Raw genomic sequence first — 57,671 nt, 5'->3', positions numbered from 1 at the left:
GTTGTTGTTAAAGAAATCAAAGATAGTAGCGTAGTAATTGATTATAATCATCCTTACGCAGGAAGAGATTTATTATTTACCGTAAATATTAAAGAAGTAAGAGATGCTACTCCTGAAGAATTAGAAAGTGGTGCAGTAGCACAAGCTGGTGGATGTGGATGTGGAAATCACGGACATAGTGGTTGCAAAGGCGATGGAAGTTGCGGTCATCATCATGATGATGAAGATGATCATCACCATCATCACCACGGCGGCGGTTGTTGCAGAGGTTAAGAGCTAAGGTTTAGCTAAAATATAAGGCGATTTATTTCGCCTTATACTAATATTTATTATATACTCAAAGTATTCAGTTTTTTAAAATTAATCATTTTTATAATTTTATTTTTTATGTCAAAACTTTAAAATACATTTATTGCTATCAAATTCACAAATTACAAGTAATCTTTAATATATAATCGTAAGTTATAAATATACAAAACTTATTATTTTTAACTTGATTTTTAATTCAATCATAAAAAAGTGCTAAAATTGTGATATTAAAAATATAGATTGTATTAGTATTACAAGTTAAACTTCGTTTATTATTTTAATAATGGAATTTATATTTTTATAATATTATACAAAATGTAAAAAAGATTTATAATAGCTGTAATTAAAAGATTTTAATACTTGTATTATAAGATTTGATAATAAAATAAATTAAAAAGGAAAAATATGAATTACGCATTTTTATACCCAGGTCAAGGTTCTCAAAGTGCTTTTATGGGTCAAGAATTATTTGATAATTTTGAGTTTGTAAGAAAAACTTATGATGAAGTTAGTAGTTTTTGCGGTATTGATTTTAAAGAATTAATTTTTAGTAAAAATGATAGATTAGATATAAGTGAATTTACCCAACCTGCAATATTACTAAATAGCATTATGTATTATAAAGTATTTGAAAAATTACTAGAAGAAAATGGAATTTCTTTAAGAAAAAAAGATGATATAAAGCCTTTTATTAGTTATGAAGACACTCCATCTTTAGGACATTCTTTAGGAGAATTTTCGGCTTTATGTGCAAATAATGCACTTGAATTAAAAAATGCTTTAAAGCTAGTAAATATGCGTGGAAAATATATGCAAGAATGTGCAAGTAGCGAAAATCCTGCTTCTATGATGGTTATTTTAGGTTTAGATGATAATTTAGTAGAAGAAATTTGTGCTAAAGCAAATAAGGAAAATAAGCAAATCTATGCGGCAAATTACAATTGTGATGGTCAAATAGTTGTAGCTGGGCTTAAAAAAGATTTAGAAAATAGCATAGATGATTTTAAAAATGCTGGAGCAAAAAGAGCAATGCTGCTTAATATGAGCGTAGCAAGTCATTGTCCTTTAATGCAAAGTGCAGCTAATAAATTAGAAAAAGAATTGTTGTTTAATGATGATTTCATACCAGTAATCTCAAATGCTTTTACAAAGCCTTATAGCACTAAAAATGAAGCCATTTTAGCCATAAAAGAGCAACTTATTAAGCCTGTTTTATATAAACACAGCATAAAAAGTATAGAAAATAGCGTTGATGGTTTTATAGAATTTGGAAGCAGTGTTTTATGCGGACTTAATAAAAAAATAACAAACAAACCAAGTATTAGTATAAAAAGCCTAGAAGATATTGAAAACTTTATAAAAACATTTAAGGAAAACCAATGAAAATAGCAATTTTAGGTGCTATGCGTGAAGAAATTGAGCCAATTTTAAATGAGTATTCTTATAAAGAGAGTAAATATGCAAATAATACTTATTATTTCATTGATTACGCAGGTCATGAACTAATTATTGCTTATTCAAAAATAGGCAAAGTAAATTCAGCTCTAAGTGCAAGTGTAATGATAGAAAAATATAAGGCTGATTGTTTGCTTTTTACAGGCGTTGCAGGGTCGCTTAATCCTAATTTAAAAATAGGGGATTTATTAATTGCAGAAGAATTAGTGCAGCATGATATAGATATAACAGCATTCGGACACAAACCTGGCTATGTCCCTGAAACTAGCGTTTTTATAAAAACAAGTGAAAAATTAAATAATATTGCTAAAAAAGTAGCAAAAGAGCTTGATTTAAATGTAGTTAGCGGCATTATTGCGACATCAGACCAATTTATTTGCGATGAAACTAAGAAAAATTGGATTAAAGATACTTTTAATGCTGATGCGGTTGAGATGGAAGGAGCAAGCGTTGCTTTAGTTTGCGAAAGTCTTAATGTGCCTTGTTTTATACTAAGAGCGATTAGCGATGATGCAGGTGGAAATGCTGATGTTAGTTTTGATGAGTTTTTAGAACTAGCTGCTAAAAATAGTGCTAGATTTGTCTTAAAAATGTGCGAACATTTGTTTAAAAATGAGCTTAGCAAAAGACTTATTAAAGAAGTAGCAAGAGCTTGTGATAAATTTAATTTAATTGAAGAAGGTGATAAGGTTTTAGTAGGACTTAGCGGTGGAAAAGATAGCTTAAGCTTACTAATGCTACTTAAACATATGCAAAGAGCAGTCCCGTTTAAGTTTGAATTTGAAGCAGTAACGCTTAGCTATGGAATGGGCGAAGATTATAAATATCTAAGTAATTATTGCAAGATTTTAGGTATAAAGCATACAATAATTGAAAGTAATATTTATGAGATTTCTAGTGAAAAAATCCGTCAAAATTCAAGCTTTTGCTCGTTTTTCTCTCGTATGAGAAGGGGATATTTATATACTTATGCTAAGGAAAATGGTTTTAATAAATTAGCTTTAGGACACCATTTAGATGATGCTATTGAGAGCTTTTTTATGAACTTTACTTATAATGGAGCTTTAAGAACACTTGCTGCGAAATTCACTTCAGCACAAGGAATTACCGTAATTCGTCCTTTGATATTTGTTCGTGAAAGAATGTTAAGAGAAAATGCTATCAAAAATGGTCTTAAAACAATAGGCGATGAAGCTTGTCCTGCTATGAGATTTGATGTGAAAATGCCACACGCAAGAGCAGAAACAAAAGAGCTTTTAGCAAGTCTTGAAGCACAAAACCCAAAATTATTTAAAAGCCTTGAAAACGCCTTTTTTAACATTCATTATGATACTTTTTTTGCAAACGAAGGTGCTAATTATTGCAAGGAATAATTTTAAATACCTTTAGCGTTAGGGATAAAGATTTAATAGTCTTTATCCTAAGCAGCGAAGAATTAGTAAAATGCTATAGATTTTACGGAGTTAGACACTCACATTTAATAGTCGGAAATATTATTGATTATGAGCTAAGTATTCAGCCTTTATTTTTGCCAAAACTACACTCAACAATGCAATTAGCCTTGCCTTGGAATGATTATGAGATTATTAAGGCTTGGCAGAGTTTTTGTGTGCTTTTATATGAGCATTTAAAAGATAATCAAGAGTGTGGAAGTTTTTATTATGATTTAAGTTTAAGAATAATTAATAGATTAAAAACTCAACATTATAAAAGAGTATTTTTAGATGCTTATGCTTTGATGATTGAGTATGAAGGTAGGCTTTATTTTAGTGAAACTTGCACGGAATGCAATAAAGAATTAAATGATTTTTTTTCTTTAGGAGAAGGATTTTTAATGTATTGTAGGGGTTGTAAAGTGAGTGTAAGTATCAATAAAATTAAGATGAAAGATTATCTAAAAAATAAAAATTCAGCTATATTTGAAGATAGTGAAATAGATTTATTGTACGAAGTATTTTCTAAAAAATTATAAAACTACAAAAGCTAAATTAAATTCTTTATTTTAAAAATCTTAAACAATACTACAATGAATTTGAATTTTAAATAAAATTTATTATCAATATAACTATCATTTATTTAAAAATTATAAATATTATGATAATTATTTTTGTTATTAACTAAAAATATTATAGAATATCATTTTTATTATCAATTAAGGAGATATTTTGAGAAAATCTTTAAAACTTTCTTTGGCTTTATGCTTATTTGGTGGTGTTGGCTTATTGGCTAATGAGAATGCTAATCTTGATACTATTGAAGTAAATGCTAGTTCAATTGGATATTCTAATGTTGATTCGCTAAAAATCTCAAACAAAAACGCAGGTGCAATAAGAGATGTTATGCGTGATATTCCAGGTGTTTATGTAGCAGGGACAAATCAGTTTAATCAAAAACTTTATATGCGTGGCGTAAATGATAGGGGTATTAATATTACTATTGATGGTGCAAGACAACGTGGAAATATTTTTCATCACTCGGCTGATTTAGTTTTAGATGTTGATTTATTAAAAGCTATTGATGTTGGCGTGGGTGTTTTAAGTGTTGCTAATAACTCAGGTGCTTTAGGTGGTTCGGTTGCGTTTAAGACTGCAAGTGCATTTGATTTATTAGAAGGTGATGAGAGTTTTGGTGGTAAGTTTAAGACAGGCTATTCAACTAATAATAAAGAATGGCAAAAAAGCATAATGGCTTATGGTAAAACTGATAATAATTTTGGTCTTTTAGCATATATTAATCATAAAAATTATGGCTTCGGAAAAGATGGAAATGGCAATGATATTGGTGGTAAGGGTCATGATTTAAGCTATTTATTTAAAGTAAATTATGAAAAAGATGAGCATAAAGCAGGTCTTAGCTATGAGCATACTGAATATGATGGTGATTTTCCATTTAGAGGTGAGTTTGGTGGCTCGGTGGCATTTGATACAGGCACACTAAAAGCAGGAGAAAGAGCTCAACCTATTTTGCCTCAAATTATGCAAAGAGATACCTATACATTTAATTACAATTACAATCCAAATGAATTAATTGATAGCGAATTTAGAGTTTATCATACAGAGCATAGGCTTATAAAAGATGAAGTTCCAAATTATGCAGAGTTTAAAAAATCAGGTGGTAAAGCATTTTTATCAAATGATGGAGTAAAAACCACAGGTGCTTATTTAAACAATAAATCAAGATTTGAAAATACTAGCTTTAATCAAGAAGTATTTTATGGACTTGAGTGGTATCAAACTACAAGCTTTAGAAAAAATCATTCAAGTTTAAAAGATGCAACAAATGGAGCAATTTCTGTAACTCCTACAAACAATCATCCTAAAGAAGTAGCAAACAACCTATCAGTATTTTTACAAGATACTATTCAAATTGGTGGATTTAGCATAATTCCTGGAGTTAGATTTGATAGATTTACTATAGATAATTTTGGCAAGAAAACTCAAGGATTTAATAATTTTAGCCCTGCATTAGCACTTGATTATAAGGCAGAAAACGGCATTAATTTATTTGCTGGGTATTCAAAAGTATTTAGAGGACCTGATCCGATTGAAGCTTTAAGACTTAGCGAAAATACATTTAATACAAATTATATTGATGAGAATTTAGAGCCTGAAACAGGTGATGCTTATGAAGCTGGATTTGGGTATAAAAATAACTTTAATGAACATAATGTTAATTTTGTAGCTAAATATTTTTATACTGATTATAAGAATTTAATTAAAGAAAATGTAAGCGTAACAACTACTCAAAACGGACAAACAATTAAGAATAATTACAATCGTATGAATATGGGTAAATCTAATGTTCGTGGGGTTGAATTATATGCTTCTTATGCTTATGAGAATTTAAAATTTAGTGCAAGTTATACTCATCAAACAACAAAACATAAAGACAAAAGTAAAGTTGGTGGCGTAATGGCATATAGTGATAGTGGGGATAAATATACATTTAATGCTGAATATTTTGCTAGTCCAATTGATACATTATTTGGTTATAACCTAATAGCTTTTGCTGGTAAGACTTTAGAAGATGGAACTAAAAAAGCAGGTTATGGAGTAAGCGAAATATATGCAAGTTATATGCCTACTCAAAATCTTGAAATAAACTTAAGCGTTGGCAATCTATTTGATAAAACTTATGTTTCACATTCTCAAAGAAGATTTGGGGTTGAGACTGCAAACGACTATGAAGCAGGAAGAAATATAAAACTAGGCTTTAGTTACAAATTCTAAACTAAAAAAGGCTTTTTAGCCTTTTTTAGAATATCAATTATTAGGAGAAAATGTGGAATTTTTAAAAGAATATTTAGATTATTTTGTGTTTGCGATATTATTTTTTATGAGCTTTTTAGTTTTGGCATTTAGTATTGAAAGGCTAATATTTTTTAAGAATATTGATATTAAAAATTATAAATGTAAAGATGAATTAGAAATAGCACTTAGTAAAAATCTCACCTGTCTTTACATCGTTTATCAAAACGCTCCTTATATAGGTTTGCTTGGCACGGTAATAGGCATAATGATTACATTTTATGATATGGCAAATGCAGCTACTATGGACGCAAAAAGTATTATGCTAGGGCTATCACTTGCTCTTAAAGCAACAGCACTTGGACTTGTTGTAGCAATCCCAACTCTTATGATATACAACGCATTTATTAGAAAAGTTGATGTTGTATTATCAAGATTTAAGGAAAATAATGAGAGTAAATAAAGAAGGCTTAAATCTAGTTCCATTTATTGATATTATGCTAGTTTTACTTTGCATTGTTTTAAGTGTTAGCACCTTTATAGCAGAAGAAAAAATCGCTATAAACTTACCAAAATCAGAAAATAGCGTAAGCATTGATGATAAGCAAAAAGTATTTATAAGTATTAATGAAACTGGCGAGATATTTTATAATGAGAGTTTGCTTAGCGTAGATGAATTAAAGACAAAATTATCAAGTATTAGTAAAGATGAAATTGTAATTTTACGCTCTGATGAGAACGCTAGTTATAAACATTTTGTAAAAATAGTGGATATTTTAAAAGAGTTAAAGCATGAAAATTTTGCTATTGCAACAGAAAAATAAAATCGCATTTTTCATCTCCTTTTTAGTTCATGCGGTTTTGTTGGCGTGTTTTTTTAGAATTGATGTAAAGACAAGTGAGATTAAAAATGATAAAGCTTTAGCAGTGCTTTTTTATGCTCCTAGCATACCTCAAAATGCTGTTAAAGAAGAAATAATTGAAGAAGTAAAAGAAATAAAAGAAGAAATAATCAAAGAAGAGATAAAAGAAGAAAAATTTGCTTTAAAACCTAAAAAAAAGCACCATAAAAAACCAAAACCAAAGCAAGAAGTAAAAGAAATTAAAAAAACTCAAGATGAGCCAATCACACCTAAAAACGAACCTTTAGCAAGCAAGATAAATGAAGCTAAACCAACTACTATAATTAGTAATAATACTCCTGCAGGTGGGAATAATCAAGATGAATTAATCTCTCATATTCAATCAGTTTTAAATAAAACTGCTAAGAGTAATTATCCTATGAGTTCAAGAAAAAGGCGTGAGCAAGGAGTAGTGGTTGTAGGATTTACCTATGATTATGGTAAGGCAAAAAATATAAAAATACTTAAGCCATCAAAATATGAAAATCTAAACAAAGCAGGAATTAAAAGCGTTGAGATAGCGAAATTTAAGCGTTATGAAAGAGTTTTAGATATTAGTGTGCCGCTTAAGTTTAGCTTACATTAAAAATTAGTGCTTAATTGCACTAATTTAAAAATTATAATTTAGATTAAAAGTATATAGCCTTGAATTAGCGTATTTATAACATAATTCGTTATTACAATTAAATACGCTGATTTTATTTTTGCTATTTAAAATATTTAAGATATTAAAACTTATTTTTAATTTAGTATTTTTAATATTTTTAGTATAGCCAAATCCTAAATTCCAATTCAAATATGACTTAAGTTTAGTATCGCTAAATATTTGCATATTTAAATTCTTATCGTATTGTGAGTATAAATCATTTTTCGCTGAATGATAAGTGATTTCATTAATCAAGTTAAAATTATCATAAAATAAATTATGAGTAAAATTAGCTATAAAAGGCTCATAAACAAATGGCAATTCACTTGATTTTATAGTTTTACCATTATAGATTATGTTTTTACCAGTTGTGCTTAAATAATTAGTCGCACTACCTTTTTTGTGTAAATAGCTAAGATTTAAATCAAAATAATTTTTAGTATTAAATATACTAATTTCATTGCTAGATAAATTAAGACTTATAATATCATTAGCTGTTTTTTTGCCATTATAATAAACTTTATAATTATTATCAGTATCGTTTATACTTTCTAAGCCTAATTCTTCTTGATTTGCTGAATAAATTTCATTATAAGTTTTGCGTTTAATGTATTTTAATAACATTTTAAAATATTTAAATTCTGCGTTGTAATATAGGCTAAACTCATTAGCATAAGGGCTTTTTAATCCTATAAAAACTCTATCTTTTTGCCATTTTGTATCTTGTATCCAAGGGCTATTATAATCAATTCTTGAATACTCTTCATATCCACTAAAATAATCATCATATAAAATATAAGCTAAAAGCCCTTTATCAAAATATTTATTAAATCCAAATCCTAAAAATTGATTATCATTTAAATAATACTCAAGTCCTGTTCTAGGGGCTATATTAAATCTTTTGCTAAGGCTATCATAATCATTTCTAAGACCTAATCTAAATCTAAAATTATGATATTTAATATCGCTTTGTATAAATTGAGCGTAGTTGTTTATTGATTTTTTAGCTTTTGCAAAATGTGTTTCATAATATGAAAAATATTGATTATTTATGCAACTAATATCATTTTCTTTACAAGCTAGAATATCAATTGGTTTTTCATATCTTGTATAAGGATTAATTCTATTTATTTTGCCTTGATTTTTACTAAGTTCAAAACCAAAATTAAAGCTATATTCTAAATCATTATTTTTAAATTCATTGGTTTTAGCATCTAATTTATATTGATATGATTTTTCAGTTTGTAAGGTATCTCCTAGCCCACCATAACTTTGCTTTATACCTGAAGGTAAGATGAATTGATACTGAACTTTTTTATCATAAATTCTTGAAGAATTTGATTTTAAAAATGATAAATGCTGATTAAGATTTATATTTTTTAATTCACTTTCAAGATTAAAAGCTAAGCTAAATCCACCATAATTTACTTTCATATTAGAATCAATTACGCCTTCTTGAAATTGATTTATTAAATAAGGATTATAAATAAAAGTTGAGCTAAGAATATGGTTATCATAATCTTTTTGAGTTTTTAGCAAAATTAAGTTATTTGTATCGCTAATTTTATTTATTGTATATATATCTTTTTGCTTTATTTTTGTATTTGAATAATTACTACTTGCAAAAAATAAAATTCCAAAAGTATCATTTAAATATGAGCTAAAATTAGCACTGAAATATCTTTTATAATAATTACTAAAATCTTGATAACCATATCCACTAGAATATTTTTGCCTTATTTTATCATCTATAAAAATATTATCTTGAAAGCTATATCCAAGACTAAATCCACCACTTGGGTTTTTTGATGGGCTTTTGATTTTTGCATCAATTACTCCACCTAAAAATCCACCATAACTAGCACTTACAAAACTATCATAAATGCTTAAATTATCTATAATTTCGCTATCTATATTAAGCGAATATGAACCAAGAGATGGGTTATACCAGACATTTTTATATAGCGTTTTTGACATAGCTGGTTGAATGGTGCTTGTTATGTTTATTCCATCTATAAACATTTGATTTTGATAGGTTTTAGCACCATTGATTGAAAAATCATCTGGCTTTAAAGAATTTGAATTATCGCTATCTTTAGTAGTAATTCTTATATTTGTATGATTTTTGATAAGTTCATCTAAAGTGTGATTTTGTTTTATTTGAGTATTAAGATAGGCTTTATTGTAAATAGTGTTAGAAAATTCTAAATAATCAATATTTTGCACTGCATTAATATTGATTTCATCTAAGGTATTTGCATAAATATATGTAGCTAAAAATATGCTTAGCCTAATTTTATTTTTGCAAAATTGCTTCATAGCCATCTTTTGCTAAACATTTTAAAAGTGATTTTTCATCATAAGTTTTATCACTTATTTTTAGAGTTTTAGAATTTAAATCTACTTTATAATTTTTGCTAACTTTACTAGCACAAAAACTAATAAAATCAACACAAACTTCACAAGCCATATCTTTTATAAAATAAACATTTGCATTAAGATTAAGTGCTAAAAGCATTATAAAAAATGCCTTCATTGTTGCACTGCTTTATAGCCGATTTCGTTGATTTTTTCTACTATTGCTTTAATATCTACATCTTTAGCAAAAGTAATAACTAAATCTTTAGAATTAAAATCAGCCTTGTAATCTTTAACTTCAGCAATACTTTTAGACGCTTCTATTATTTTTTTAGCACAACCATTGCAACCCATATTTTTTACATTTAATAAATAACTTACATCAGCAAAAGCTAAACTTGATAAAATTGACACAAATAATAATTTTTTCATACATTCTCCTTAAAAAATATTAATTATAAAAATCATTTCTTAAGAATAATTGAAAATAATTATAAATATTATATAAACAATTAAATTAGAATTTAAAATATTATTTTGATATTTTAATATTAGCTAATTTTTAAATATAATTAAAAATTATTTTTATATAAAGGTTTATATTGTTTAAAAAATATTTGTTATTTTTATTTAGTTTAACTTTTTTAAATGCTTTAATTATCAATGAAAATGAAGTGATTTCAAATCAGATAATTACAAATGAAGATATAGATAATGAAGGCGTCATAAATAGTGATAAAAATCAATTTTCTGGTGTTTTTAATAATAATTTTGGTGCTACTTTAAGTGGTAATTTTTCTACTTTTAACGAGGTGTATAATGGTGGATTTTTTGAAGGCTCATTTCATAATATTCAAATGTTTGTTAATAATGGATATTTCTTAAGCACCAATACTACTACAAATCAAGAGTTTTTTAATCTATATGATGGAATGATAGAAGCTAATCATAATAATTTTTTTAATATGCAAAATTATGGCTTAATTTATGGAGATGATAATATTTTTTATGATTTTATTAACTTTCAAGAAGGCTGGATTTTTGGAGATAACAATACTTTTAATGGAGATGTTTTAAATGATACTGATGGGCTTATATCTGGAAATAATTTATCATTTAAATCAACTTTAGAAAATAATTCATATATTTTTATAGATAATAAAGCTAGTTTTAATGAAGTGATTAATAATGCTGTTATGGATGTAAATAATGCAGAATTTATTGGCGAAGTAATCAATAATGATACTATCAATGGGGATTTTTTAGAATTTAAAAATAATCTAAAAAATAATCAAAATAGCACTATTTCTGGAGAGAATTTAACTTTTGCAAATACTTATAATGATGGTATGATTTTAGGTGATATTACTACTTTTAATAAAGAATTAGATAATGATATTAATGGCTGGGTTATTGGAAATGATATTACCTTTAATGATAGGGTTATTAATAATGGTGATTTAGTAGGAAGCAATTTTAAGTTTAAAAATCAATTAGAAAATACTTTAAATGTAGATAGTATTTATTCTAGTTTTGAAAAGATAAATAATAGTGGATTTTTTACAAGTTATAAATCTACTTTTAATAATACCATTACTCAAAGCGATAATGCGTATTTTTATGCTAACGCATCTGCTATTAATGCTGATATTTTAGGTGGGGATATTGAGATTGCTTATAGTAATTTAGCTAATGAAGAATTAAAAGTAAAAAATGCGAAAATCAATAATTCTACAATTAATTCAAAAAATATGATTTTTGATAATTTGATTTTAAATTCTTCATCAATTTATGGTGGTTTTAGAGCTAAAACACTAGAAGCTAATAATAATAATTTTGTTCTTTATTTTAATGATGGTTTTAGTGGGGCTATTGTCGTTGATGAAGAGATAAAAGGCGTAAATAATGATATAAAAATTGTAAATTATCAAAATAATTTAGGATTTTTTCCTTTACTTTTAGCAAGGAGTAGTAAGGATTTAAGTAAAGATTTTGCTGTATATACTATAAAAGGCTTTAGTGTTTTTGGTTTTGATAAAGAAGTAATAGTAAAAAAAGAGCAAAATGGAGCTTTTTTGCTTGGGATAGGGGATTTTAACTCTTTAAATATTAGCGATATTAATGAATTATTTGATGATAAATATAAAAAGAATTTAGAAAATAATGCAATAAATAAAATTACAGCAAAAAATCCTGATATTGCAAAAATTGGTGTGGATAAAAAGCTAATTAATAATATAAAAAATAAATTCTATAAAGAAGATTTATTAAATTATTCTATTTCAAGATTAAATTTTGATAGCAAAAGGTTTGATTATTTAGATTATGAGTATTTAAGTGGGGATATAAATGATATAAATTATTGGCTAAATCTAATAAAAATAAATAAATCTAATGAATATAATTATTTTTATAATAATTTAGGATTATTTTTATATAGCTTAAATAATGAAAGCAAAAATCATAAAATCTATGGCGGCGGATTTTATGCTAATTTTAATTTTGATAATTTTTATATAAATACTGATTTTAAATACAATGAGCACGAAGTTGCGATAAATCTTGATGATTTAGGGATTATAAATAAAGATTATTTTAGCGTTAATTCAAAAGTAGAATTTGGATTAAGTTATGAAAATTATTTTGTATATAAGCCAAATATTGCTTTTGTTTTTGAATACTTACCAAAGACAAAATATAAAAATGAATATATAAAAGCTTTATTTAAAAGGCAAAATAATTGCTTTTTAAAATTAGGTTTTGCTTTAGAATACCTTAACAATGATTTTGCATTTTCGCTAAATAGTAATTATTTTAAAAGCTTAAGCAAGGATAAATTGCTTATTATAAGTGATGGATATTCTAAAGAAAATCTATATTTTAAAAATCTTAATAGTTTTGAGCTTGGAATACAAACTAAGTATTTATTAAATGATAGTTTAAGTTTGGATATTGATTTAAGTAAGCAGTTTTTTAAAGAATTTAATTCTTATTTTTTTAAGATTGGTTTTGGATATAAGTTTTAGGCAAAATTATATATTTTGCCTTTTTATAAATTAAACATATGATTTAATGGGCCTCTGCCACTTCCTAAGTTTGGAGCAAATTCCATTGCATTTTGTGTATATAATTTAGCATCTTTTACAGCTTGTAGTTTAGAAAGTCCATTAGCTAAATTAGCAGCTATAGAAGCACTTAAAGTACATCCTGCTCCGTGATCGTTTGTGGTATTTAAAGGTTTGCCGTAAAGCTCGTAAAAGTCTTTTCCATCATAAAAATAATCTATCGCTAAATCAAAATATTTTCCACCTTTAGCAATCACGCTTTTAGCACCTAAGTCTATTAATTTTTTAGCAGCATCTTTTAGTTTTTCTTTAGAATTAATCTCAAATCCACATAAAAGTTCGGCTTCTAATTTGTTAGGCGTTAAAATATCAGCGAATTTGATAAACTCATTTACATAAAGCTTAAAATCTTCATCTCCTATTAATCTAAAACCACTTTTAGCAAACATAACAGGGTCAATTACTATATTTTTAGGTTTATATTCTTTAAATTTTTCAATAGTTAATCTTATTAAATTAGCATCCCCCATTAATCCTGTTTTTAGTGCTTTTGGTGGAATATCTTTAAATACTGCATCAAATTGAGCCGATACAATATCTTCATTCATAACACAAGCACCATAAACTCCTTGAGTATTTACAGCATATACTCCTAAAACTACTGCCATTCCAAAAGTTTTATGCATAGTAAAGGTTTTTAAATCAGCTTCAAGTCCGCTACCACCACTGCAATCACTTCCTGCAATTGTTAGAACTGGATTTAACATATAAACTCCTTATATTGGTTAAAAGAGAAATAATACTCTAAAAATTTATAATTTTATTATAATATTTGCCTTTTTTATAAATTTATTAGGAACAAAAATGTTTAACCTTGATATAAACTTATTTTCTTACATTAGCGTTAGGGCTTTTTTAGCGTTTTTATTATCGTTTATTATTACATTAATTATTATGCCACTTTTTATTTCTTGGGCAAAGAGTGTAGGGGCTAATCAGCCAATTTTAAGTGATGCACCACTAAATCATCAAAAAAAATCTAATACTCCTACAATGGGTGGGGTTGTTTTTATTTGTGCTGCTTTATTATCTAGTCTTGTTTTTACTACATTTAATGTTTATAGTTTTAGTGCGATTTTGTGTATTGTTTGTTTTGGTGCTATTGGAATAATTGATGATTTAGGCAAGGTATTAAAAAAGGCAAATAAAGCTGGGTTAAAACCACGCTCTAAAATGATTTTAATGTTAATTGCATCTTTAATAACAATATTACCTATTATGATATATGGGAATTTTAGCACAGAACTTTTTGTCCCATTTTATAAATATCCTATAATTGATATGAAGTATTTTGCTTTATTATTTTGGGTATTGGTGTTAATTTCTAGCTCAAATGCTATTAATCTAACTGATGGACTTGATGGACTTGCTTGTGTGCCTAGTGTGTTTTCACTATTTACATTATCAGTGTTTTTATATCTTAGCTCAAATGCTGTTTATGCTAATTATTTATTGTTACCTAGAGTAAGCGGGAGTGAAGAATGCGTTGTGATTGCACTTGCATTAATTGGTGCTTTACTAGGATTTTTATGGTATAACTGCCATCCAGCACAAGTATTTATGGGAGATAGCGGTTCTCTTACATTAGGAGCTATTGTTGGATATTTAGCGATAATTTCAAAAAATGAGATTTTATTAATTTTAATAGGTTTTGTTTTTGTTCTTGAGACTATTAGCGTTATTTTACAAGTTGGAAGTTTTAAAATATTTCATAAAAGGATTTTCAAAATGGCTCCAATTCATCATCATTTTGAGCAAATTGGTTGGAGTGAAAATAAAATCATAGTTAGGTTTTGGCTAATTGCATTTATTTGCAATGTTTTAGCGTTAATTACTATTAAATTAAGGTGAGTTTTATGTTATCAATGTTTGGATATGGAAATGTTGCTAAGGCGATTACAAGCACTTATAAAAAGGGTGAATGGTATATATATGATGATAAATTTAGCGTTTGTAGTGAAGATGAATTTGGTAATAAGCTTTTACCTACAAGCTATTTTAATCCTGATAAAAGTAGCATAGAAGTAGTTAGTCCTGGAATTGCGCCTAATCATATTTTATGTAAAAGTGCTAAGAATTTAACAAGTGAGATTGATTTTTATAACGAAGCTTTAGGGCTTAGTATTTGGGTTAGTGGGACTAATGGTAAGACTACTACAACGGAAATGATTTCTTATTTGCTTAATATTGAAGCAGGAGCAAATATAGGAAAACCAATTGCATTAATGAATCTTAAAGCACCTTTAGTTGTCCTTGAGATGAGCTCTTTTGCCCTTCATTATACTAAGGTTGCAAGACCTGAGCTTTATGTATTATTACCTATTTGTGATGATCATATTTCTTGGCATGGAAGCTTTAATAATTATGAAAAAGCAAAACTTGATTTAATTTTTAGAATGAATAAAACAGCAAGTATTATTGTGCCTAAAAAATATGAAGAGTATTTAAAGAGTGCAAATTGTATTAAATATTTTTATGAGAATTCTAGTGATTTAGCTAAACTTTTTGATATTGATTTAGCTAGATTAAATTACAATGAGCCGTTTTTATTAGATGCGTGTTTAGCGTTGGCTGCTTGTAAGATTATTAGTGGCAAAATTGAATATGAAAAAATATCTAAGTTTAAAATTGGTCGTCATAGAGTTGAGATTTTTAAAGATAGCAAAGATAGAATTTGGATTGATGATAGCAAGGCTACTAATATTTCAGCTGCACTTGCTGCTATTAATAGTTTTAAAGAGCCTTTACATTTAATTGCTGGTGGAGATGCTAAAGGTCAAGATTTAAATGAGTTTTTCTCAAAATTAGATAAAAATATAAAGCTTTATTTAATAGGCAAGAGCGATTTTAGCGATATTGCTAAAAAGCACGGATTAAACCCAATTAGAACCAATCTAAAAGAAGCTGTAAGTATGATTTATAAAGATTTAACAACTAAAGAAATAGCATTATTAAGTCCTGCGTGTGCTAGTTTAGATGAGTTTAGTTCTTATGCTGAGCGTGGGGATTTGTTTATAAAATATATGAAAGATTTAGATGTTTAGCTTTTTAAGACTTGCAAAAAGTGCTTTAATTACAAGTGAGTATAGTGTGAAAAATAATAAATTACTTTATAAAAATAAAGAATTTATAATCCAAGATGAATTAAAAAATTGCGAAAATACTTATTTTGTAGTTGCTATTGATAGAGTGATTTTATTTAAAAATCAAAATGAAAATAATTTTGATAAGGCTAAAAAAAGACAAATAAAAGCGATAAGTCTTAGTTTTTTAGTAATGATTTTATGTTTGATAATTTTATTTTTTCAAGAATTTGAAACAGGAATTTCATTTTTAAGTATTGCTAGTATTGTAGTTTTTATACTTTCAATACTTAATTATTCGTTTTTAAAACAACAAATTTTCGCATTAGAAAAAATTTAAGCATAATTTAAGAATTATCATATATAATAACGGCTTTTACTTCGGTGGTTGGATAGCTCAGTCGGTAGAGCAGCAGACTGAAAATCTGCGTGTCGGCAGTTCGATTCTGCCTCTAACCACCATTTTAAATTTCCCACTTTTTATTATTTTTTTGTTTGAGAATTTGAAATAGGAATTTCAAAATAATTTTTCTATACATTAAATATTTTTTCATATACTCCCCAAATGATTAAGGCAAAAAAGAAATTCGGACAAAATTTTTTAAAAGATGAGTTAGTAAAACAGCAGATCATCCAAGCGATACCCAAAGATTTAAAAGCAAAATTAATTGAAATTGGGCCTGGCTTAGGTGATTTAACTGCTCCAATACTTAAAAGCGGTTTTAAATTAACAAGTTTTGAAATAGATGATAGTTTAATTCCTATTTTAAACGAGCGTTTTAATAAAGAGATTTTAAGTGGAGATTTTACGCTAATAAATGCTGATGTTATGAATGTAAAAATTAGCGATGAGCCTTATTTTATATGTGCTAATTTGCCGTATTATATTAGTTCTCAAATTATTATAAATGCTTTATTTGATGATAACTGCATAGGTATGCTTGTGATGATTCAAAAAGAATTAGCAGATAGATTTTTTGGGATTGATTATTGTGCTTTAAGTGTTATTACGGATTTACTTTGTGATAAAGTTAATGTTTGTGAAGTGCCACCTAGTGCATTCACTCCTATGCCAAAAGTAAATTCTAGTGTAATTAAGCTTATTAAAAAGCCTAGTTTGTTGGATAAAAAAGATTTAAAAGCTTTTAATTCTTTTATCAAGATAGCCTTTAATCAACCAAGAAAAAAAATGCTTAGTTCATTTTCAAATAAAACAAAGGTAAAACAAGCATTAGATAAGCTAGAAATTGATGAAAACAAAAGAGCTCATGAAATATCTGTTAAATCATTCTTAGAACTTTTTAAATTACTAAAGGATGAAAATGAATATTGAAGATTTAGAAAAAACAAAAGTAGCAAGAAGTTATGAAAACGCTGAAAACGAAGATGAACTTTTAGAAGAATTAGAAGAAGAAATTGACGATAAAAAAGCTAAAAAGAAAAAAAAGCGTAAGAAAAAAATCTTACCAGCTTCTTTAAAAGGTGATTTAGATTGGCAAAAAGCCTTAGCTGAATCGATGAAAGAAAACGAAAAAGCTCAAGAAAAAAGGCTATATCCTTGGATAAATTACAAAGGTAATGCAAGTGTTAAATTTACTCCATTAGGCGGACTTGGTGCTATTGGTGGAAATATGAGCGTAATTGAGTATGAAGATGAAGCTATTATTATTGATGTTGGAATGAGCTTTCCTGATGCTGATACTTTAGGTGTTGATATTGTAGTTCCTGATTTTTCTTATGTTAGAAAGATAAAAGACAAAGTAAAAGCTGTTCTTATCACTCACGCTCACGAAGATCATATCGGTGCAATGCCTTATTTTTATAAAGAATTTGATTTTCCGATTTATGCTACGCCGCTTCCACTTGGAATGATTTCAAATAAATTTAGCGAACACGGGCTTAAAGATAAATGCAAATTATTTAGACCAATTACAAAAAGACAAATTTATGAAATTGGCTCTTTTAAAGTTGAGTTTATGCATATAACTCATAGTATTATAGATAGCTGTGCATTAGCTATAAATACTCCTGCTGGAACTATTATTCATACGGGAGATTTTAAGATTGATCATACTCCAATAGATGGTTATGCTAGTGATTTACATCGTTTAGCTTATTATGGCGAAAAAGGTGTTTTATGTTTATTTAGCGATAGTACTAATAGTTACCGCGAAGGTGTAACTAAGAGCGAAAGCACCGTTGGTGGGACTTTTGATTTGATTTATTCAAGATGCAAAGGTCGTGTGATTATGAGCACATTTAGCTCAAACATTCACAGAATCCATCAAGCAATCACACACGCACTTGTATATAATAGAAAAGTTTGTATTATAGGTCGTTCTATGGAAAGAAACCTATTTACAGCAATTGAGCTTGGATATTTAAAATTTGATAAAAAGATTTTTATAAGTGCTGATGAGCTTGATAAATATCCTGATGAAGAGATATTAATAGTAACTACAGGCTCACAAGGTGAGAGTATGAGTGCATTATATAGAATGGCTACAAGCGAACACAAACATGTAAAAATTAAGCCTAATGATCAAGTAATTATAAGCGCTAAAGCAATTCCTGGTAATGAAGCAAGTGTATCAGGTGTAATTGATTTATTAATGCGTCATGGAGCAAGTGTTGCTTATCAAGAATTTAGCGAAATTCATGTAAGCGGTCATGCAGCAAGTGAAGAGCAAAAGCTAATCTTAAGACTTGTAAAACCTAAATATTTCTTGCCTGTGCATGGAGAGTATTCTCATATTAGTAAGCACAAAGCTAGTGCAATTGCTTGTGGTGTGAATGAAAAAAATATATATTTATTAAATAACGGCGATCAAATGGAGATTAGCTGGAATAAATTAAGAAGATTAAAAACCGTTAAAACAGGTAAAACTTATATAGATAATCAAGTAGATAGAGAAGTGCATGATGATTTATTAAATACTAGAAAAAATCTTGCAGAGCATGGAATAGTGCAGCTTAATCTTCATATTAATATGGGTGCAAGGACACTAAATCACGCACATATAATCAATTTTGGTTTAGTATCAAATAAACTAGCTCAAGATTTTGCAACTGATGTTAGCAATTATATTAAATTATTTATAGCTGATGCAAAAGATACTTTATTAAAGGATAAAAAGGCATTTGAACCAGCACTAAGAAATGCACTTAAGAAGTATTTTTTCAAAAAATATAAAAAATATCCGTATTTATTATTAAATATTCATTAAGGATAAAATATGCTAGAAATTGCAAAAAACATTCTAAAGCGAGAAGCCTTCGCTTTAGAAGAAGCGTCAAATTCTTTAGATGAGAGTTTTTGTGAAGTTGCTAAGATAATTAGCGAATGCAAAGGGAATTTAATCATTGTTGGAGTTGGTAAAAGTGGTATCGTTGGACGCAAAATTGCAGCTTCGTTTGCTAGTTGTGGGGTAAGGTCATTTTTTATTCATGCTAGTGAGTTAATGCACGGAGATTTAGGAAATATTTGTAAAGATGATGTGGTGATTTTAATTTCTTTTAGTGGTAAAAGCGAAGAAGTGTTAAAAATATTACCATTTTTAAATGATAGAAATGCTACTTTAATTAGCATTTCTCAAAGCAATTCTCCATTAGCAAATGCTTGTAGTTTCAATATTGCTACAAATTGTAATGAAGCAATCACAAATCTACCAGCACCTACTAGCTCAACTACTCTAACTCTAGCTTTAGCTGATGCGCTTTTAGCTTGTGTTATTAATTTAAAAGATTTTAGCGTTAGTGATTTTGGTATAAATCATCCAGGTGGAGCATTAGGTAAAAAGTATTATGTAAAAGTTAGTGATTTAATGCATAAAAACAATCTACCGATAATAAGCAAAAATGCTAGTTTAAAAGACGCTATTATTTGTATGAGCAAGGCAAGTTTTGGTTGTGCTTTATTGGTTGATAATGAAAAATTAGTTGGATTTTTAAGTGATGGGGATTTAAGAAGAGCTATGGCTAAGGATGATTTTTCTTTAGAACAATTAGCCTTAGAATATGCTAGTAAAAATCCTAAAACCATAGAAAAATCAGTTTTAGCACATAAGGCGTTTTCTTATATGAAAGAAAACAAAATATCAATTTTAGTAGTTCTTGAGAATGAAAAAATAATAGGATTATTACAATTATTGGATGAGTGATGAGACTTAATAAATTTATAGCACACAATAGCAAGTATTCAAGAAAAGAAGCTGACAAATTAATAAAAGAAGGCTTAGTAAAGATTAATAACAAAGTTTGCTTAGAAGACTGGAGTGAAGTTGGAGTTGATGATAAGGTCTTTGTAAAAGGTAAAAGAATTTATAAAAAAAGTGAATTTAGCGTCATCGTATATCATAAAGATAAAGGAGAATTAGTAAGCCATAAAGATGAGCGTGGAAGAGCCTTGATATATGATAATTTGCCAAGAGATTTTAGACATTTTAATCCTGTTGGAAGATTAGATTTTTCATCAACTGGCATACTTTTATTAGTAGATAGTCCTGTAATAGCTGATTTTTTAATGCAAAGTAACTTAGAGCGTGAATATTACTTAAAAATTAAAGGAACTATCACAAAAGAAGTAATCAATGCTATGGAAAATGGACTTGAGATTGTAAATAGCTTAAAAGGAGCACACCCAAAAAGCAAAATCACAAATCTTAGTCTAAAGCCTTTTTTAGAATATGAGATTTTTGGAAGTAGTGGTGGATATACAAAACTAAGAGTTATTATTGATGAAGGCAAAAATAGAGAATTAAGACGCTTTTTTGCTGAATTTGATTTAGAAGTAGTGGAACTTAAAAGGGTTGCTTTTGGTAGGGTTGATTTGGGTGTGTTAAAGCCTAAAAAATATAGATTTTTAACCAATAGCGAATACGAAGATTTAAGAAGCTTTTTAAAAGAAAATAAGGTGTATTATTAATGAAAGAATTAAATAATTTACATAAAGAATTTATAGAGTTAAGACATAGCATACACGCAAATCCAGAGCTAGGATTTAATGAGTTTAATACCGCAAAATTAGTTGCAAATAAACTAAAAGAATTTGGTTATGAAGTTTATGAAGGCATAGGAAAAACGGGTGTTGTAGGAGTATTAAAGAAAGGAAATTCTACTAAAAGCATAGGTCTTAGAGCTGATATGGATGCACTTAGTATAGAAGAATGCACAGGACTTGATTATGCTAGTAAGAATGGCTGTATGCACGCTTGCGGACACGATGGGCATACGGCAGGATTATTAATGGCTGCTAAGTATTTAGCAAGTGCTAATTTTAATGGAACTCTTAATTTATTTTTTCAACCTGCTGAAGAATGTTGTGATAATGAAATGCTAAGCGGTGCTATGAGAATGATAAAAGATGGAGTTTTAGAACGCTTTAAGGTTGATTATATTTATGGAATTCATAATATGCCAATTTCACAGATGAAAGGCTATGAAAATAAGAAATTCTTTATGAAAAAAGGCGTAATGATGGCAGGTGTAAGTGCTTATAAAGTAGATTTTATAGGCTTAGGCGGACACGCATCGGCTCCACATTTATGCAAAGACCCAATAAGCGTTGCAAATAATTTTGTAAATGCTTTATATACTTTTAAATCTTTAGAATTAAAAGATAGCGTTGTAAATGTTACAGGCTTTCTAGCAGGGACTACAAAAGCATTTAATATAATCCCAAATGAAGCTAGTGTTATGATAAATGTAAGAGGTCTTAGCAATCAAGAGCTTGAATTTATTGATACAAGAATTAAAGAATTAGCAACAAACTTAGCAAATGCTTTTAATATAAAAGCCATAGTAAAAAGAGCTGAAAATATAAAAGCTACTATCAATAACGATGAAGCACACGAGTTAGCAAGACTTGCTGCGATTGAGAGTTTTGGTGAAGATGAATGTGAGTTTGAACACCCGCATTTAATGGGTAGTGAAGACTTTTCTGCATTTTTAGATGAGGTTAAAGGAACATATGCTTTTATAAATAACGGAGATAGTGCAAATCTTCATCATCCAGAATATAATTTCAACGATGAAGTATTGCTGCTAGCTAGTAAGTATTTTGCAAATTTAGTATTAAATTATTTAAAATAAATTTATTTTTATTAAAAAATTAAATAAATTTATTATTTAGCCGATATAAAAAAGACTATATTTAAAAGGAGAAGATTATGAATGTAGGTTCTGTTAGTAATTCAGGTTTTACGAGTGGCTTACCAAAAAGTGTAAAAACTCAAGATGATGCAAGAAATGCTATAAAAGATAATTTAAAAAATATAGGCATTGACTTAGGAGATAGGGATTTAAGTAGTATTAGTGGTAAGGATATTACAAATGCTTATATAGCACAAAGTATGCAAATTAGCTTTTCTCAATTTAATACTCAAGGAAGTATATTTAGTTTTTCAAAAAATGAAATGCAACTTAATACTTTTCTTGGAACTTTAGGTAAATTAGGTGATGGTTTTGAGAATTTACAAAACTTAACTCCTGCAAAAGCTAAAGAATTAATTAGCGAAGATGGCTATTGGGGTAGTAAGCAAACTGGCGATAGAATAGCTGGTTTTGTTCTAGCTGGTGCTGGAGATGATATTGAAAAGCTAAAAGCAGGTCGTGAAGGAATTATGCGTGGTTTTAAAGACGCCGATAAGACTTTAGGTGGTTTTAGCAAAGGATATGCTGATATTGCGAATGCTACAATTGAACGCGCTGTAAAAGCTATAGATGATAAAATAGCTGAATTAGGCGGCAATGTAGTAGATATAAAAGCTTAATTAAATGCCTATTCTTAGGCATTTAATACTTATAAATATAATTAATTTTAAAATCTTAAAAATAAATATTCTTATATTAAAACAATTTAAAATAAAAAATTTTCATACTAATTAGATAATTTAATCAATTAATTTTAGCTTTTATAATAAAGTAAAATCATTATATTTTGCACTTATAATTTATACATCATAAAACATTAATTACAAAGTAAAACAATTAAAATATATATTATGAAAATAATTTATTTTTATAAGATTTTGCTATGTATTGATTAAACATTTTATAATTTTTCTCTCTTAAGTAATTCTTTAATACTAGGCTTTATGCTATTAAATTCATTGATATAATTTTTATAAATAAATTCTATAATCTTTAAAATTTTGGTTATTAATAATATATAATAAACTTTTCTTTAAACCACCAATGTATTACATAAAACTCTTTGTATCCAACAATAATATGTAATATAGTAGATAAAAAATGTTCTACTCTATTACATAAAAAATAAAAAATGTTCTACTCTATTACATAAAACTCTTTGTATCCAACAATAATATGTAATATAGTAGATAAAAAAATGTTCTACTCTATTACATAAAAAATAACAAATGTTCTACTCTATTACATATTTTTATGTTATCAATACTTGCATATTATAAAAGTATTATTGTGTTAAAAACTATAGCTATGCTTTCAGGTTTATCGCTATATATTCATTAATATTGTAAAAATAAAAATTATTCTTTATATAGCTCAATAATTAATACTATTTTAAAACAACTTTAAATAAAATTACTATTATTTTATTTAAAGGATTAAAGATGATTTCTTTTTTAAGACCTGTCAAAAAGGATAGGGTGATTAAAGATGATGAGTTGCTAAGCACTTATTATAAGTATAGAAAACTTTCATTAAGTGGTGTGTTTGTTGGTTATATGGGATATTATTTAGTAAGAAATAATATTACCCTATCTACTCCATTAATTAAGACTGATTTAGCAGTAAATAATTCTGATATAGGTTTAATTACTGGTTCTATGCTAATTGCTTATGGTATTAGTAAAGGCGTTATGAGTGCTTTAAGTGATAAGGCTGACCCAAAAAGATATATGGCTTTAGGTCTTATTTTATGTGCGTTAATTAATGTATTATTAGGCTTTTGTAATGCTTTATATGCTTATGTAGGTGCTGTTATTGCACTTGGAGTTTTTCAAGGAATGGGCGTTGGACCTAGTTTTATTACTCTAGCTAATTGGTATCCTAAAAAAGAAAGAGGAATTTATACTGCTATTTGGAATATAAGCCATAATATTGGAGGGGGTTTGGTAGCTCCAATTATTTCTAAATCTGTTTTAATATTATCTCCTGTATTAGGGATTGCTGCAGCTGATTTTAATGCTACTTATTGGAAAGTAAATCACTTTTATGTCCCAGCAATTTTAGCCTTGTTAATTAGTGTTTATGTTTTATACGCTGTTAAGGGTAATCCTAAAAATGAAGGGTTAAAAGAATTAAACGAGATTAATAAATTAAGAGGTTATGAAGAAGATATTAAAAACTCAGCTTCAACTACTGATTTAAGTAGTAAAGAAATATTTGTTAAATATGTTCTAAAAAACCCTAATGCTTGGTATGTTGCTTGGATGGATACTTTTGTTTATATGATTAGATTTGGGTTGATAAATTGGCTTCCTATTTATCTTTTATCTGTAAAAGGCTTTAGTAAAGAGCAAATGCATACAGCGTTTTTATTTTTTGAATGGGCTGCAATTCCATCAACAATGTTAGCAGGAATTATATCTGATAGATTATTTAAAGGATATAGAATGCCACCTGCAATTCTTGCTGTTTGTATAATATTTTTTATGATTATTGGATATTTTACGAGCGATAATATTTACTACACTATATTTTTTGCAGCAGCAGCTGGGTGTTTAGTATATGTGCCACAATTTTTAGCAAGTGTTCAAACTATGGAAGTTGTTCCTGCTTTTGCTGTAGGTTCTTGCGTTGGTCTTCGTGGATTTATGAGCTATGTCGTAGGAGCTTCTTTAGGAACTATGCTTTTAGGTGCTATGGTTGATGCTTTTGGTTGGAATGCAGGTTTATATATGCTTTTATTTGCTTGTATTATGTGTATTGTGTTTTCTTTACTTTGCCACTTTGGTGCTAAGAATAAGAAATTTTAATTTATGAGATTATATTTTTTATTATAACGAAGTTCTAAATTCTTAGAACCAATTAATCCGCCTTGATGAATGTATAAGATATTTTCTTTTAGTTCATCAAGGTTTTCATAAATTGCTTTTAGACAAACGCTATCATAAAGCAAATCAAACTCAATATCGCTAATATTTTTTGTTAATATAAATAGCTCTTCATAAAGATTTGCAAAATGATATTTTCTAGCAGTTTTTAATAATTTTAGCTTGGAATTTGGATTAAGTTTGTTTATTTGTTTTACAAAATATTCATTAGCATTTACGCAAGATGCTGTAAAAACTCTAGCATTTGAAAGTGTGCTTAGATATTTTTCAAGATAAATCGCACTTGTATAAGTTCCACTTGCTAATACCACATCACAATCTAATTCATTTACGATTTTTGCTATTTCTTTTGCCATTTTATAAAAGCCAAATCTAGCATAATCTTCACAAACACCTTCGCTAATTAAAAAGCTATTATTATCATTTTTATGCAAAGTTTTTGCAAATTCTTTAGGATTATTCGCATAATAAATCACAGCGTTATTTTCTAATGCACTTTTTAAATTCCCACTAATTTCGCATCTTCTAGCACAAACAAAAGAAAAATTATAATTATTATTTTTAGTCCAGAGTGCTAGTGCTTGCATAGCATTTGATTGACTTGAGCCATAGCAGATTATGTGTTTATAAGGGAGTTTTAAGTCTTTAAATATATCTAATTTTCTTGCTTTATTGCCGTTAATTTCGCCTAATAAATCATCTCTTAAAATAATAATATTTTTATTAAAAATCTTAAGAGTTGAAAACATTTAATACCTTGATAAAATCTTTTTCCTAAAGCAAATCTTAGAAATTATTAGCGAAGTGAAAAATACAAAAGTAATAGTATAAAAATGATAATTTAAAAACATCATCATAGGAACTAGATAAATTATCAAAAACACAAGCATAGCTAAATACTCGTGGCTTTTTTCATACCTTGAGCTAATAATACTAAATGCTAGTGCGTAATGAACACTTGCAATAGGAAGTAGGCTAAGTAGGACATAGATTACTAATTCTTTTGATTTTGAAGGGGTTTTATAATCTTTCCAATAGTCTTTAAATGATTGAATATTAGTAATTTTTGAATTAATTAAGGTGCTAAAGCTAAGGTTTTTAATCTTTGCAATTTCTGTATTTTGCTTGAAATTATATAGCATTACATTGTCTAAATTAAATGTGATTTTATTATCTTCGTTTAGGATTGTTCCTTGATTAGCTAATAATATTTGTTCGTTTTTAGAATTTGTTTTTGGCAAATATAAAACAATATTTTTATAAATTCCATTCTCTAATTCATCTGCAAAATATATATAATCTCCTAATTTTTGACCAAAATTAGCATTTTTAAGATTAATTTTAGAAAAGGCTTTTTTATAATCAATAAAATTATCATATAAAGAAAAGCTAAGTGGCATTAAAACTATGCTAATTACTAATAAAACCAAACTTACTATAAAGGCTAAAAAGCTAATAAAATTAGCTATTTTTCTAGGGTTTAATCCTAGAGAAAAAAGCATAATTATTTCGTTTTCTTTAGATAGTCTTAGAATACACATAAAACAGGTAATAAAAAAGCTAATAGGAGTAGTAAAAATGATGAGTTTTACACTCATAAGAGAATATAATTTAAATAATTCATATAAGCTTAATTCTATATAAGAAGTAATTTTTGCTATTTGAAATAAGACAATGATAGAGCTTACTAAAAATAGCGTTAAAAATATTGATAAAAAAGAGCCTATGAATTGTCTAAATAAATATTTTTTAATCATTGCACATAATCTAAACAAAATTGCCCAACGCTAGGGAAAAACCATACTAAAGCAAGTCCTATGCTTAAAAATGGTATAAAAGGAACTTGTATGTTTTCCTTGCCTTTTATTCTAAGATACATAAAAACAGGCAAACTTACAACGGCTCCTAAAAATATAGCTACAAAACCAAGTTTAATTCCTAATAACGCTCCAATTAATGCCATTATTTCAATATCAGCTTCGCCCATTACTTGAATACATTCATCATCGCTTTTTGCTTTTGCATTCATTATGCTCTCTATTAAAGATTTTAGCAAATACGCACCACCTGCAAAGATTAAAGCATCTTTAAAACTACTTATTGAATGAGTATAAATTAGAGCAAAAATCAAAGTTAGCATTAAAGTAAAGCTAGGCACAGCAAGGTAGCGAACATCAATAATGCAAAGTGCAAATAATAAGCTAAATGATAATGCTAAGCAAATAGAATAAGCAAGATTTTCTAAACTACTAATATCTATGCAATATAAAAATATAAAGCCAACAATTAGCTCAATTAATGGATACTGAATGCTTATTTTACTTTTACAAAACCCACATTTACCACCTAAAACTAGCCAAGAAATAATAGGGATATTGTGATAGAATTTCAATTTGTTATTACAGCTTCCACAAGAACTTGGCGGATAAAAAACACTTTTTCTCTCAGGTAGTCTTAAAATCAATACATTTAAAAACGAGCCAAAAACAAGCCCAAATATAAAAACTAAAATACTAAACTCCACCGAAATTCCTTTTACAAATTCTATAATTTTTAATAATTTCTTTTAATTCATCTTCTTTAAAATCAGGAAACAAAGTAGGGGTAAAAACAAACTCTGCATAAGCACATTGCCAAAGTAAGAAATTTGAAATCCTAAAATGTCCGCCCGTTCTAATCAATAAATCAACATTGTTTTTAATATCTAAATATTTATTAAAATTATTTTCATCTATTTCTTCATCACTTGCTTTTAATTTTTTAAAAGCTCTTAAAATCTCATCTTTTCCGCCGTAATTTATGCCTAGATTAAAAATAATTCTTGAGTAATTTTTAGTTTTTTCTTCAAACTCATTAATTAAATTCTTAGTATCTACATCAAGAACACTAATATCTCCAAAGCTTTTAAATCTAATTTCGTTTTTTATAAAATTGTTTAATTCGCTAGATAAGTATTCTTTAAGTAATTTGAAAATAAACTCAATTTCTTCTTTAGGTCTTTTCCAATTTTCGGTAGAAAATGCAAACAAACTAAGCTCTAAAACGCCTTCTTCAATACAAGCTTTTACCAATCTTTCAATAGTTTTTGCACCTGCTTTATGCCCGAAACTTCTTAATAAACCTTGATTTTTAGCCCATCTGCCATTACCATCCATAATGATTGCTAAATGATTTAACTCGTTCATAAATTTCCTTTATAACTAAGGCTAAAAAAATCATCTTTATAAGTAGTCAATTCTACATTTTGCGAATATTCAAAGCAGATTTTTTGAACCTTAGAAAAGCTAGTTAATATTTTATTATCATTTAAAAAAAGGCTTAATTTAGCAAAAACATCATAATAAATTGCTAATTCATTTTTTTTCTTTCTATATTCAATTAATATAGGTTTTCCTTCAAGCAAACAAGGTAAATATAAAATATCTTCATTCAAAGCAAAAAGCATTGTTTTATAGCATTCATAATCTGATTTTTGATTTGTTTGGATTAATGAATTAATTAGCGTGTATTTAAAATCATCTCTAAAAGCGATTTTTAATAACTCAAAACAATCATAATCAATATAGGCAAAAACCTTATCAGCTTGAAGATTTTTAAAGACTAAACTATCATAAATTTCAGCTAAATAATAAGTGTTTGGCTCTAAATTAATGTTTGATTTTGTGGTTAATTCTTTTTTACCAATTAATAATTTGTAGCGATTAAACATTAATTTATCAATTACTTTAAACTTAATTGGCAAAACATCATTAAACATCAGCTTTTACTCTATCAAAAATAATTTTTGCTAAGTTTTCTTTAGTATCAAAATACCCTTCACTAATGCCTGAATAATCACAGAAAAATATCTCGTTTTTACTTGAGCCAAATTGAGTATGTTCTCCTAAAATATTAAGACATAATAAGCTTAAACCTTTATTTACTAAAGCTTTTTTTGCATTATCATAGGCAGTCTTTTCATCACACTCTAGCTTAAAGCCGATTTTTTTACCCGAAAAATTAAAAGTAGCTAATAAATCATCATTAGGTCTTATTTTGATATTAAATTCTTCATCGAATTCATCTCTTTTTATTTTTCTTTCTTGTTTGATAGGGATAAAATCACTAACTGCAGCACACATAAATAAATAATCAAATTCTTTATAATCTTGCATTAAGGTTTTTAATTCAGCACTTGTATCGTAGCTTAATTGTGTGAAATTTTCATTTTTAATCTCATCACATCTAGCCTTTAAATACACCACATTTGCACCCCTTAAATAAGCTTGTTTAGCTAGTGCATCTGACATAGTTCCACTTGAATAATTTCCTATATTTCTTACTAAATCAATGCTCTCACGAGTGCCGCCGCCTGTTATTAAAATATTTTTTCCCATATAGAATTTATCTTTATAAATTTCTCTTAAAGTTGCTAGAAAAATATCTTTTGTATTAGCTAAAGCTCCTATTCCAAATTCTTTACAAGCTAAGGTTTTGCTAATTGGCTTTACTATTTTTACACCTAAACTCTTTAAATATTCTAAGCTTTTTTGTGTTTGACTTGCTAAATACATATTAGTATTTGCTGCAGGTGCTATTATTAGTGGTTTGTTTGAAGCAATTAAGGTGCTTAAAAATACATTATCACAAACTCCATTAGCTAGTTTATTTATTGAATTAACACTAGCAGGAGCAAATACAACAGCATCACAATCTTTTGAAAACATTATGTGATTTTTATCATTTTCCCAGCTTTCATTCTCACTTGTTAAAACGCTCTCGCATAATGCTTCATAAGCTAATTTATTTACGAATTTCAAAGCCCCATCACTTAATAAAGCTTTTACTTTAATTCCTTCTTCTTTAAACATAGAAATTAATTCAAAGCTTTTATAAAAGCTAATACTTCCACTAACACATAATAATACTTTCATTAAAAATCCTTAAAATTATTAAAAATCACGCCTTTATTACGCTCTATAAATAAATCTTTTGCTTTTAATTTAACAGCGTCTTTATTGCTAATCGTGCTACCTGCTGCAATTAAAGTATCGCTAGGTATGTTAATTGGTGCTATTAGGTTTGAGTTTGAGCCTATGAAGACATTTTTACCGATTTTGCTTAGGTGCTTGTTTTTGCCATCGTAATTACAAATTATCACACCACAGCCAATATTTACACCGCTACTAATCTCACAATCTCCTAAATAAGCTAAATGACCAGCTTTTACATCTTCTAATTTTGCATTTTTGCATTCTACGAAATTACCGATTTTACTATCTTTAATAACGCATTTTGGACGAATTCTAGCCATTGGCCCTATGCTTGAATTAATTATCTCACTATTTTCTATAACGCTATTTGCTAAGATTTTTGAGCTTTTTATAATAGAATTTGCCTTAATCACAACTCCGCTTTCAATCTCACAATCATTGCTAATTTGTGTATCAAGCTCTATGAAAATACTATCTTTATTATGCATAACAACGCCATTTATAAGCAATTCATCTTTTATTCTTTTTTGCATAATTTGCTCGGCTTGTTCTAAATCTAATTTATTATTAATACCTAAAAACTCAATCTCATCAAAGGTGCATTCACTAACGCTTATTTTATCATCTATAGCCATTTTGATAATATCAGTTAGATAATATTCTTTTTGAGCGTTGTTGTTGTTTAGCTTAGGAATGTAAGTTTTTAATATATCTTTACTGATTTTATAAATTCCAGCATTACATAAAGTGCATTTTAATTCTTCATTGTTTGCATCTTTTGTTTCTACAATTTTACTTATTTTATCGTTTTCTTTAATCACTCTTCCGTAAGAATTAGCACTATATTTATTAAAAGTGCTTAAAACTATTTTAGAATTTGTATTAGCTATAATTTTTAGACTATTTTGTGTGATTAAAGGCATATCAGCATTTAAAATCAACGCTTCTTCGTATTTTGGCTCATAATTTATTAAAGCCCCGCCTGTGCCTTTATGATTTTGCATATCTTGATATATATATTTTAAATTAGAATAATCTTTTAAATGCTCTTTTATAGCGTCTGCTTGATGGTGTAAAATTAAAGTTATATCATCACTAAGTTGCAAAGCATTTTCAATAATAATTTTAATTAAAGATTTCCCACAAATTGTATGCAAAGGTTTTGCTAAATTACTATTCATTCTAGTGCCAAAACCAGCTGCTAGTATTACTATGCTTAATTTCATATTTTTCCTTTAGATTTTAAGAAAATGTTAGCAAGTTTTGGATAACATTTTTAAAAACTATTTAAGGAAATTAGTGAAAAAACTATTGCTTTTATTATTGTTTTCAGTGTTTATTTACGCTGATACTCCACTTAGCGTTCCTACATTAAATCTAAATCTAAGCGCACCAGAAACGCCTAGCCAATTAGTAACTACTTTAAATGTAGTCATAGTTTTAACTATATTAGCTTTAGCTCCTAGTATTATATTTGTATGCACTTCGTTTTTAAGATTAGTTATAGTGTTTTCGTTTATGAGACAAGCTATGGGAACACAAGCAATGCCGCCTAATACAATTTTAATATCTTTAGCACTTGTGATAACTTTTTTTATAATGCAACCAGCTGCTAATAAATCTTATGAAACAGGAATTAAGCCTTATTTGGAAGAAAAAATAGGCTATGAAGAAGCATTTGCATTAAGTGTTAAGCCGTTTAAAGAATTTATGCTTAAAAATACTAGAGAAAAGGATTTAGCACTATTTTATCGCTTAAGAAATATTGATAATCCTAAGAGTATTGATGATGTAGATTTAGTAACTTTAGTTCCTGCTTTTATGATTAGTGAATTAAAAACTGCATTTGAGATAGGATTTTTGCTATACTTACCTTTTTTAGTAATTGATATGGTTGTATCATCGGTATTAATGGCTATGGGTATGATGATGTTGCCGCCGGTTATGATATCTTTACCATTTAAAATTCTAATTTTTGTCTTAGTTGATGGTTGGAATTTATTAATTGGTAATTTGGTTAAAAGTTTTACATAGGAAAAAATATGAAAAAATTATCTTTAATTTTATTAAGTCTTAGTTTGCTGAATGCAACTAGCTTAAAAACTATGCTAGAAAGTATTGAGAATAATGAGCAATTAAAAGCTAAAAATTATGAAACTTTAAGCAAAGAAGAAAGTGCAAAAAGCGTAAAATACAAATACTATCCTAGTGCTACTTTACAAGTTGGATTTGTTAGTTTTGATTATGATAGATATATAATAAATCCAAATAATTTAACAAATGTAAGTGTAGCAATAGATGCTTTAATTTATGATGGTAAAAGAAATTCTAATATAAATCTTGCGAAAAAAAATCACGAATTAAGTCAAATTGAATTAGAAAAGGCTAAAAATGAATTGGAATTTAATTTAACAAGTTTATATTATTCTTATTTAGCTTTAATGGAAAATATTGAATATAAAGAGCAGAATTTAAAATATTTAAATGCAAGTTTAGATAGACTAAAAAGTCTTAATAAAGTAGGTTTAAGACCTAATGATGAATTAGAAATCTTTAATGCAAAAGTTGAATCAAATAAAAGTGAATTAAGTTCTTTATATTATCAAAAAGATGAGATATTAAGTAATATTTATTTGATAACTAATAATAATTTTATTCCTACAAAAGGCAGTGCTATTTTGTATGAAGATAGCATTAATAAATCTTATGATATTAAAATCGCTTCTTTAAAAGAAGAAATGAGTGAACTTAATAAGGATTTATCACTAGCACCATTTAAGCCAACAATATTTTTAAAAAATGTTATGGGATTTTCAAAAAATAATTTTAATTATTCTTTATATGCTCCTTTTGATATGATAGTAAAAGAAAGAGTAAAAGAAAAAATGTTTTCAAATATATTTATGCTGGGTTTGTCTTGGAATATTTTTTCTTTTGGAGCTGATAAAAAAGCTTATGAGAGTGCAAAACTTAGTAATTTAGCTGCTAAAGAAATGAATATATATAGCAAAAAATCAGTTAGTGAAAAGGAAAAGCTATTAATTCAAAAAATTGCATCTATACAAGAAGAAATAAATGCTAATGAAAAGCTTTTAAATGCTAGCAAAATTGCTTATGAGAGTATTGCTAAAAAATATGAAGCTGGACTTGTTGGATATGTTGAATATTTAAATTCTTTAGAAACTATGCAAGGAGCTTTGGCGAAGCTTAGCTTAAGTAAAGCTAAATTTGAAATATCTAAGGCAGAATTATTACTTGCTAAAGGTATTATTATTAAAGATTTTGTAATTGATTTATAGGAGAAATATTGAAAAAATTATTATTTTTGTTAATTAGTCTTAACTTATTTGCAGATTCTGTTTATGCAAGTTTTGATGTTGTTGCTCAAAAAAGTGCTAAATTATCATTACAATCATTTGGAATAGTAAATAAAATAAATACAGATATAGGTAAAAAAGTAAAAAAGAACGATATTTTACTAGAGCTTGATAGCTCAATTGAGCAAATTGGCTTAGATGATGCTAATGTTCAACAAAAATTAGCAAATGAAGCTTTAGTTTTAGCAAATACAACGCTTAAAAGATACGAACAAGTAAAATCAGTATTAAACGAGCAAACAATAGATGAAATTAATTTTAAGAAAAATGAAGCAGAGCAAAAATTAAAATCAGCGAAAATATCTAGTAAAAAATATGAAACTTTAATAAATCAAAAAAAGTTAAAAGCTCCGTTTGATGGGGTAATTACAGCAAAATATATTGAAGTTGGAGAAGGGGTTGCAAGTCCTGTGCAGCCTTTATTTGTTTTAGATAGTTACCCTGAAGTTAAATTACTTTTAAGTTTTGATGAAAAATATTCTGATTTAGTGAAAGTAGGGGATATTTACGAATATAGTATAAATGGTTTAAAGATGAAAGGGGTGATTAGCAAAGTTTATCCTAATATAGATGGCAAAACAAGAAAAATTTATGCAGAAGTCTTAGCAAATGATATACAAATTGGTTCATTTGGTGACGGATATATTATAACAGGTGAATAAATGTTAAAAATTGCAATAAATAGACCAATTACGATTTTAATGGCGTTTTTAGGATTATTTATTTTTGGTATTGTATCTATATTTACTATGCCAATTAACTTATATCCTAATGTTGATATTCCGCTTGTAAAAATTACAACATTTGCAAATGCTGATTTAAGTTATGTAGAATCTCAAATTACTAAAAAATTAGAAAATCAAATCTCTGGTGTTAGCCAGATAAAAAGAATTAGTTCAAAAAGTTTTAATAACCTAAGCGTAATAGTTGTAGAATTTGAACTAGGTAAAGATTTAGAAATAGCAGTAAATGATATTCGTGAAAAAATATCAAAAATGAAATTAGAATACCCACCAAGTGTTGAAAAGGTATCATCAGATGCAGGTGCTGTAATGAGTATTTTTATATCATCTAAGGATTTAAATGATACTGATTTAATGCAATTAATTGAAGATGATTTAGAAGGTGATTTTCAGCGTATAAAAGGCGTTGGAGAAGTTAAAATGGTAGGGTATTTAAAAAATAATATCAAAATTGATTTGAAATTAGACGAATTAAATAAATACCATATTAACTCTTTAGATGTGGCAAAACTGATAAAAATGCAGAATTTTAAAACCTTTTTAGGAAGTATTGAAAATGAAGCAAAAAATATAACTATTAAAGGTTATTTTGATTCAAATAATATAGAAGAATTAGAACAATTAAGAATAGCTCCAGGAGTATTTTTAAAAGATGTAGCAGATATTAACATAGGCTATACTTCAAAAGATAGTTATGCTTATTTTAATGGGGATAATGGTATATTAATTGAACTTAAAAAAATCACTGGTCAAAATAGCTTAGATGTAGCAAAAAACATAAAAGAAGCTTTAAAAGGTATTGCAAGTTATCATAAAAATATAGAATTTGATGTTGTATATGATAAATCAGAAAATATCACAAAACATATTAAACAAGTTGTATTTGATATGTGCTTGGGGGTTATTTTAACAATTTTAATAGTATTTTTATTTTTAAGAAATATTAGTGCTACTATTATTGCTAGTATTGCAATTCCTACTTCAATTATTTCAAGTTTTTTTCTAATTGATTTATTTGGCTATGATTTAAATCGCTTAACCTTAATAGCGCTTACTTTATCTATTGGTATATTCGTAGATGATGCAATAGTTGTAATTGAGAATATTAGTAAAAAGATTAAAACAGAAAAAAATGCTTTATATGCAAGTTATGCAGGGATTAAGGATATTGCTTTTTCTGTTTTTAGTATTAGTATAGTTTTATTATGTGTATTTATTCCGATTTCGTTTATGAATAGTATATCTGGGTTGTTTTTTAATGCCTTAGGAATGAGTGTTGCTTTTGGGGTAATTATTTCATTTTTAGTTTGTGTGTTTTTAGTCCCAACTATTAGTGCTAGATTTTTAAATACAAACGAAAGTAAATTCCACGATAAAACAGAGATATATTTTGCTAAATTAGAACAATGGTATGAAAATACTCTTGATACTATATTAGAGTATAAAAAGATTTTTATAGGTATTATTTTTGTTGTATGTGCTTTATCTTTTTCTTTAGCACCTAAAATAGGACTTGACTTTTTACCTATGGAAGATGATAGTGAATTACAAGTCCAAATAGAATCTAAAAAAGATGTATCAATAGATGTTATGGAAGAAAAATCTTTAGAAGTTTTAAAGCAAATTAAAGAAAATCAAAATGTTGATTATGCTTATATGCTAGTTGGCTACGATGATGCAAAAGATAGAAAAAAATCTAAAATATATGTAAAATTAAAGCCATTAAATGAAAGAGATGCAAGACAAAAAGAAGTAGTATCTAATCTAAGAGATAGTTTGAATTTAAAAGAATTTAAAATCAAAGTTTTAGAAATACCTAAATTTGAAGGTGCAGGTATTGATGAGCCAGTTCAGTTTGTATTATTAGGCGATGATTTTTCTTCTTTAGTAAGTGCTAGTAGAAGAGCTAAAAATATATTAAATGAGTTAAAAGGAGTAGTTGATATTAGTGATGATATTGATGCTTATGCAGATGTTTTAGCTATTTATATAGACAAAGAAAAAGCAAGAAAATTAAATGTAAATACCCAAGATTTAGCAGCAATAATTCAAACTTCTTTCGCCCACGCTAATGTTGGGGTTTTAGATGGTTTAAAAGATAGTAAAGATATATATATTCAACTTGAAAAAGTATCTAAAGAAGATATGAAATCACTTGAAAAAATACAAATAAAAACTATGGATAATAATATAATTAGCCTATTAAATGTTGTAAATATTAAGCTAATTAAGGATAGTAGTAGTATCAATAGACTTAATAAAACTCGTTCTGTAAAAATTACTGCAGGAGTTGATAGGGTTTCTTTAGATGAGGTAAAAACAAAACTAGAAACTAATATGAATAAAATTATTCAAAATACTGGTTTAAGATATACATTTACTGGTTTTATTGACCTTTTAGAAGAAACCATAATTGGTTTTGCTATGGTTATGATTTTATCATTTTTATTAATTTATTTAGTATTAGCAGCTCTTTATGAGAGTTTTGTTGTTCCATTTGTAATAATGATTACAATGCCACTTGCTTTTGCTGGAGCTTGTATTGGTCTTTATTTGACAGGCAATACATTTTCTTTATTTGTTTTGGTTGCTCTTATTTTGTTATTTGGAATGGTTGGCAAAAACGCAATTTTATTAATTGATGTTGCAAATAAATTATGTGATAGTGGAGTAGGGGTTAAAGAAGCTCTTAAAATAGCTGGCAAAAGTAGAATTAGAGCGATATTAATGACTACGATTGCTATGATTTTTGCAATGCTACCTTTAGCTATTTCACACGGAGCTGGTTATGAGAGTAATTCTCCTATGGCAGTTGCAGTAATTAGTGGTCTTATTAGTTCAACCATATTAACACTTTTTGCTATTCCTGCAATTTATGAAGTATGCTATAAATTAGATAGAAAGTTAAAAAGAATTTATAAAAGAGATTTAATTTAAGGTTTTTTATCTTTTGGATAAAAAACCTAAGTTTTAAAATGAATAGCCTAATCCTATTCCAAAATTAACGCCTTTACCTACTAAGTTATTATCATAACCTACTTTTATTTGAGTGTAAAATCCATTAAGTTGTTTTGAAATACTATAACCTAATGATATATCTCCTGATAGGGCTGATTTTTCTTTTATATTATTGTTTGTGTAGTGTTTGGCAAATAATCTCATTCCAAGTATTAAATTGCTGTCCAAATACGATTTAGCAGCAATTCCTAGCATTAATAGATTTGATTTTAAATTCTTATTAAAATTAGCGTTTTTTATAATATCACTACTTAAATTATAGTTAGCCTTTTCATATCCTACACCGCCTAATAAAGAAAGCGATATATTGTAAATATCATTATAAAATCCATATCCACCTAAAGCTGTGAAATTATATAAATCAATATCAGTTTTGCTTCCTTGGTTGCCTATAAAAAACCTTGAATATATATTAAAATGGCTAAAATCTATCCCACCTACAAAATCATTATCATAATTATCCATTTTGTATAAATATACACTTGCGTTTAAGGTGTTAGATAAATCATTGTCAAAAATATTATTTTTGTCTTTAATACTTGCACCTAGAGTGTTAAATTCTATAAAAGTTTGAGATATTAATAAATTGCTACAACAAAGTAAAGAAAAAATGATTTTTTTCATAAAAACTCCTTAAATAATTTATACAAATAATATTTGCATAGGTAATTATATTTTAAATATTATATCTATGGATAATATAAATAATAATTTTTATTAATTAGTATTTTTATTAAATAATAAAGCTTTTTTGATTTATAAGATACAATTTTAAATTCTTTTAAGAAAATATAAATATTTATGATAATTTTAAGTCTTTATTATAAGTAGTATATTTTGTAGATAAAAATAAGGCTTTAGGTAATTTTTGTGATTAAGCATATTAAATCATATATTATTTTTATATTTTTTTAAGGATATATAAAATCTCTTTTACATGGATTTTACGATTATTTAGATTTCTACTTGCTCTAAAGGTATTATATTTTTGCTCTAATATATTTAAACTACCAAATTTTAAAAGAGTGTTTTTAAATTCATCTTCACTTATTATACCTTCGTTGTTATATGAGATTAAAATTATTTTTGCTTTTAGATTTTTTATTAGCTCAAAAAAGCTTTCGCTAGCTGTTTTTTTAGAATTATAAACGCTTTTATTCCAATCCTTTGTAATACCTGAAACCTTAGAAATATCTTGTGGTTTAATATAATTTGTAATTAGATTTAGCATAAAATAATTTGAGCCATAAGGGTGTTGATTGTAAGGTGGGTCAATATAGCATAAATCACAATCAAGCTCATTTGCTAAAACATTTGCGTCTTGCCAAAACACATTAAAAGGCACATTATGGTTTGAAAAAATAGGCATTGCCAACTCAATATTGGCAGTAATTCTACTAAGAGCATTTTTGCCACTTCCACCCCATTGTCCTATGCCATTTTTATTCTTGTAAAAGCCTTTAAAAACACCACTTGTATTTACTTTTACACTAGCTTCGTATAAAAGTGGTGCTAAAAAGTATTTTTTATATTTGTGATTTTCTAGTAATAATCTTGCCGTATCAATATAATTAGCATTATAATTTGTATAAAAAGCTCTATCATTTTGAGTGATATTGAGCTCATCTTTAGGAGAGTAAAGCTCTCTTATAAAGCCGTTTTCATTAAAATTATTAATGATTTGCTCTTTTAGTTTTTTATGCTCTATTTCAAGCTCTTTATAAAAATTATTATCAATATTTGATAAATAGCATTCGTTGATTGCTTTACTATAACTTTCTAAATCATTTGCTATTAAATAGCTTGAGTGTTGTTTTAAAAATCTTGCGACAATGCCACTACCACTAAACAAATCAACCGAGCTTAATTTATCTTTTTTAAGCTCGGTTTTTGCATATTTTACGCCTTTTTCAATAAAGCCTAATAATGAGCGTTTATTGCCTAAATAAGTAATTATTTGTTCGCTTAAATAGGCTTTGTTTTCTTGCATTAAAACGCTTTTTTAGCTAGATTTATAACAGCTTCGTTAAACTCACTAACCTTAGCAAATTCTAAGCCTTGAGCAAGTGCTGCGGTGCCATAAGCTATAAATGCTAGATTTTTAAGGCTATCTTCGTTATTTTCATTTATTAGTTTTGCTACTAATTCGTGTTTTGCATTTAGTTGTAAAACACCTTTAGCATTCATTTTTTCTCCGCTAAATTGAGCCATCATTTTAGCCATCATATATTCTTGGTCTTTAGTATCATAAACTAAGCTTGATAATGAGCTTTCTAAAGAATTAGATAAAACTACTTCTTTTACATCATTTTCTAATATTTTGCTTAGTTTTTCACAAAAGCCTTTTTGCTCTTCGTTTAATTCATCTTTTTTGATTTCATCAACTTCGTTTATAGCTTTTAAATCAAAATCTTTATATTTATGAACCATAGGAATTACAATTGGGTCAATCTTGTCGCTTAAAAGCAATACATTTATGCCATTTTTTTTGTAGCTTTCAAGTAAAGGTGAGTGTTTTAATAATTCTTTATTTTCACCGATTAGATAATAAATAGTTTTATTTTCGCCTAAATTAGCACAATATTCATCAAGTGTGATTTGAGTATCGTTTTGACTATTATCAAATTTGCATAATGCTAAAATCTCATCTTTGTTTGCACTTGGGTCAAACAATGCTTCTTTTAATACAGCACCAAATAATTTATAAAACTCATCATATTTATTAGCATCATTTTTTTGTAATTTTTCTAATTCACCTAAAATCTTTTTAGTGCTGATTTCTTTTATTTTTCTTAAAATTACATTTTCTTGTAGTATCTCACGGCTTACATTTAAAGGTAAATCCTCAACATCAAGCACACCTTTAACAAATCTTAAGTAACTTGGTAAAATCTCTTCTTTTTCGCTAATTAATACTCTTTTTACATAAAGTTTTATACCTTTTTCATAATCTACTCTATATAAATCGTGTGGAGCATTTGCAGGGATAAAAAATAAGCTTGAATATTCTAAAGAACCGCCTTCGCTTTTAGTATGAACATATAAAATCGGCTCTTTACTATCATAACTTATGCCTTCATAGAATTTTAAATAATCTTCTTTTTTAAGACTTGCTTTGTTTTCTCTCCATAAAGCTTTTGCTTTATTGATTTGCTCGAATTTTAATTCAGTTTTAGCGTTTTCTCCTTCGCCAACACTTATCTCTTTTTCTAAGAAAATCGGATAAGAAATATGATTTGAATACTTGCTAACTAGGTTTTCAATAGTGTGAGTGTTTAAAAACTCATCATCTTTTAAATGTAGAACTATTTTTGTGCCAAAACTATCTTTATTTGTTTTAGTGATTTCATAACCATTTGTATCAGAACTCCACAAAAACGAATCATTGCTTAAGGCTTTTTTAGTATAAACTTCAATTTTATTTGCAACCATAAATGCTGAATAAAATCCAACACCAAATTGACCTATCAAATCGCTATTTTTCTTAGCATCTTCGCTTAAATTTTCTAAGAATTTCTTAGTTCCACTTGAAGCAATTGTGCCTAAATTATTATTTAAATCAGCTTCGTCCATACCTATGCCGTTATCTTCTATGATTAATAATTTAGCGTCTTTATTAATGCTAATTTTAATACTAGGATTAAAGCTAATTCCTTTATAAGCTTCATCGCTAAGGCTTAAGAAATTTAGCTTATCTATAGCGTCGCTTGAGTTTGATATAAGCTCTCTTAAAAATATTTCTTTATTTGAGTAAAGTGAATGAATCATTAAATTAAGTAATTGATTTACTTCGGTTTTAAATTCCATATTTTCTCCTATTTAAAAAAATTTAAAGCAATATAAGTTGCTATTAGTCCAAATACTACATTTAAAATAATATTTGCACTAAAGGCAACGAAGCCTAATGATTTTAATAATGTTATGCTCTCATAAGTAATTGATGAAAAAGTAGTAAAAGCACCTAAAAATCCTACTACTATTAATAATCTTATCTCGTTTAAACTCTCGTAATTTTTAGCTAGTGCATAAAATAATCCTATCAAAAAACAGCCTATTAAATTAACGATTAATGTCCCAGCTATAAAGAATTTAAAATCAAAATTACGATTTATAAAAGTGCTTAAAATATATCTTAAAACAGCACCAATGGCTCCACCTAAAGCAACCATAAAAATATTCACTCATTAGCCTTGAAATATTCATTAATTGCTTCTTGCATTAAGTCTTTTGCATTGTCTAATTCATTAGCTTTTAGTGGTTGTAAAGGTATTATTGTAAGTTTTTTACCTAAGTGAATTGTTATTCTTTTACTATCTAAAATCTCTTTTGAACCAATAATTACAACAGGTTGAACTAAAACATCTAACTTAGTAGCTAGCATTGAAGCGCCTTTTTTAAATCTTAATAACTCATAGCCATCACTTCTAGTTCCTTCAGGAAACATAGATATGTTTCTATTATTATTTAATCTATCGTTTGCTTCATTTATAACTCTTACAAAATCTCTTGCGTTTTCTCTATCTATTGAAATCATTTTAGGTAATTTTATGATATTTCCAAAGAAAAATAATTCTTCAATCTGTTTTTTTGCAATCCAAGCTAAATCGTATGGATATATATCTTCAAGTGCGATAATATCTAGCATTGAGCGATGATTTAGGATAATCATTCTTGCATTAGGATTAAAATCGCCTTTTATTTCTATTTTATAACAGCACAATTTACGGATAAATTTTGCCCAAGTTTTTCTAATAACCCAATTTTTTTTAGGGAAAATAAACATTAAAACAATTACAAAAGCAATGCTGATTGCTATGATTATTGCTAGAAAAATACTTAAGATTTTATTCAATATCTTCATTTTTTACCCAACCACTTGTATTTTCATCAAGTGCTATTTTTACAAAATTGTCTTTTTTGGTTATGATTTTTACTTCTTTTATGTCAGTATTTTTATAAAAAATAGTTGAATTATTAGTTGGTAAAATTCTAACACTTGCACCTGATTTTAATTTAGCACTACTAAAATTCCCACCATCAATAAAGCTAAAAGCCACAAAAACTATAGCAAGTGCTATTAAAGAAAAAAACCTTTTAAAAATTACTACAATTATGAGACAAATTACAGCTAAGATTAAGCTTCCAATTTGTAAATAAAAATTAATTTCTTTTGTTATTGGATTTAAGTCTGTTTGAGTGCTTATTTCTTCAGATTCTACTATGATTTTATTAGAATATTCTATGAATTTATTTTCTAATGGGTCATAATATGAAAAAGAGAAATTTTTCATATTATTAGGAAAAATTAAAGCAATTGAGCATTTTGCATTTTCATAGTCTTTTCCGACATTTGTAATGCTTTGCGATTTTGCAGTTTTTAAAGAAAAATTATTAAAATTAGTGTTATTTGCTTTTGCGTCCATTCCACATATAACGCTAGTTTCATCATATTCAGTGCATTTTAAATTTGTAATTTTTAAATCACTTGCAACTAACTCTACATAATCTTTATTAAATTTTAATTCTTCAATTTTTAAATTATCTAGGCTGATTTTAGCATTTCCTACTTCTTGAGTATTTCTAAATAACTTAGCATCAATTGAGTTTAGTTTAGCATTTGCTGTATTTGCTTGAAAATAAACACGAGTAGTATAAATTCCATTTTCGCTATTAAATTTAATATCTTTATTTAATTGTTGCATATCAATGCTTTTTTCAAAATTAATTTGCGGAGTAAAATTTGTTTTATAATTAGAATTAATTGTTATATCTATATAAAAAACTTCTTTAGTTTTTACAGAATTTTTTGAAAAATTAGCATTAATAGCAAGTTCTACTTTATCATTAAATTCTTCTTTAATATCGCTAGTAAAACTATTTGCATCTTCATTATTTTGATTAAGGTTTGTATAAACTTGAGCGTCCATTACACTTAATTCTTTTGATGGAGCTGCAAATAAAATACTAGCAAATATCAAAAAGATTATTTTTTTCATTAATTTCCTTTAATTACTAAGATTTTTAAAGCGTCAATTGCTGATTTTAATTGAGAATCTTCATTGATTTGCTCTTGAGTTAGCGTATTTTTATCGGTTTTGTTTTCTTTTTTACCATCAATTTTTTCTAATTCATTTTCTAGGTGTTTTTTAAGTTCACTTTCTTTTATACTAAAGCCACTATCTTCAGTATTTACCTTACCAGGATACACAATAATATCAGGAGTAACTCCTACTGCTTGAATTGTTCTTCCACTTGGTAGATAGTATTTTGCGATCGTTAGTTTTATACCTTCTTTATCATTGATTTCTCTAATCATTTGAACACTTCCTTTGCCAAAAGTCTTCTCACCAACAATAATCGCTCTTTTTCTATCTTGCATAGCTCCACTTACGATTTCGCTTGCACTTGCACTTCCACCATTTACAATTATACTAATAGGTATTTTTGTATTTATTGCAGCACCTTTAATTGCTAAAGTATCTATTTTAGCACTTTCATCTCTTCCTTTTTGAGATACTAAAATACCTTTATCAATAAATAAATTCAATAAATCTGTAGCTTGGTTTAATAAACCACCTGGGTTGTTTCTTAAATCAATTACTATCCCTTTAATATCCTTATTAATAGCTAATGCGTCTTTTACTTTACTTACAACATTTCTATCAAAACTTGTAATTCTAATGTATAAAAAGTCTGTATTTTCTATTTTTTTAGTATAAACGCTTTCAACTTTTATAATATCTCTTGTTATCGTAAAATCTAGTGGCTTTTTCTCGCCTTTTCTATATATTGTAATATTAATCTTAGTATTTGGTTTGCCACGCATTTTAGAAACTGCGTCATCAAGATTCATTCCTATCGTGCTTTCATTTTCAATTTTTAAAATAACATCGCCTGATTTAATGCCTATTTTATCAGCAGGAGTTCCTTCAATTGGTGCAATAACGGTTATTGCATTATCTTTAATTGATAAAGTCATTCCTAGACCGCCAAATTCTCCATTTGTGCTTTCTTGTAAAGATTTGAAATTCTTTTCATTTAAAAATGCTGAATGTGCGTCAAGATTACTCAATAATCCTTCTAAAGATTTATCCACAAGTTGCTCTATACTGATTTCATCAACATAATTTGCTTCAATCATTCTAAAAGTTTTAATAAGCTTTGAGAATGCTTGTCTTTCAGCTTCTTCATCAGTTTTTGCAAACAACGAAATTCCAAGTGCAACACACAAAAATATCTTTTTATTAAAATTCACGATAGCTCCAATAAGATTTAAGATTAAAGCTGTGATTTTAACGCAATTTTTTAAATACAAGTAAGCAATTATGTGTATTTTTAAATAAAAAACTTAGCACTTAAGATATTTAAGTGATAAATTTAATTTTATACTTGACAATAATAGACTAAAGTAATATAATGCGAACCATATCAATTAAAGGAGATAATATGAATATTCAAGATAAATTAACAAATCAATTTAATGAAACTTTAAGTCAAGCAGTGAGCTTATGTGTATTTAATAAAAATCCAAATATAGAACCATTTCATATTTTATGGGCTATTGCTAATGATTCAAGTTCTATTCTTAATCAAGTATTTAATAAATTATCAATAGATAAAACCGCAATTTCACTAATGTTAAAAAGTAAGGCTGATAATTTAGTAAAAAGCGATGGAGTAAATGCTAATAATGTAAAACCTAGTAATGCACTTTTAACTTCACTTGAAAAGGCTATTGGATTTGCTTTAAGCAAAGGTGATAGCTACTTAAGCACTGATATGTGGATAATTAGTGAGTGTGATAAGGGTGGAATTTGTGAGTTATTAAAAGATTATTTAGATTTACTTGTATTAAAAAGCGAATTAAATGCTTTAAGAGGCGATAGAAAAATTAGCGAAAAAGAGCAAGATGACATAAGCAATAAAGAATTAGAAAAATACACCACAAATCTAGTTGAATTAGCAAAATCAGGCAAACTTGACCCAATTACAGGAAGGGATAATGAATTAGAAAGGCTTATGCAAATCTTAATTAGAAAAAGCAAAAATAATCCTATTTTATTAGGTGAGCCAGGAGTTGGTAAAACAGCTATAGTAGAAGCTCTAGCTCAAGCAATTGCTAATAAACAAGTGCCAAGCTCTTTAGCTAATAAACAAATATTAAGCCTTGATTTAGCAGCACTTGTTGCAGGAGCAAAATACCGCGGGGAATTTGAAGAAAGACTTAAAAATATAATTGAAAGTGTAAAAGCAAATCCTAATATCATAATTTTTATTGATGAAATTCATACAATATTAGGTGCAGGTGCAAGTGAAGGAAGTATGGATGCTGCTAATATACTTAAACCTGCTTTAAGTAGGGGCGAGTTTAAAACCATTGGTGCAACCACTTTAAAAGAATATAAAAAATATTTTGAAAAAGATGCTGCAATGCAAAGAAGATTTCAAAGCATAATTGTGAATGAACCAAGCGTAAATGATGCAATAGCAATGCTTAGGGGTCTTAAAGAAAGATTAAGCGCTCATCATAATGTAAGTATTAATGATAAAGCTTTAGTAGCTGCTGTTAAGCTTAGTAATCGTTATATTCAAGGAAGATTTTTACCTGATAAAGCAATAGATTTAATAGATGAAGCTGCAGCTGAACTTAAAATGCAAATTGAAAGTGAGCCAAGTGCTTTAAGAAATGTAAAAAATAATATCGTTAGATTAAGAGTTGAAAAAGAAGCTTTATTAATGGAAGGTGAAGAAAAAAATAAAGAAAGATTAAAAGAAATTGAAAATGAATTAAGTGAATTTAGCGAAGAAGAAAGAAAATTAAGAATGAAATTTGAAAACGAGCAAAGAGTATTTGCCGAAATTTCAAAAAAAATGAACGAGATTAATAATTTGCAAAATGAAGCAAATATTGCAAAAAATAAAGGAGATTATCAAAAAGCAGGAGAGATTGAATACGGAAAAATCCCACAAGTTAAAAATGAGCTTGAGAATGCTAAGGCAAATTGGCAAGAGTTAAAACAAAGCGGAACTTTACTTAAAAACGAAGTTGATGATGAGCAAGTCGCTTTAATTTTGGCAAAAATGACAGGAATAAAGGTTAGTAAATTACTAAGCAATGAGAGTGAAAAATACTTAAATCTTGAAAATAATTTACAAACTCGTGTAGTAGGACAAGATAAAGCTATAAAAGCTCTAGCTCGTGCAGTAAGGGCAAATAAAGCAGGGCTTAGTGATAGCAATCGTCCTATAGGAAGCTTTTTATTCTTAGGGCCTACAGGAGTTGGTAAAACTGAATTAGCAAAAGCAATTGCAAAAGAGCTTTTTGATGATGAAAAGGCTTTAATTCGTTTTGATATGAATGAATATGCTGAAAGTTATAGAGTAAGCAATTTAATAGGTTCTGCGGTTGGTTATGTAGGAAGTGATGAAGGCGGACAATTAACAGAAGCTGTTAAAAATAGACCTTATTCGGTGCTACTTTTTGATGAGATAGAAAAAGCTCATCCTGATATTTTTAATATATTTTTAAATATGTTAGATGAAGGAGCTTTGAATGATAATAAAGGCTTTAGGGTTGATTTTAAAAATACTTTAATAATATTTACAAGTAATATTGGAGCAGCTAAGTTTGTAGATATTAAAAATGAAAAAGAAAGAAATGAATTAATAAATAAAGAATTATTAAAATACTTTAAACCTGAATTTGTAAATAGGCTTGATGAAATAGTAGGATTTAATGCTTTAAATAAAGATTTATGCTTACAAATTGTTGATATTTTACTTAAAAATACTAGCAATAAATTAGCTGAACTTGGAATTGGCTTTAGTATTAGTGAGAATGCAAGATTAGAAATTTTAAATCTAGGATATAGTGATGAATATGGTGCTAGAGCCTTAAAAAGAACTATATATCAAGAAATTGATTCAAGACTTAGTGAACTTATTTTACAAGGGAATTTGAAATCTTTTGTAGAAGTTGATTTTGATAAGGAATTTATATTTAATACGAAATAATTTTATCCCGATTAAATTCGGGATAATTCTTTAAAAACTACTAAAATTATTAAAAATACAATATTTATCCAAGTAAAATTGATTATGTATTTAAAAGCTTTATTTTTATAAGAATTAATATAGTATTTATAAGAAATTAAACTAGCCATAGACGCTATTAAAGTCCCTAATGAGCCAATATTTACCCCTAATAATAATTCTTTATAATCATTTGTAAAACTAGCTAAAAACACACAAGCAGGAACATTACTAATAATCCAAGATAAAAATATACTTAGATAAAAAATATCAAATTCTTTAATACTTATAAAATAACTTATATTTTTTACAAATATAAAAAGATTTATAAAAATTATAATAAGAGAAAAATCAGCTTTAAAAATTGCGTTTTTATTGCTAATAAATAAGCTTATAAAAACTATAAAAAAGCCTAAAAATATATTTAAAATATCACTAACACATAAAATTGATATGAAAAATAATGCTAGGTTTTGGATAAATAATTTTTGATTTATTTGAGTTTTTATAAGATTTTTTAGTTTTATGTTTTTGTTTTTAATGTTTATGGTAAAAATAAATAATAATATTAAAGATATAAAGCAGTAAATATAAGTGCTTTTAAAAAAGCTTAAAAAATCTAAATGAAAATATGTGAATATAAATAAATTTTGTGGATTTCCAAATGGTGTTAGCATTGAGCCAAGATTTGCTGCTATTGTTTGTAATATTATGATTTGCATAGTAAATTTTTTCGCTTTTAATTCTTTTAATAAATAAATACTAAAAGGCACAAAACAAAGCAACGCTACATCATTAGTAACTAACATAGAGCTAAAAAAACATATTAGTATTAGTAAAATTGCTATGGTTTTTAATTTGGTAATTTTGTTTAATACATAAAAGGCAAGTAGCTTAAATGCTCCTATTAATTCTAAGGATTTATTAACAGCTATAAACATAGAAAGTAGGGCAAGTGTCTTAAAGCTTATAAAATCATATAAAGAATTTAAATAAGTAAAATTAATACCTTTAAAAATAATTAAAACAACAAAACTAATTAATGAAAGAATAAATGTAAATAGCATAAGTTTAATTCATTCCGAAAAACGGAATGAATATTAATAATCGTCTTTTTCGCTTACTTGATATTCAAGCTCTTCAATTCTATCTTCTAAACCATAAATAATCTCTTTTAATTTTTCAAGTTCCATAAAGATTTTATCGCTTGAGTTTTTATCACGATTATTATTGAATTGTTTCATAATACCAAGTTCAGCTTTTAATTTTTCAATTTCATTTTGTAATTCTTCAACTTTACTTACTTCGTTAGACAATGTAGTTTCCTTTGATTTAGATTTAACAGCTTTATCTTCAACTACTTCTTTTTCTACTTTTTCAGCTTTTGTTGCAGTTGGTTTTTTTGCTACTTCTTTAGAAGTTTCTTTTTTACTTACTTCTTTTTTAGCCGTTTCTTTTTTAGCAGTAGTTTTTTTAGCTGTTTGCTTTGTTTCTTTTTCGCTAGTTTTTTTAGTAGCCATTATTTCTCCTTTATATATTTAAAAACCGAATTGTAAAAGTAAATAGTTAATTATTACCTAAAAATTCGCTAATTTTTTTCTTAACATTCGCATTTGTTAAATTGCTTATTTCTCCTTTGAAATTACCATCTTTATCAATTATATAAAAACTTGAGCTATGAGCTACGGTGTATTCAGCAGCACTATCTTGATAAATATACTCATATTTTACCCCATAGTTTTTTGAAATTCTTTTAAGCTCATCTTCGCTAGGCACAAGTCCTAGTGAGTTTTTATAAAAATATTGCACATATTCATTTATATCATTTGCCGTATCTCTTTTAGGGTCAAGACTAATAAATAATATTTTTATATCATTTCTATTTAATTCATTTAAAGCTTTAGTGGCAATAGCTAAAGAAGTAGGGCATATATCAGCACACAATGTGTAGCCAAAGTAAATTAATAAATTATCTCCTTTAAAATCTTTAAGGGTATAAGTTTTATCACCTGCTCCTTTTAAATTAAAATCATATTTATTATTAAAACAAGCAGTTAAGATTAATCCTAAAAAAATAAAAATAATTAGCTTTTTCATACTATCTCCTAACATCAAAATCTATAGATAAATCAAGGCTTTTATTGTCATTAAATAATTCTAATCTATATCTCATAGTATTTTCAGTACAAGCACTAAAAACAATATCTCCAATATAAGTATTATCAATCTTTTCAAATTCTCCTACAATATCTCCCATATACATATTAAGCCCATAAAGTCTTGCATTTAATTTGGGAAAATCTTCTAAATTTTTAATAATTACTTTTGTTTCTTCTAAGGTTTTTAGCGGTTTTGGACTTAAATCAAATATGATTTTTTTACCATTATAATCTACTTCACACTCACTTATATTTAAATCGCAACTAAGTGGAGTTAATGTAGTGATTAACTCCCTTTTTTTAGAATTTGGATAAAAATAAAACAAACTTGCAAAAATAGCAATTATTACTAATAAAAATATTAATTTTTTCATTAATGAGCATGAATTATTGATTTTGCTGGAATGTCTTTTAATTCAACTGTTTCGCCATTACTAAAGCTTAGTTCTAAATTAAGTTTAGTATCTTCTTTAATGCTATCTTTAATATCCATTAGCATAATATGATAGCTTTTTGGTTTTAGTTCTAAAGTATCATTTGCCTTGATTGTTGCATCTTGTATTCTAATCATTTTCATCATACCATCTTCGTGAATATGAGTGTGGATTTCTGTATTTTTTGCAAAATCACATTTAGCATCAACTAATTTTATATCTTCATTTGAGTTGTTTTTAATACTCATAAAAATAGCTGAATTTTTTGCATTTGGTGGGGTAATTTTAACATAAGGCTCACTTATTTCTATGTTGTTTGCAAATAAACTTGCACCTAAACTTAACGCTAATAATATCTTTTTCATTAAATTCTCCTTTTTAGTAAAAACGATAAGGATTATAAATAAATTTTTCTTAATGAAAGCAATAATCAAAAAAACATTTTTGGTATTAACTTAGCTTTAAAATTACTTTTTATAATTAGTCCTTAACTTTTATAGGAGCTAATAGTGAAAAAAATCATAATTTTATTATTATCAATTTATTTATATTCAGACAATTTATTACAAATTTATTTAAAAGATGGCATAGGTGCAGTTGAAAATAAGCTTGAAGCTGGACTTAGTGATGTTAAGTTTTGGCAAACTCAATTGCAAGGACTTGATTTAAAATATGGATACTATAGCGATGATGCTATGGTGGTAGTAGTTGATAAAGATAAACAAAAATTAGTTTTATTTGAAGAAAAAAACAACAAATTAACACCTAAATTCGAGCAAAGTGTAATAACAGGTCTTATGGGTAATAAAGAAAGAGAAGGGGATTTAAAAACCCCTATTGGAGCTTATCAGGTTTTAAACAAAATGGTTCCACCTGATAATTATTATGGACCTTATGCTTTTGTTTTAAACTATCCTAATTTATATGATAAAGTTCGTAAAAAAACAGGCTCTGGAATTTGGATTCATGGTTTTCCACTTGAAGGCGATGTAAGATATGATGCTTATAAGACTAAGGGTTGTGTTGTAATGACTAATGATGTTTTGTTAGATTTTAATGGCATTGTAAATAATAAAAAAATATATGTATTAATTAATGAAAAAGGCGTTGTTAGCACAAATGCTGATGAAATTGCTTTAATATTGGCTAATTTATTTGACTGGAAAAATGCTTGGACTAACAATGATTATAAAACATATCTTAGTTATTATAGTGATGAGTTTATTAAATATGATGGCACGAAAATATCTGCTTTTAAGGAGCAAAAAAAGGCAATTTTTAGTAGAAAGCAGGATAAAACAATACAATTTAAAGATATAAATATAATTCCTTATCCTAATTTAGAGCAAAGAAAAATATTTAAGATTACTTTTTATGAAAATTATGCTACTTCAAGTTATACTTTTAATGGCGAAAAAGTTTTATATATTGAATTAGTAAATGGAAAAATGTCAATCTTAACGGAGCAATAATGGCATTTATCACAATTAATAAAGCAAATTATTTTTATAATTTAAATGAGTGCTTAAAAAAAGTTAGTAGCATTGATAAATTAATCATTATTTTAAAAGACAATGCTTACGGGCACGATATTAATATAATTAGTGATTTGGCTTTAGAATTTGGTATTAAAAATGTCGCAGTAAAAAACATAAATGAAGCTAGTATTATTCAAAATAAATTTAAAAATATATTAATACTATCTCAAATTCCAAAGCATTATAAAGCTTGCGATAATTATATTTTAGCTATTAATGATTTGAGTTATTTTGATTATTTAAATAATGAAGATAAAGTCGCTTTAAAACTTGATACTAATATGCATAGAAGTGGAATATGTGAAAACAATTTAGAATTAGCTCTAAAAATTATTAAAGAAAAAAAGCTGAAATTAGTATCAGCTTTCACTCATTATTCAAGTCCAAATAATATTAAAAATCAAAAACCACTTTATATAAAAATGTGCGAGTTTATAAAGAATAATTATTCTGATGAAGTGTTTTTTCACTCTGCAAATTCTAGCACTTTATTTTTAGATGAAAATGAATATGATAAGGCTGCTAGAGTAGGCTTAGCACAATTTGGATATTGCGATGTAAAGGCTAATTTAAAGCCGGTTTTAAGTCTTTGGGCTGAAAAAATTAGCTCAAGAATTATTAGTGCTGGAGATAGTATTGGATATGATGAGATTTTTGTATCTAATAAGGATTTAAAAATTGCTAATTATGATTTAGGATATGGAGATGGGCTTTTATATTATAAAGGTTTAAAAGAATTTAAATTAGCAAATAACGAACAAGTTTTAGGCAAAATCTCAATGGATAGCTTTAGTATTGAAGATACTAATAAAGAAAATATCTGCGTATTTAACGATGCTTTAAAATACGCAAATTATTTTAATACTAATGTTTATGAAGCTTTAGTTAGATTAAATCCAAGTATTAAAAAAATAATAATTTAATGCTTTTCTATAATTAATACATAAAGCTTTACAACTGATAAAAATAAAGCCAAAATAGCAGGCCCTAATATAACTCCCCAAAAGCCAAATGTAGAAATACCAGCAATCATTGCAAAAAATATCAAAAGCTCATTTACATTTGCTGGTGTTTTTAACAATTTTTCATTAATCCATCTAATTATTAATGGTTTTACAAAAGTATCTGCAATAATAGAAATCATAATAATTGAATAAAGCGCAATTATTATAGCATTTGCTGTATTGCCGTGAGAGTATTCATATAAACTAACAGGAACCCAAAGTAAAGCACCGCCTATTAATGGAATTAGCGAAGATATTGCATATAAAATACCCATTAAAAGTCCGTTATATCCAAAATACATTAAAAATACTGCAAATAATAAACCTTCAAAAACAGCAGTAATAATTACAGAGTAAAACACAACGCTCATTACATTAGATACTTCGCCTAATACATTTTCAAATTCACTTTTTTTAAGCGGCATAAGTTTTCTAAAAAATCCTACAAGTTCTACTCCATAATAATTTGCGAAGAAATAAAATATTATTATTAATATAAGTTCAGTAAAGAATTTAACACCTGATTTTGTAAAATTTGAAGCATAATTTAATATATTTTTACCTACATTATTTAAATCTATTTCATTTAAAGCTTCTTTTACTTTTGGCTCTATGTAGTCTAAATTGCTTGGTAAATTAAATTCTGCTGATTTTAATTTTGTAATTGTTGTTTGAATTTGAGCTATATCTAAGTCTTTAATTGAACTTGCTAAAGAAAAGCTAGTGTATGCAAGTGGAGCAAAAAATAATAAAGACATCATAGTTGTTAAAACTATTGGAGCTACATATTTTCTTTTTGTTTTTACGAATATTTTATGATGAAGATTTGCAGTAGCAACTGCCATTAAAACAGCAATTGCAATAGTTAATAAAAAAGGTTTAAATAAATAAAGCAAACAACATAAAACCAATAAAACAATAGCTGTTATAAAATATTTAGCATTCATTTATTTAGCCTTTGTGGTAGGTGAATAATTTTTGGATTTAACGCTGATAGATAAGGATTATTATCGTTAAAATCTCTTTTGTATATCATAAATTGGTCAGTTACAAAAAGTAGCCAATCTACTAATTCATCGCTAGCAGGACCTTTCATATCTCTAGCTTCATCTAAGACATCTTCAACAATTTTACAAATATTTACGAATTGATTAATTTTTAAAAAACCACTAGCGCTTTTCATATTATGAAACATTCTAAAAAGCTCATTTACTTTATTTTTATATTTATCTTCATCTTCAAGTGCGATAATAACAGGCTCTAAAGAATCGCAAAAAATATTAAAATGGGTCATAAAATCATCAACGATATCAAAATCAAATTCTAATTCTAATTGCCCTAAAAGTCCTAAATTTTTATTCATGTAATCACTCGTTTTTATATTTTGCTAAGATTATACAAATTATTTACAAACATTATTTAAGGTAAAAAATGGAAAGAATAGTTGAAATTGAACAATTTAAAGATGATAGCAAATATGAAATTAGCCTAAGACCAAGCACTTTTGATGAATATGTAGGTCAAAACAAAACTAAAGAGAATTTAAAAGTATTTATAAAATCAGCAAAGTTAAGAAATGCCCCGCTTGATCATACTTTATTTTTTGGCCCTGCAGGTCTTGGAAAAACCACTTTAGCAAATATAATTGCAAATGAAATGGGAGTAAATATTAAAACCACAGCAGCCCCTATGATAGAAAAAAGCGGAGATTTAGCTGCAATTCTTACAAATCTTGAAGATGGAGATATATTATTTATTGATGAAATTCATCGCTTAAGCCCTGCTATTGAAGAAGTTTTATATCCAGCGATGGAGGACTTTCGTCTTGATATTATAATAGGAAGTGGCCCTGCAGCTCAAACCGTTAAAATTGATTTAGCTAAGTTTTGCTTAATTGCTGCTACTACTAAAAGCGGTGGAATTTCAACTCCGCTTAGGGATAGATTTGGGATTAATTGTAGGCTAGAGTTTTATACCCCTGATGAACTTGCCTTAATTATTAGCAAAGCTGCTTTAAAGCTTGATATTACCTGCGATAACGACGCTAGTAAAGAAATAGCTAAAAGATGCAGAAGCACCCCAAGAATTGCCCTTAGACTTCTTAAAAGAGTTAGGGATTTTGCCATAGTAAATAATGAAACAAAAATCACTTTAAAAAGAGCTAAATTAGCGCTTGAGAGTTTAGGCGTAAATGAATTAGGTCTTGATGAGTGCGATTTAAATTATCTTGAGTTTTTATGCAAGGCTAAAAAAGCAGTGGGCTTAAATACTATTGCAGCAGCTTTAAGTGAAGATGAAAGAACTATTGAAGATGTAATCGAGCCTTATTTAATAGCAAATAATTACATAGAAAAAAGTGCAAAAGGAAGAGTAGCAACCACTAAAGCTTATTCGCTTTTAAAATTAAGCGGTTATACACCTTCTTTATTTGATATAAATTAAGAATTAAATTCTTAATTTATTTTTACACCAAATCTTTTTCTTTTGCTAATTTTAAGGCTTTAAAAAATACATTTAATTCTTCAATATTTCCTACGCTAATTCTGTTAAATAAAGGATAATTATGTATTTTTCTACCTACTTTAACGCCGTTTTCTAGCATAAAATTATGATAATTTTCGCTTTTTATTTTATGTAAAATAAAATTAGCATTAGATTTAAAATAAAAAATATCCAATTCATTTAAAACCTGCTCTAATTTAGCCTTATTTTCTAAGGTCATAGCTCTTGTTTTACTTACAAATTCTTCATCTTTTAAAGCATTTATAGCACAAAATAAAGCATAAGCATTGATATTGTCTATTAAAATAAACTCATCAATAAAAGAAAGCAATTCATTTTCAGCAATAGCATATCCTATTCTAAGTCCTGCTAGAGCATAGATTTTAGAAAAAGTTCTAGTAATTATTATATTTTTTTGACATTTTTTAATACTTATAAAATTAGCATTGTATTCAGCATAAGCTTCATCTAAAATCATATAAGTATTATCCTTACAAATTGAGCATAAATACTCTAAATCATTTTGGCTAAGCTCTTTTGCACTTGGGTTGTTTGGATTGGTAATGTAAATTAAATTATATGAGTTACTTAATGGCTTTATATCATTTACATTTAGGATAAAATCATCTTTTAAATAAATATAAGTGATTTTTACTTTTAAAGCTTTTGCAATGCTTAAAACCAAATCAAATGTTGGCATAGGAACTATTAAATTAAGCTCTTTATTTTCGCTTTTTGCTCTTGCATTTAAAGCACAAATTGTTCTATAAATAATATCGCTTGAGCCACAACCTAAGCTTATGTTATTTGATTTTACATTATGCTTTTTGGCTAGTTCTTCTTTTAGCAAATACTCGCTATCGCAAGGGTATTTACACATTAAATCATAATCATTCATAATGCTTTTAAAATCGTGCTTTATTAAGGTATTTTCATTATTTGATAAATCAATCATCTTTTAACTCCTTGTTTAAATAATTTGCCAATTTTTTTGCACTAGCAAATGCAAAATGTATATTAAATCCGCCTAAAATCCCTGCTACATTTAAACATTCACCTATGAAAAATAAACCTTTATTTTCTAAGCTTTCATAATGCTCATTTAGGCTTTTTAGACTAACTCCACCTTTACAAACTTCTGCTTTATTAAAGCCTAGATTTCCTGCTGGTGCGAACTCATAATTATATAATTTATTTATAATCTCTTTTTCTTCTAAATTATATTTATTCATTGCTTTATCGCTTAAATTATTTGCATTTAAGTATTCTTTAATAAAAGCTTTAGGTAAAGATAAATGCGTGCTAGCTTGCTTTAAACTACTAAAATCTATTTTAAAATCATTTAGAAAATTAATTTTGATTTTGCCTTTAGTCCAAAACAATGAAGCACTCAAAACCACAGGGCCACTAATACTTTTATGGGTAAATAACATAGAACCTTTAAAAATATCATTAATGCAAACTTCAATGCTAATTCCACTAAGATTTTTCATAAAAAACTCATCTTTTTGTAAAGTAAGTGGCACTAAAGCAGGTAAAAACTCGCTAAATCCTATTTGAAATTCTTTTGCAATTTTTAATGCAATATCGCTTACTCCTAAAGTAGCAAAAGAAATCCCACCAGTAGCAATTACTACATTTTTAGCTAAAAACTCGCCTTTATTTGTGATGATTTTATAAGAATTATTTGCCTTTTCTAAGCCTAAAACTTTAGTATTTAGCATAATTTTTGATTTATTTTGACTTAATAATCTATCAAGGATTAATGAAGAATTAGGAGCAAAAAACTGCTTATTTCTAATTTTATTAAACTTAATTCCTTTAAAAAAATTAAGATTATCTTGATAGCTAAACTCATCTAAACTTTGCTTTAATTTATCATAATCATCGCATAAATACGATTTAATATTGATATTTTCATTTGTTACATTACATTTGCCACCACCACTTATTAAAAGTTTTTTAGCAACGGCGTTATTTTGCTCTAAAATTAAAGCATTTTTTTTCAAATTAGCAGCCAAAAATAATCCCGCTGCTCCAGCTCCAATAATTATTAAATCTTTAATGGTTTGTCCTTTTGGTATTTTTATTACTTATAATACTAAAAATTATAAAGGATAGATAATGAAAATAATAATTGCGAGTTCAAATAGTGGTAAATTAAAAGAATTTAAAGAATTATTAACAAATTGTGAGCTTTATTTAGCAAGTGATTTTGTGAGTGATTTTAATCCTATTGAAAATGGAAATAGCTTTAAACAAAATGCAAAAATTAAAGCAAAAGCATTGTGGGATAAATTAAGCGAAGAAGATAAGAAAAATTATGCAGTATTAGCTGATGATAGTGGTCTTTGCGTTGAGGCTTTAGATAATGCTCCAGGCATTTTTTCTGCTAGATACGCAAATGATTTTAGTGATGAAAAAGATGCTAAAAATAGAGAAAAATTACGCCTTGAATTAACAAAAGTTGGAGTTGATTTTAGTAAGGCTAGTTTTGTTTGCGTTTTATGCTTAATTACTAATTCAAAGATAGAATTTGCAAAAGGCGTTTGCGATGGAACGATTAGTAAAATAGAAAGCGGTAATAATGGTTTTGGCTATGATAGTATGTTTATTCCTTTAGGATTAAGTAAGACTTTTGCAGAGCTTAGTCAAGATGAAAAAAATAAAATTAGCCACAGATTTAAGGCTTTAGAAGAATTAAAAAAGATTTTTTAATAAATTACAT

55 protein-coding genes, 1 tRNA gene and 1 pseudogene (1 of these 57 running past the window's edge) are annotated in these 57,671 nt (G+C 27.1%); 30 read left to right on the top strand and 27 right to left on the bottom strand.

Annotated elements, in window-relative coordinates:
• From AVBRAN12637_RS05220 to AVBRAN12637_RS05180, 9 genes and pseudogenes are all read left to right on the top strand, one after another.
• Nucleotides 1-273 carry the 3' end of an FKBP-type peptidyl-prolyl cis-trans isomerase gene (locus AVBRAN12637_RS05220; protein WP_214117363.1) on the top strand. Its footprint begins 321 nt before the window's first position, so only the last 273 of its 594 coding nucleotides appear in the window; its start codon lies off the left edge, out of view; the stop codon is at nt 271-273.
• A gap of 441 nt (nt 274-714) precedes the next feature.
• Complete coding sequence (locus AVBRAN12637_RS05215; RefSeq protein WP_336615452.1) at nt 715-1,692, top strand: ACP S-malonyltransferase; 978 nt, start codon at nt 715-717, stop codon at nt 1,690-1,692.
• Nucleotides 1,689-2,369: pseudogene (locus AVBRAN12637_RS05210) on the top strand (5'-methylthioadenosine/adenosylhomocysteine nucleosidase); the annotation flags it as partial. The gene AVBRAN12637_RS05215 and the pseudogene AVBRAN12637_RS05210, both read left to right, overlap by 4 nt.
• On the top strand, nt 2,355-3,137 hold the full coding sequence (locus tag AVBRAN12637_RS05205) for an ATP-binding protein (RefSeq protein WP_214117410.1): 783 nt from the start codon (nt 2,355-2,357) through the stop codon (nt 3,135-3,137). The pseudogene AVBRAN12637_RS05210 and the gene AVBRAN12637_RS05205, both read left to right, overlap by 15 nt.
• Nucleotides 3,125-3,736 carry a recombination protein RecO gene (gene recO, locus AVBRAN12637_RS05200; protein ID WP_214117361.1) on the top strand — a complete coding sequence of 204 codons (612 nt, stop codon included), beginning with the start codon at nt 3,125-3,127 and terminating at the stop codon, nt 3,734-3,736. The genes AVBRAN12637_RS05205 and recO overlap by 13 nt, the downstream gene beginning before the upstream one ends.
• A 193-nt stretch (nt 3,737-3,929) precedes the next feature.
• A complete protein-coding gene (locus tag AVBRAN12637_RS05195) occupies nt 3,930-5,993 on the top strand; it encodes a TonB-dependent receptor domain-containing protein (protein WP_336608398.1) in 2,064 nt (687 codons plus the stop codon).
• 52 nt (nt 5,994-6,045) lie between these two features.
• Nucleotides 6,046-6,474, top strand: coding sequence for a TonB-system energizer ExbB (gene exbB / locus AVBRAN12637_RS05190; RefSeq protein ID WP_239802994.1), 429 nt, complete (start codon nt 6,046-6,048; stop codon nt 6,472-6,474).
• A complete protein-coding gene (gene exbD / locus AVBRAN12637_RS05185) occupies nt 6,461-6,835 on the top strand; it encodes a TonB system transport protein ExbD (RefSeq protein WP_214117358.1) in 375 nt (124 codons plus the stop codon). Before exbB ends, exbD begins: the two co-directional genes overlap by 14 nt.
• On the top strand, nt 6,804-7,499 hold the full coding sequence (locus AVBRAN12637_RS05180) for a TonB family protein (RefSeq protein WP_336608397.1): 696 nt from the start codon (nt 6,804-6,806) through the stop codon (nt 7,497-7,499). The genes exbD and AVBRAN12637_RS05180 overlap by 32 nt, the downstream gene beginning before the upstream one ends.
• Nucleotides 7,500-7,523: 24 nt before the next feature.
• Here the strand turns inward: AVBRAN12637_RS05180 and AVBRAN12637_RS05175 are convergent, their stop codons facing one another.
• From AVBRAN12637_RS05175 to AVBRAN12637_RS05165, 3 genes are read right to left on the bottom strand one after another with little or no spacing between them, the layout of a single operon-like run.
• Nucleotides 7,524-9,878: a TonB-dependent receptor plug domain-containing protein gene (locus AVBRAN12637_RS05175; protein ID WP_336608396.1), complete on the bottom strand. Its 2,355-nt coding sequence runs from the start codon at nt 9,876-9,878 to the stop codon at nt 7,524-7,526.
• The gene (locus AVBRAN12637_RS05170; RefSeq protein ID WP_214117355.1) at nt 9,856-10,095 is read right to left on the bottom strand and encodes a hypothetical protein; all 240 of its coding nucleotides are present in this window, start codon (nt 10,093-10,095) and stop codon (nt 9,856-9,858) included. Before AVBRAN12637_RS05170 ends, AVBRAN12637_RS05175 begins: the two co-directional genes overlap by 23 nt.
• A complete protein-coding gene (locus AVBRAN12637_RS05165) occupies nt 10,092-10,349 on the bottom strand; it encodes a heavy-metal-associated domain-containing protein (protein ID WP_214117354.1) in 258 nt (85 codons plus the stop codon). The genes AVBRAN12637_RS05170 and AVBRAN12637_RS05165 overlap by 4 nt, the downstream gene beginning before the upstream one ends.
• Nucleotides 10,350-10,519: 170 nt before the next feature.
• Here AVBRAN12637_RS05165 and AVBRAN12637_RS05160 point away from each other — a divergent pair, with 170 nt between their 5' ends.
• The gene (locus AVBRAN12637_RS05160; protein ID WP_336608395.1) at nt 10,520-12,943 is read left to right on the top strand and encodes a hypothetical protein; all 2,424 of its coding nucleotides are present in this window, start codon (nt 10,520-10,522) and stop codon (nt 12,941-12,943) included.
• Nucleotides 12,944-12,966: 23 nt separating this feature from the next.
• Here AVBRAN12637_RS05160 and thiD read toward each other — a convergent pair whose 3' ends face one another.
• Entirely contained in the window at nt 12,967-13,749 is a 783-nt protein-coding gene (thiD, locus tag AVBRAN12637_RS05155; protein WP_214117352.1) for a bifunctional hydroxymethylpyrimidine kinase/phosphomethylpyrimidine kinase, read from the bottom strand.
• 97 nt (nt 13,750-13,846) lie between these two features.
• On the opposite strand from thiD, the gene mraY reads away from it, so the two are divergent.
• From mraY to AVBRAN12637_RS05100, 11 genes are all read left to right on the top strand, one after another.
• On the top strand, nt 13,847-14,893 hold the full coding sequence (gene mraY / locus AVBRAN12637_RS05150; RefSeq protein ID WP_214117351.1) for a phospho-N-acetylmuramoyl-pentapeptide-transferase: 1,047 nt from the start codon (nt 13,847-13,849) through the stop codon (nt 14,891-14,893).
• Nucleotides 14,894-14,898: 5 nt separating this feature from the next.
• Nucleotides 14,899-16,086: a UDP-N-acetylmuramoyl-L-alanine--D-glutamate ligase gene (murD, locus tag AVBRAN12637_RS05145; protein WP_239802990.1), complete on the top strand. Its 1,188-nt coding sequence runs from the start codon at nt 14,899-14,901 to the stop codon at nt 16,084-16,086.
• Nucleotides 16,079-16,465: a hypothetical protein gene (locus AVBRAN12637_RS05140; RefSeq protein WP_336608394.1), complete on the top strand. Its 387-nt coding sequence runs from the start codon at nt 16,079-16,081 to the stop codon at nt 16,463-16,465. The genes murD and AVBRAN12637_RS05140 overlap by 8 nt, the downstream gene beginning before the upstream one ends.
• A gap of 46 nt (nt 16,466-16,511) precedes the next feature.
• Nucleotides 16,512-16,587 (top strand) — tRNA-Phe (locus AVBRAN12637_RS05135).
• Nucleotides 16,588-16,690: 103 nt separating this feature from the next.
• Nucleotides 16,691-17,458: a 16S rRNA (adenine(1518)-N(6)/adenine(1519)-N(6))-dimethyltransferase RsmA gene (gene rsmA / locus AVBRAN12637_RS05130; RefSeq protein ID WP_214117348.1), complete on the top strand. Its 768-nt coding sequence runs from the start codon at nt 16,691-16,693 to the stop codon at nt 17,456-17,458.
• The gene (locus tag AVBRAN12637_RS05125; protein ID WP_250325130.1) at nt 17,448-19,352 is read left to right on the top strand and encodes a ribonuclease J; all 1,905 of its coding nucleotides are present in this window, start codon (nt 17,448-17,450) and stop codon (nt 19,350-19,352) included. The genes rsmA and AVBRAN12637_RS05125 overlap by 11 nt, the downstream gene beginning before the upstream one ends.
• Nucleotides 19,353-19,361: 9 nt before the next feature.
• Entirely contained in the window at nt 19,362-20,285 is a 924-nt protein-coding gene (locus AVBRAN12637_RS05120; RefSeq protein WP_214117346.1) for a KpsF/GutQ family sugar-phosphate isomerase, read from the top strand.
• On the top strand, nt 20,285-21,049 hold the full coding sequence (locus tag AVBRAN12637_RS05115; protein WP_214117345.1) for a pseudouridine synthase: 765 nt from the start codon (nt 20,285-20,287) through the stop codon (nt 21,047-21,049). Before AVBRAN12637_RS05120 ends, AVBRAN12637_RS05115 begins: the two co-directional genes overlap by 1 nt.
• Entirely contained in the window at nt 21,049-22,215 is a 1,167-nt protein-coding gene (locus AVBRAN12637_RS05110; RefSeq protein ID WP_214117344.1) for an amidohydrolase, read from the top strand. Before AVBRAN12637_RS05115 ends, AVBRAN12637_RS05110 begins: the two co-directional genes overlap by 1 nt.
• 77 nt (nt 22,216-22,292) lie before the next feature.
• Nucleotides 22,293-22,895, top strand: coding sequence for a hydrogenase-4 component G (locus AVBRAN12637_RS05105; RefSeq protein ID WP_214117343.1), 603 nt, complete (start codon nt 22,293-22,295; stop codon nt 22,893-22,895).
• Between the two features lie 822 nt (nt 22,896-23,717).
• Nucleotides 23,718-25,085: an MFS transporter gene (locus AVBRAN12637_RS05100; RefSeq protein ID WP_214117342.1), complete on the top strand. Its 1,368-nt coding sequence runs from the start codon at nt 23,718-23,720 to the stop codon at nt 25,083-25,085.
• On the opposite strand, the gene AVBRAN12637_RS05095 is transcribed toward AVBRAN12637_RS05100, so the two are convergent.
• Genes AVBRAN12637_RS05095 through glmU form a run of 7 tightly spaced genes read right to left on the bottom strand, consistent with a single transcriptional unit; the run spans nt 25,082 to nt 31,362 of the window.
• Nucleotides 25,082-25,912: a 1-aminocyclopropane-1-carboxylate deaminase gene (locus AVBRAN12637_RS05095; protein WP_336615451.1), complete on the bottom strand. Its 831-nt coding sequence runs from the start codon at nt 25,910-25,912 to the stop codon at nt 25,082-25,084. The genes AVBRAN12637_RS05100 and AVBRAN12637_RS05095 overlap by 4 nt on opposite strands.
• A complete protein-coding gene (locus AVBRAN12637_RS05090) occupies nt 25,913-26,938 on the bottom strand; it encodes an LptF/LptG family permease (protein WP_214117340.1) in 1,026 nt (341 codons plus the stop codon).
• Complete coding sequence (locus AVBRAN12637_RS05085; RefSeq protein ID WP_214149818.1) at nt 26,917-27,687, bottom strand: prepilin peptidase; 771 nt, start codon at nt 27,685-27,687, stop codon at nt 26,917-26,919. Before AVBRAN12637_RS05085 ends, AVBRAN12637_RS05090 begins: the two co-directional genes overlap by 22 nt.
• The gene (gene uppS / locus AVBRAN12637_RS05080) at nt 27,677-28,348 is read right to left on the bottom strand and encodes a polyprenyl diphosphate synthase (protein WP_214149817.1); all 672 of its coding nucleotides are present in this window, start codon (nt 28,346-28,348) and stop codon (nt 27,677-27,679) included. Before uppS ends, AVBRAN12637_RS05085 begins: the two co-directional genes overlap by 11 nt.
• Entirely contained in the window at nt 28,345-28,920 is a 576-nt protein-coding gene (locus AVBRAN12637_RS05075) for a hypothetical protein (protein WP_214117337.1), read from the bottom strand. The genes uppS and AVBRAN12637_RS05075 overlap by 4 nt, the downstream gene beginning before the upstream one ends.
• Nucleotides 28,913-30,076: a bifunctional phosphopantothenoylcysteine decarboxylase/phosphopantothenate--cysteine ligase CoaBC gene (coaBC, locus tag AVBRAN12637_RS05070; protein ID WP_214120377.1), complete on the bottom strand. Its 1,164-nt coding sequence runs from the start codon at nt 30,074-30,076 to the stop codon at nt 28,913-28,915. Before coaBC ends, AVBRAN12637_RS05075 begins: the two co-directional genes overlap by 8 nt.
• Nucleotides 30,076-31,362, bottom strand: a complete 1,287-nt coding sequence (gene glmU, locus AVBRAN12637_RS05065; RefSeq protein WP_336615450.1) for a bifunctional UDP-N-acetylglucosamine diphosphorylase/glucosamine-1-phosphate N-acetyltransferase GlmU — start codon at nt 31,360-31,362, stop codon at nt 30,076-30,078. Before glmU ends, coaBC begins: the two co-directional genes overlap by 1 nt.
• A gap of 73 nt (nt 31,363-31,435) precedes the next feature.
• On the opposite strand from glmU, the gene fliP reads away from it, so the two are divergent.
• From fliP to AVBRAN12637_RS05045, 4 genes are read left to right on the top strand one after another with little or no spacing between them, the layout of a single operon-like run.
• Nucleotides 31,436-32,170: a flagellar type III secretion system pore protein FliP gene (gene fliP, locus AVBRAN12637_RS05060; RefSeq protein ID WP_214117334.1), complete on the top strand. Its 735-nt coding sequence runs from the start codon at nt 31,436-31,438 to the stop codon at nt 32,168-32,170.
• Between the two features lie 8 nt (nt 32,171-32,178).
• A complete protein-coding gene (locus AVBRAN12637_RS05055; RefSeq protein WP_336615449.1) occupies nt 32,179-33,435 on the top strand; it encodes a TolC family protein in 1,257 nt (418 codons plus the stop codon).
• Between the two features lie 8 nt (nt 33,436-33,443).
• On the top strand, nt 33,444-34,175 hold the full coding sequence (locus AVBRAN12637_RS05050) for an efflux RND transporter periplasmic adaptor subunit (protein ID WP_336615448.1): 732 nt from the start codon (nt 33,444-33,446) through the stop codon (nt 34,173-34,175).
• On the top strand, nt 34,176-37,193 hold the full coding sequence (locus tag AVBRAN12637_RS05045) for an efflux RND transporter permease subunit (protein WP_336615447.1): 3,018 nt from the start codon (nt 34,176-34,178) through the stop codon (nt 37,191-37,193).
• 33 nt (nt 37,194-37,226) lie between these two features.
• Here the strand turns inward: AVBRAN12637_RS05045 and AVBRAN12637_RS05040 are convergent, their stop codons facing one another.
• The 7 genes from AVBRAN12637_RS05040 to AVBRAN12637_RS05010 form a co-directional block, all read right to left on the bottom strand.
• On the bottom strand, nt 37,227-37,898 hold the full coding sequence (locus AVBRAN12637_RS05040) for a hypothetical protein (protein ID WP_336615446.1): 672 nt from the start codon (nt 37,896-37,898) through the stop codon (nt 37,227-37,229).
• A gap of 277 nt (nt 37,899-38,175) precedes the next feature.
• Complete coding sequence (locus tag AVBRAN12637_RS05035) at nt 38,176-39,264, bottom strand: DNA adenine methylase (RefSeq protein WP_336615445.1); 1,089 nt, start codon at nt 39,262-39,264, stop codon at nt 38,176-38,178.
• Nucleotides 39,264-41,081: a molecular chaperone HtpG gene (gene htpG / locus AVBRAN12637_RS05030; protein ID WP_336615444.1), complete on the bottom strand. Its 1,818-nt coding sequence runs from the start codon at nt 41,079-41,081 to the stop codon at nt 39,264-39,266. Before htpG ends, AVBRAN12637_RS05035 begins: the two co-directional genes overlap by 1 nt.
• An 8-nt stretch (nt 41,082-41,089) precedes the next feature.
• Nucleotides 41,090-41,455 carry a fluoride efflux transporter CrcB gene (gene crcB / locus AVBRAN12637_RS05025; RefSeq protein WP_214117327.1) on the bottom strand — a complete coding sequence of 122 codons (366 nt, stop codon included), beginning with the start codon at nt 41,453-41,455 and terminating at the stop codon, nt 41,090-41,092.
• Nucleotides 41,452-42,135 carry a lysophospholipid acyltransferase family protein gene (locus tag AVBRAN12637_RS05020; protein ID WP_214117326.1) on the bottom strand — a complete coding sequence of 228 codons (684 nt, stop codon included), beginning with the start codon at nt 42,133-42,135 and terminating at the stop codon, nt 41,452-41,454. Before AVBRAN12637_RS05020 ends, crcB begins: the two co-directional genes overlap by 4 nt.
• Nucleotides 42,119-43,270: a hypothetical protein gene (locus AVBRAN12637_RS05015; RefSeq protein ID WP_214117324.1), complete on the bottom strand. Its 1,152-nt coding sequence runs from the start codon at nt 43,268-43,270 to the stop codon at nt 42,119-42,121. The genes AVBRAN12637_RS05020 and AVBRAN12637_RS05015 overlap by 17 nt, the downstream gene beginning before the upstream one ends.
• On the bottom strand, nt 43,270-44,565 hold the full coding sequence (locus AVBRAN12637_RS05010; RefSeq protein WP_442862234.1) for a S41 family peptidase: 1,296 nt from the start codon (nt 44,563-44,565) through the stop codon (nt 43,270-43,272). Before AVBRAN12637_RS05010 ends, AVBRAN12637_RS05015 begins: the two co-directional genes overlap by 1 nt.
• 155 nt (nt 44,566-44,720) lie before the next feature.
• Here AVBRAN12637_RS05010 and AVBRAN12637_RS05005 point away from each other — a divergent pair, with 155 nt between their 5' ends.
• On the top strand, nt 44,721-47,288 hold the full coding sequence (locus tag AVBRAN12637_RS05005) for an ATP-dependent Clp protease ATP-binding subunit (RefSeq protein WP_336615443.1): 2,568 nt from the start codon (nt 44,721-44,723) through the stop codon (nt 47,286-47,288).
• A gap of 11 nt (nt 47,289-47,299) precedes the next feature.
• Here the strand turns inward: AVBRAN12637_RS05005 and AVBRAN12637_RS05000 are convergent, their stop codons facing one another.
• From AVBRAN12637_RS05000 to AVBRAN12637_RS04980, 5 genes are read right to left on the bottom strand one after another with little or no spacing between them, the layout of a single operon-like run.
• Nucleotides 47,300-48,373 carry an SLC13 family permease gene (locus AVBRAN12637_RS05000; RefSeq protein WP_336608385.1) on the bottom strand — a complete coding sequence of 358 codons (1,074 nt, stop codon included), beginning with the start codon at nt 48,371-48,373 and terminating at the stop codon, nt 47,300-47,302.
• A 33-nt stretch (nt 48,374-48,406) separates the two neighbouring features.
• Complete coding sequence (locus tag AVBRAN12637_RS04995) at nt 48,407-48,826, bottom strand: hypothetical protein (RefSeq protein WP_214117318.1); 420 nt, start codon at nt 48,824-48,826, stop codon at nt 48,407-48,409.
• A gap of 46 nt (nt 48,827-48,872) precedes the next feature.
• Nucleotides 48,873-49,403: an SCO family protein gene (locus AVBRAN12637_RS04990; protein WP_214117317.1), complete on the bottom strand. Its 531-nt coding sequence runs from the start codon at nt 49,401-49,403 to the stop codon at nt 48,873-48,875.
• 1 nt (nt 49,404) lies between these two features.
• Entirely contained in the window at nt 49,405-49,839 is a 435-nt protein-coding gene (locus AVBRAN12637_RS04985) for a hypothetical protein (RefSeq protein ID WP_336615442.1), read from the bottom strand.
• On the bottom strand, nt 49,839-50,264 hold the full coding sequence (locus AVBRAN12637_RS04980) for a copper chaperone PCu(A)C (RefSeq protein ID WP_336615441.1): 426 nt from the start codon (nt 50,262-50,264) through the stop codon (nt 49,839-49,841). Before AVBRAN12637_RS04980 ends, AVBRAN12637_RS04985 begins: the two co-directional genes overlap by 1 nt.
• Before the next feature lie 144 nt (nt 50,265-50,408).
• Here AVBRAN12637_RS04980 and AVBRAN12637_RS04975 point away from each other — a divergent pair, with 144 nt between their 5' ends.
• On the top strand, nt 50,409-51,371 hold the full coding sequence (locus AVBRAN12637_RS04975; protein ID WP_214117312.1) for a L,D-transpeptidase family protein: 963 nt from the start codon (nt 50,409-50,411) through the stop codon (nt 51,369-51,371).
• A complete protein-coding gene (locus AVBRAN12637_RS04970; RefSeq protein ID WP_336615440.1) occupies nt 51,371-52,360 on the top strand; it encodes an alanine racemase in 990 nt (329 codons plus the stop codon). The genes AVBRAN12637_RS04975 and AVBRAN12637_RS04970 overlap by 1 nt, the downstream gene beginning before the upstream one ends.
• Here AVBRAN12637_RS04970 and AVBRAN12637_RS04965 read toward each other — a convergent pair.
• On the bottom strand, nt 52,357-53,388 hold the full coding sequence (locus AVBRAN12637_RS04965) for an AI-2E family transporter (protein WP_214149804.1): 1,032 nt from the start codon (nt 53,386-53,388) through the stop codon (nt 52,357-52,359). The two genes, AVBRAN12637_RS04970 and AVBRAN12637_RS04965, sit on opposite strands and share 4 nt — an antisense overlap.
• On the bottom strand, nt 53,385-53,804 hold the full coding sequence (locus tag AVBRAN12637_RS04960; protein WP_336615439.1) for an Hpt domain-containing protein: 420 nt from the start codon (nt 53,802-53,804) through the stop codon (nt 53,385-53,387). Before AVBRAN12637_RS04960 ends, AVBRAN12637_RS04965 begins: the two co-directional genes overlap by 4 nt.
• A gap of 68 nt (nt 53,805-53,872) precedes the next feature.
• On the opposite strand from AVBRAN12637_RS04960, the gene ruvB reads away from it, so the two are divergent.
• Nucleotides 53,873-54,883 (top strand): Holliday junction branch migration DNA helicase RuvB, encoded by a 1,011-nt coding sequence (gene ruvB, locus AVBRAN12637_RS04955; protein ID WP_214117299.1) that lies wholly within the window; start codon nt 53,873-53,875, stop codon nt 54,881-54,883.
• A 22-nt stretch (nt 54,884-54,905) separates the two neighbouring features.
• Here ruvB and AVBRAN12637_RS04950 read toward each other — a convergent pair whose 3' ends face one another.
• Both AVBRAN12637_RS04950 and AVBRAN12637_RS04945 read right to left on the bottom strand, forming a co-directional pair.
• Complete coding sequence (locus tag AVBRAN12637_RS04950) at nt 54,906-55,898, bottom strand: pyridoxal phosphate-dependent aminotransferase (RefSeq protein WP_336615438.1); 993 nt, start codon at nt 55,896-55,898, stop codon at nt 54,906-54,908.
• The gene (locus AVBRAN12637_RS04945; RefSeq protein ID WP_275592002.1) at nt 55,891-56,991 is read right to left on the bottom strand and encodes an aminoacetone oxidase family FAD-binding enzyme; all 1,101 of its coding nucleotides are present in this window, start codon (nt 56,989-56,991) and stop codon (nt 55,891-55,893) included. The genes AVBRAN12637_RS04950 and AVBRAN12637_RS04945 overlap by 8 nt, the downstream gene beginning before the upstream one ends.
• 76 nt (nt 56,992-57,067) lie before the next feature.
• On the opposite strand from AVBRAN12637_RS04945, the gene rdgB reads away from it, so the two are divergent.
• Entirely contained in the window at nt 57,068-57,661 is a 594-nt protein-coding gene (gene rdgB / locus AVBRAN12637_RS04940; RefSeq protein WP_214117295.1) for an RdgB/HAM1 family non-canonical purine NTP pyrophosphatase, read from the top strand.
• Nucleotides 57,662-57,671 lie beyond the last annotated feature (10 nt).

The sequence above is a fragment of the Campylobacter sp. RM12637 genome (assembly GCF_020137645.1).
GTDB lineage: Bacteria > Campylobacterota > Campylobacteria > Campylobacterales > Campylobacteraceae > Campylobacter_E.
The sequence above is the reverse complement of the archived record's forward strand: the minus strand, read 5'-3'. Positions and strand labels throughout refer to the sequence as shown.

Coding starts and splice junctions, on each gene's coding strand:
- AVBRAN12637_RS05215 (WP_336615452.1), top strand. CDS start 715: ATGAATTACGCATTTTTATACCCAGGTCAAGGTTCTCAAAGTGCTTTT.
- AVBRAN12637_RS05205 (WP_214117410.1), top strand. CDS start 2,355: ATGTGCGAACATTTGTTTAAAAATGAGCTTAGCAAAAGACTTATTAAA.
- exbD (WP_214117358.1), top strand. CDS start 6,461: ATGAGAGTAAATAAAGAAGGCTTAAATCTAGTTCCATTTATTGATATT.
- AVBRAN12637_RS05180 (WP_336608397.1), top strand. CDS start 6,804: ATGAAAATTTTGCTATTGCAACAGAAAAATAAAATCGCATTTTTCATC.
- AVBRAN12637_RS05175 (WP_336608396.1), bottom strand. CDS start 9,878: ATGAAGCAATTTTGCAAAAATAAAATTAGGCTAAGCATATTTTTAGCT.
- AVBRAN12637_RS05170 (WP_214117355.1), bottom strand. CDS start 10,095: ATGAAGGCATTTTTTATAATGCTTTTAGCACTTAATCTTAATGCAAAT.
- AVBRAN12637_RS05165 (WP_214117354.1), bottom strand. CDS start 10,349: ATGAAAAAATTATTATTTGTGTCAATTTTATCAAGTTTAGCTTTTGCT.
- thiD (WP_214117352.1), bottom strand. CDS start 13,749: ATGTTAAATCCAGTTCTAACAATTGCAGGAAGTGATTGCAGTGGTGGT.
- mraY (WP_214117351.1), top strand. CDS start 13,847: ATGTTTAACCTTGATATAAACTTATTTTCTTACATTAGCGTTAGGGCT.
- murD (WP_239802990.1), top strand. CDS start 14,899: ATGTTATCAATGTTTGGATATGGAAATGTTGCTAAGGCGATTACAAGC.
- AVBRAN12637_RS05140 (WP_336608394.1), top strand. CDS start 16,079: ATGTTTAGCTTTTTAAGACTTGCAAAAAGTGCTTTAATTACAAGTGAG.
- rsmA (WP_214117348.1), top strand. CDS start 16,691: ATGATTAAGGCAAAAAAGAAATTCGGACAAAATTTTTTAAAAGATGAG.
- AVBRAN12637_RS05125 (WP_250325130.1), top strand. CDS start 17,448: ATGAATATTGAAGATTTAGAAAAAACAAAAGTAGCAAGAAGTTATGAA.
- AVBRAN12637_RS05120 (WP_214117346.1), top strand. CDS start 19,362: ATGCTAGAAATTGCAAAAAACATTCTAAAGCGAGAAGCCTTCGCTTTA.
- AVBRAN12637_RS05115 (WP_214117345.1), top strand. CDS start 20,285: ATGAGACTTAATAAATTTATAGCACACAATAGCAAGTATTCAAGAAAA.
- AVBRAN12637_RS05110 (WP_214117344.1), top strand. CDS start 21,049: ATGAAAGAATTAAATAATTTACATAAAGAATTTATAGAGTTAAGACAT.
- AVBRAN12637_RS05105 (WP_214117343.1), top strand. CDS start 22,293: ATGAATGTAGGTTCTGTTAGTAATTCAGGTTTTACGAGTGGCTTACCA.
- AVBRAN12637_RS05100 (WP_214117342.1), top strand. CDS start 23,718: ATGATTTCTTTTTTAAGACCTGTCAAAAAGGATAGGGTGATTAAAGAT.
- AVBRAN12637_RS05095 (WP_336615451.1), bottom strand. CDS start 25,912: ATGTTTTCAACTCTTAAGATTTTTAATAAAAATATTATTATTTTAAGA.
- uppS (WP_214149817.1), bottom strand. CDS start 28,348: ATGAACGAGTTAAATCATTTAGCAATCATTATGGATGGTAATGGCAGA.
- AVBRAN12637_RS05075 (WP_214117337.1), bottom strand. CDS start 28,920: ATGTTTAATGATGTTTTGCCAATTAAGTTTAAAGTAATTGATAAATTA.
- coaBC (WP_214120377.1), bottom strand. CDS start 30,076: ATGAAAGTATTATTATGTGTTAGTGGAAGTATTAGCTTTTATAAAAGC.
- glmU (WP_336615450.1), bottom strand. CDS start 31,362: ATGAAATTAAGCATAGTAATACTAGCAGCTGGTTTTGGCACTAGAATG.
- AVBRAN12637_RS05055 (WP_336615449.1), top strand. CDS start 32,179: ATGAAAAAATTATCTTTAATTTTATTAAGTCTTAGTTTGCTGAATGCA.
- AVBRAN12637_RS05045 (WP_336615447.1), top strand. CDS start 34,176: ATGTTAAAAATTGCAATAAATAGACCAATTACGATTTTAATGGCGTTT.
- AVBRAN12637_RS05040 (WP_336615446.1), bottom strand. CDS start 37,898: ATGAAAAAAATCATTTTTTCTTTACTTTGTTGTAGCAATTTATTAATA.
- AVBRAN12637_RS05035 (WP_336615445.1), bottom strand. CDS start 39,264: ATGCAAGAAAACAAAGCCTATTTAAGCGAACAAATAATTACTTATTTA.
- htpG (WP_336615444.1), bottom strand. CDS start 41,081: ATGGAATTTAAAACCGAAGTAAATCAATTACTTAATTTAATGATTCAT.
- AVBRAN12637_RS05020 (WP_214117326.1), bottom strand. CDS start 42,135: ATGAAGATATTGAATAAAATCTTAAGTATTTTTCTAGCAATAATCATA.
- AVBRAN12637_RS05015 (WP_214117324.1), bottom strand. CDS start 43,270: ATGAAAAAAATAATCTTTTTGATATTTGCTAGTATTTTATTTGCAGCT.
- AVBRAN12637_RS05005 (WP_336615443.1), top strand. CDS start 44,721: ATGAATATTCAAGATAAATTAACAAATCAATTTAATGAAACTTTAAGT.
- AVBRAN12637_RS05000 (WP_336608385.1), bottom strand. CDS start 48,373: ATGCTATTTACATTTATTCTTTCATTAATTAGTTTTGTTGTTTTAATT.
- AVBRAN12637_RS04995 (WP_214117318.1), bottom strand. CDS start 48,826: ATGGCTACTAAAAAAACTAGCGAAAAAGAAACAAAGCAAACAGCTAAA.
- AVBRAN12637_RS04990 (WP_214117317.1), bottom strand. CDS start 49,403: ATGAAAAAGCTAATTATTTTTATTTTTTTAGGATTAATCTTAACTGCT.
- AVBRAN12637_RS04985 (WP_336615442.1), bottom strand. CDS start 49,839: ATGAAAAAATTAATATTTTTATTAGTAATAATTGCTATTTTTGCAAGT.
- AVBRAN12637_RS04980 (WP_336615441.1), bottom strand. CDS start 50,264: ATGAAAAAGATATTATTAGCGTTAAGTTTAGGTGCAAGTTTATTTGCA.
- AVBRAN12637_RS04970 (WP_336615440.1), top strand. CDS start 51,371: ATGGCATTTATCACAATTAATAAAGCAAATTATTTTTATAATTTAAAT.
- AVBRAN12637_RS04965 (WP_214149804.1), bottom strand. CDS start 53,388: ATGAATGCTAAATATTTTATAACAGCTATTGTTTTATTGGTTTTATGT.
- AVBRAN12637_RS04960 (WP_336615439.1), bottom strand. CDS start 53,804: ATGAATAAAAATTTAGGACTTTTAGGGCAATTAGAATTAGAATTTGAT.
- ruvB (WP_214117299.1), top strand. CDS start 53,873: ATGGAAAGAATAGTTGAAATTGAACAATTTAAAGATGATAGCAAATAT.
- AVBRAN12637_RS04950 (WP_336615438.1), bottom strand. CDS start 55,898: ATGATTGATTTATCAAATAATGAAAATACCTTAATAAAGCACGATTTT.
- rdgB (WP_214117295.1), top strand. CDS start 57,068: ATGAAAATAATAATTGCGAGTTCAAATAGTGGTAAATTAAAAGAATTT.